Origin of the sequence: Streptomyces sp. NPDC046197, from assembly GCF_040646295.1 — a bacterium.
Lineage (GTDB): Bacteria > Actinomycetota > Actinomycetes > Streptomycetales > Streptomycetaceae > Streptomyces.
The window spans coordinates 23,450-78,597 of sequence record NZ_JBEYZY010000004.1 but is presented as its reverse complement, the minus strand read 5'-3'; the positions used below and the strand labels follow the sequence as shown (position 1 = coordinate 78,597).

The 55,148-nt window shown below is 72.6% G+C and carries 55 protein-coding genes and 2 pseudogenes (1 of these 57 cut by a window edge); 23 read left to right on the top strand and 34 right to left on the bottom strand.

Annotated elements, in window-relative coordinates:
- Both AB0A61_RS07410 and AB0A61_RS07405 read right to left on the bottom strand, forming a co-directional pair.
- Positions 1 to 221, bottom strand: the 5' end (the start) of a protein-coding gene (locus AB0A61_RS07410) for a histidine phosphatase family protein (protein WP_361288279.1). Its footprint begins 319 nt before the window's first position; only the first 221 of its 540 coding nucleotides appear in the window; the start codon lies at positions 219 to 221; its stop codon lies beyond the left edge, outside the window.
- Positions 221 to 991 carry a hypothetical protein gene (locus tag AB0A61_RS07405; protein ID WP_361287582.1) on the bottom strand — a complete coding sequence of 257 codons (771 nt, stop codon included), beginning with the start codon at positions 989 to 991 and terminating at the stop codon, positions 221 to 223. The genes AB0A61_RS07410 and AB0A61_RS07405 overlap by 1 nt, the downstream gene beginning before the upstream one ends.
- Before the next feature lie 214 nt (positions 992 to 1,205).
- On the opposite strand from AB0A61_RS07405, the gene AB0A61_RS07400 reads away from it, so the two are divergent.
- The 3 genes from AB0A61_RS07400 (at position 1,206) to AB0A61_RS07390 (ending at position 4,765) form a co-directional block, all read left to right on the top strand.
- Entirely contained in the window at positions 1,206 to 1,613 is a 408-nt protein-coding gene (locus tag AB0A61_RS07400; protein WP_361287579.1) for a CoA-binding protein, read from the top strand.
- 203 nt (positions 1,614 to 1,816) lie between these two features.
- Complete coding sequence (locus tag AB0A61_RS07395) at positions 1,817 to 3,454, top strand: APC family permease (protein ID WP_361287576.1); 1,638 nt, start codon at positions 1,817 to 1,819, stop codon at positions 3,452 to 3,454.
- Between the two features lie 75 nt (positions 3,455 to 3,529).
- A complete protein-coding gene (locus tag AB0A61_RS07390; RefSeq protein WP_361287573.1) occupies positions 3,530 to 4,765 on the top strand; it encodes a 4-hydroxybenzoate 3-monooxygenase in 1,236 nt (411 codons plus the stop codon).
- 128 nt (positions 4,766 to 4,893) lie between these two features.
- On the opposite strand, the pseudogene AB0A61_RS07385 reads toward AB0A61_RS07390, so the two are convergent.
- A pseudogene (locus AB0A61_RS07385) lies at positions 4,894 to 5,237 on the bottom strand (metalloregulator ArsR/SmtB family transcription factor).
- A 37-nt stretch (positions 5,238 to 5,274) separates the two neighbouring features.
- On the opposite strand from AB0A61_RS07385, the pseudogene AB0A61_RS07380 reads away from it, so the two are divergent.
- Positions 5,275 to 5,622: pseudogene (locus AB0A61_RS07380) on the top strand (cation diffusion facilitator family transporter); the annotation flags it as partial.
- Between the two features lie 152 nt (positions 5,623 to 5,774).
- Here the strand turns inward: AB0A61_RS07380 and AB0A61_RS07375 are convergent.
- Positions 5,775 to 6,332, bottom strand: a complete 558-nt coding sequence (locus tag AB0A61_RS07375) for a YbaK/EbsC family protein (protein ID WP_361287570.1) — start codon at positions 6,330 to 6,332, stop codon at positions 5,775 to 5,777.
- A gap of 43 nt (positions 6,333 to 6,375) precedes the next feature.
- The gene (locus AB0A61_RS07370) at positions 6,376 to 6,948 is read right to left on the bottom strand and encodes an XRE family transcriptional regulator (protein WP_361287567.1); all 573 of its coding nucleotides are present in this window, start codon (positions 6,946 to 6,948) and stop codon (positions 6,376 to 6,378) included.
- 93 nt (positions 6,949 to 7,041) lie between these two features.
- On the opposite strand from AB0A61_RS07370, the gene AB0A61_RS07365 reads away from it, so the two are divergent.
- Positions 7,042 to 7,899 (top strand): DMT family transporter, encoded by an 858-nt coding sequence (locus tag AB0A61_RS07365; protein WP_361287563.1) that lies wholly within the window; start codon positions 7,042 to 7,044, stop codon positions 7,897 to 7,899.
- An 87-nt stretch (positions 7,900 to 7,986) separates the two neighbouring features.
- Here AB0A61_RS07365 and AB0A61_RS07360 read toward each other — a convergent pair whose 3' ends face one another.
- Complete coding sequence (locus AB0A61_RS07360; RefSeq protein ID WP_361287560.1) at positions 7,987 to 8,883, bottom strand: acyltransferase; 897 nt, start codon at positions 8,881 to 8,883, stop codon at positions 7,987 to 7,989.
- A gap of 126 nt (positions 8,884 to 9,009) precedes the next feature.
- On the opposite strand from AB0A61_RS07360, the gene AB0A61_RS07355 reads away from it, so the two are divergent.
- Positions 9,010 to 9,537: a gamma carbonic anhydrase family protein gene (locus tag AB0A61_RS07355; RefSeq protein WP_361287557.1), complete on the top strand. Its 528-nt coding sequence runs from the start codon at positions 9,010 to 9,012 to the stop codon at positions 9,535 to 9,537.
- Positions 9,538 to 9,727: 190 nt separating this feature from the next.
- Here the strand turns inward: AB0A61_RS07355 and AB0A61_RS07350 are convergent, their stop codons facing one another.
- On the bottom strand, positions 9,728 to 10,381 hold the full coding sequence (locus AB0A61_RS07350) for a DedA family protein (protein WP_361287554.1): 654 nt from the start codon (positions 10,379 to 10,381) through the stop codon (positions 9,728 to 9,730).
- A gap of 391 nt (positions 10,382 to 10,772) precedes the next feature.
- On the opposite strand from AB0A61_RS07350, the gene AB0A61_RS07345 reads away from it, so the two are divergent.
- From AB0A61_RS07345 to AB0A61_RS07320, 6 genes are all read left to right on the top strand, one after another.
- On the top strand, positions 10,773 to 12,257 hold the full coding sequence (locus AB0A61_RS07345; protein ID WP_361287551.1) for a UbiD family decarboxylase: 1,485 nt from the start codon (positions 10,773 to 10,775) through the stop codon (positions 12,255 to 12,257).
- Between the two features lie 60 nt (positions 12,258 to 12,317).
- Positions 12,318 to 14,003, top strand: coding sequence for a 2-succinyl-5-enolpyruvyl-6-hydroxy-3-cyclohexene-1-carboxylic-acid synthase (menD, locus tag AB0A61_RS07340; RefSeq protein ID WP_361287548.1), 1,686 nt, complete (start codon positions 12,318 to 12,320; stop codon positions 14,001 to 14,003).
- A gap of 8 nt (positions 14,004 to 14,011) precedes the next feature.
- Entirely contained in the window at positions 14,012 to 15,643 is a 1,632-nt protein-coding gene (locus AB0A61_RS07335) for a DHA2 family efflux MFS transporter permease subunit (protein ID WP_361287545.1), read from the top strand.
- Positions 15,640 to 16,689 carry a methyltransferase gene (locus AB0A61_RS07330; protein ID WP_361287542.1) on the top strand — a complete coding sequence of 350 codons (1,050 nt, stop codon included), beginning with the start codon at positions 15,640 to 15,642 and terminating at the stop codon, positions 16,687 to 16,689. Before AB0A61_RS07335 ends, AB0A61_RS07330 begins: the two co-directional genes overlap by 4 nt.
- A 192-nt stretch (positions 16,690 to 16,881) precedes the next feature.
- Positions 16,882 to 18,027, top strand: coding sequence for an alpha-hydroxy acid oxidase (locus AB0A61_RS07325; RefSeq protein ID WP_361287539.1), 1,146 nt, complete (start codon positions 16,882 to 16,884; stop codon positions 18,025 to 18,027).
- Positions 18,028 to 18,132: 105 nt separating this feature from the next.
- The gene (locus AB0A61_RS07320; RefSeq protein WP_361287536.1) at positions 18,133 to 19,164 is read left to right on the top strand and encodes an XRE family transcriptional regulator; all 1,032 of its coding nucleotides are present in this window, start codon (positions 18,133 to 18,135) and stop codon (positions 19,162 to 19,164) included.
- 43 nt (positions 19,165 to 19,207) lie between these two features.
- Here the strand turns inward: AB0A61_RS07320 and AB0A61_RS07315 are convergent, their stop codons facing one another.
- The 12 genes from AB0A61_RS07315 to AB0A61_RS07260 form a co-directional block, all read right to left on the bottom strand.
- The gene (locus AB0A61_RS07315) at positions 19,208 to 20,032 is read right to left on the bottom strand and encodes a maleylpyruvate isomerase N-terminal domain-containing protein (protein WP_361287533.1); all 825 of its coding nucleotides are present in this window, start codon (positions 20,030 to 20,032) and stop codon (positions 19,208 to 19,210) included.
- Between the two features lie 5 nt (positions 20,033 to 20,037).
- Complete coding sequence (locus AB0A61_RS07310) at positions 20,038 to 20,787, bottom strand: maleylpyruvate isomerase family mycothiol-dependent enzyme (protein WP_361287530.1); 750 nt, start codon at positions 20,785 to 20,787, stop codon at positions 20,038 to 20,040.
- Between the two features lie 70 nt (positions 20,788 to 20,857).
- The gene (locus AB0A61_RS07305; protein WP_361287527.1) at positions 20,858 to 21,646 is read right to left on the bottom strand and encodes a DUF3050 domain-containing protein; all 789 of its coding nucleotides are present in this window, start codon (positions 21,644 to 21,646) and stop codon (positions 20,858 to 20,860) included.
- Positions 21,647 to 21,759: 113 nt separating this feature from the next.
- Positions 21,760 to 23,019, bottom strand: a complete 1,260-nt coding sequence (locus tag AB0A61_RS07300; RefSeq protein WP_361287524.1) for an acyltransferase domain-containing protein — start codon at positions 23,017 to 23,019, stop codon at positions 21,760 to 21,762.
- Between the two features lie 35 nt (positions 23,020 to 23,054).
- The gene (gene fabG / locus AB0A61_RS07295; RefSeq protein ID WP_361287521.1) at positions 23,055 to 23,762 is read right to left on the bottom strand and encodes a 3-oxoacyl-ACP reductase FabG; all 708 of its coding nucleotides are present in this window, start codon (positions 23,760 to 23,762) and stop codon (positions 23,055 to 23,057) included.
- A gap of 35 nt (positions 23,763 to 23,797) precedes the next feature.
- Complete coding sequence (locus tag AB0A61_RS07290; protein WP_361287518.1) at positions 23,798 to 24,694, bottom strand: prephenate dehydrogenase; 897 nt, start codon at positions 24,692 to 24,694, stop codon at positions 23,798 to 23,800.
- Positions 24,695 to 24,706: 12 nt separating this feature from the next.
- A complete protein-coding gene (locus AB0A61_RS07285; RefSeq protein WP_361287515.1) occupies positions 24,707 to 25,630 on the bottom strand; it encodes a phytanoyl-CoA dioxygenase family protein in 924 nt (307 codons plus the stop codon).
- A gap of 34 nt (positions 25,631 to 25,664) precedes the next feature.
- A complete protein-coding gene (gene hppD, locus AB0A61_RS07280; RefSeq protein WP_361287512.1) occupies positions 25,665 to 26,741 on the bottom strand; it encodes a 4-hydroxyphenylpyruvate dioxygenase in 1,077 nt (358 codons plus the stop codon).
- A 66-nt stretch (positions 26,742 to 26,807) separates the two neighbouring features.
- Positions 26,808 to 27,311: an L-2-amino-thiazoline-4-carboxylic acid hydrolase gene (locus AB0A61_RS07275; RefSeq protein WP_361287509.1), complete on the bottom strand. Its 504-nt coding sequence runs from the start codon at positions 27,309 to 27,311 to the stop codon at positions 26,808 to 26,810.
- Positions 27,304 to 28,590, bottom strand: a complete 1,287-nt coding sequence (locus AB0A61_RS07270; protein WP_361287506.1) for a beta-ketoacyl-[acyl-carrier-protein] synthase family protein — start codon at positions 28,588 to 28,590, stop codon at positions 27,304 to 27,306. The genes AB0A61_RS07275 and AB0A61_RS07270 overlap by 8 nt, the downstream gene beginning before the upstream one ends.
- Positions 28,587 to 30,242: a class I adenylate-forming enzyme family protein gene (locus tag AB0A61_RS07265; protein ID WP_361287503.1), complete on the bottom strand. Its 1,656-nt coding sequence runs from the start codon at positions 30,240 to 30,242 to the stop codon at positions 28,587 to 28,589. The genes AB0A61_RS07270 and AB0A61_RS07265 overlap by 4 nt, the downstream gene beginning before the upstream one ends.
- A 186-nt stretch (positions 30,243 to 30,428) precedes the next feature.
- Positions 30,429 to 30,680 (bottom strand): acyl carrier protein, encoded by a 252-nt coding sequence (locus AB0A61_RS07260; protein WP_361287500.1) that lies wholly within the window; start codon positions 30,678 to 30,680, stop codon positions 30,429 to 30,431.
- Between the two features lie 16 nt (positions 30,681 to 30,696).
- Here AB0A61_RS07260 and AB0A61_RS07255 point away from each other — a divergent pair, with 16 nt between their 5' ends.
- Complete coding sequence (locus tag AB0A61_RS07255; protein WP_361287497.1) at positions 30,697 to 31,383, top strand: 4'-phosphopantetheinyl transferase superfamily protein; 687 nt, start codon at positions 30,697 to 30,699, stop codon at positions 31,381 to 31,383.
- Here AB0A61_RS07255 and AB0A61_RS07250 read toward each other — a convergent pair.
- The 5 genes from AB0A61_RS07250 to AB0A61_RS07230 form a co-directional block, all read right to left on the bottom strand.
- Entirely contained in the window at positions 31,378 to 32,751 is a 1,374-nt protein-coding gene (locus AB0A61_RS07250; RefSeq protein WP_361288276.1) for an AMP-binding protein, read from the bottom strand. The two genes, AB0A61_RS07255 and AB0A61_RS07250, sit on opposite strands and share 6 nt — an antisense overlap.
- A complete protein-coding gene (locus AB0A61_RS07245; protein WP_361287494.1) occupies positions 32,741 to 32,989 on the bottom strand; it encodes a hypothetical protein in 249 nt (82 codons plus the stop codon). The genes AB0A61_RS07250 and AB0A61_RS07245 overlap by 11 nt, the downstream gene beginning before the upstream one ends.
- 85 nt (positions 32,990 to 33,074) lie before the next feature.
- Complete coding sequence (locus tag AB0A61_RS07240; RefSeq protein WP_361287491.1) at positions 33,075 to 34,430, bottom strand: PLP-dependent aminotransferase family protein; 1,356 nt, start codon at positions 34,428 to 34,430, stop codon at positions 33,075 to 33,077.
- Entirely contained in the window at positions 34,427 to 35,410 is a 984-nt protein-coding gene (locus AB0A61_RS07235) for an alpha/beta hydrolase (RefSeq protein WP_361287488.1), read from the bottom strand. The genes AB0A61_RS07240 and AB0A61_RS07235 overlap by 4 nt, the downstream gene beginning before the upstream one ends.
- Before the next feature lie 147 nt (positions 35,411 to 35,557).
- Entirely contained in the window at positions 35,558 to 37,540 is a 1,983-nt protein-coding gene (locus AB0A61_RS07230) for a ricin-type beta-trefoil lectin domain protein (protein ID WP_361287485.1), read from the bottom strand.
- Between the two features lie 403 nt (positions 37,541 to 37,943).
- Between AB0A61_RS07230 and galU the strand changes: the two genes are divergently transcribed.
- Positions 37,944 to 38,894, top strand: a complete 951-nt coding sequence (galU, locus tag AB0A61_RS07225; RefSeq protein ID WP_361287482.1) for a UTP--glucose-1-phosphate uridylyltransferase GalU — start codon at positions 37,944 to 37,946, stop codon at positions 38,892 to 38,894.
- Positions 38,895 to 38,972: 78 nt separating this feature from the next.
- On the opposite strand, the gene AB0A61_RS07220 is transcribed toward galU, so the two are convergent.
- Positions 38,973 to 39,425: a DUF4442 domain-containing protein gene (locus AB0A61_RS07220; protein ID WP_361287479.1), complete on the bottom strand. Its 453-nt coding sequence runs from the start codon at positions 39,423 to 39,425 to the stop codon at positions 38,973 to 38,975.
- A gap of 139 nt (positions 39,426 to 39,564) precedes the next feature.
- On the opposite strand from AB0A61_RS07220, the gene AB0A61_RS07215 reads away from it, so the two are divergent.
- Positions 39,565 to 40,584, top strand: coding sequence for a hypothetical protein (locus AB0A61_RS07215; RefSeq protein WP_361287477.1), 1,020 nt, complete (start codon positions 39,565 to 39,567; stop codon positions 40,582 to 40,584).
- Between the two features lie 271 nt (positions 40,585 to 40,855).
- On the opposite strand, the gene AB0A61_RS07210 is transcribed toward AB0A61_RS07215, so the two are convergent.
- The 4 genes from AB0A61_RS07210 to AB0A61_RS07195 all read right to left on the bottom strand — a co-directional run bounded on the left by AB0A61_RS07210 (position 40,856) and on the right by AB0A61_RS07195 (position 44,602).
- Positions 40,856 to 41,335, bottom strand: coding sequence for a hypothetical protein (locus AB0A61_RS07210; protein WP_361287474.1), 480 nt, complete (start codon positions 41,333 to 41,335; stop codon positions 40,856 to 40,858).
- 82 nt (positions 41,336 to 41,417) lie between these two features.
- The gene (locus AB0A61_RS07205) at positions 41,418 to 42,263 is read right to left on the bottom strand and encodes a fused MFS/spermidine synthase (RefSeq protein ID WP_361287471.1); all 846 of its coding nucleotides are present in this window, start codon (positions 42,261 to 42,263) and stop codon (positions 41,418 to 41,420) included.
- A 141-nt stretch (positions 42,264 to 42,404) separates the two neighbouring features.
- The gene (gene tuf / locus AB0A61_RS07200) at positions 42,405 to 43,574 is read right to left on the bottom strand and encodes an elongation factor Tu (RefSeq protein WP_361287468.1); all 1,170 of its coding nucleotides are present in this window, start codon (positions 43,572 to 43,574) and stop codon (positions 42,405 to 42,407) included.
- A gap of 305 nt (positions 43,575 to 43,879) precedes the next feature.
- The gene (locus AB0A61_RS07195) at positions 43,880 to 44,602 is read right to left on the bottom strand and encodes a DNA alkylation repair protein (protein WP_361287465.1); all 723 of its coding nucleotides are present in this window, start codon (positions 44,600 to 44,602) and stop codon (positions 43,880 to 43,882) included.
- A gap of 48 nt (positions 44,603 to 44,650) precedes the next feature.
- Here AB0A61_RS07195 and AB0A61_RS07190 point away from each other — a divergent pair, with 48 nt between their 5' ends.
- On the top strand, positions 44,651 to 45,427 hold the full coding sequence (locus AB0A61_RS07190) for a TVP38/TMEM64 family protein (RefSeq protein ID WP_361287462.1): 777 nt from the start codon (positions 44,651 to 44,653) through the stop codon (positions 45,425 to 45,427).
- 74 nt (positions 45,428 to 45,501) lie between these two features.
- On the opposite strand, the gene AB0A61_RS07185 is transcribed toward AB0A61_RS07190, so the two are convergent.
- The gene (locus tag AB0A61_RS07185) at positions 45,502 to 46,671 is read right to left on the bottom strand and encodes a thiolase family protein (RefSeq protein WP_361287459.1); all 1,170 of its coding nucleotides are present in this window, start codon (positions 46,669 to 46,671) and stop codon (positions 45,502 to 45,504) included.
- A gap of 140 nt (positions 46,672 to 46,811) precedes the next feature.
- On the opposite strand from AB0A61_RS07185, the gene AB0A61_RS07180 reads away from it, so the two are divergent.
- Complete coding sequence (locus AB0A61_RS07180) at positions 46,812 to 47,282, top strand: helix-turn-helix domain-containing protein (protein WP_361287456.1); 471 nt, start codon at positions 46,812 to 46,814, stop codon at positions 47,280 to 47,282.
- A gap of 185 nt (positions 47,283 to 47,467) precedes the next feature.
- Complete coding sequence (locus AB0A61_RS07175) at positions 47,468 to 47,647, top strand: hypothetical protein (RefSeq protein ID WP_361287453.1); 180 nt, start codon at positions 47,468 to 47,470, stop codon at positions 47,645 to 47,647.
- A gap of 15 nt (positions 47,648 to 47,662) precedes the next feature.
- On the opposite strand, the gene AB0A61_RS07170 is transcribed toward AB0A61_RS07175, so the two are convergent.
- A complete protein-coding gene (locus AB0A61_RS07170) occupies positions 47,663 to 48,403 on the bottom strand; it encodes a glucose 1-dehydrogenase (RefSeq protein ID WP_361287450.1) in 741 nt (246 codons plus the stop codon).
- Positions 48,404 to 48,696: 293 nt separating this feature from the next.
- On the opposite strand from AB0A61_RS07170, the gene AB0A61_RS07165 reads away from it, so the two are divergent.
- Entirely contained in the window at positions 48,697 to 49,194 is a 498-nt protein-coding gene (locus AB0A61_RS07165; protein WP_361287447.1) for a nuclear transport factor 2 family protein, read from the top strand.
- A 96-nt stretch (positions 49,195 to 49,290) separates the two neighbouring features.
- Positions 49,291 to 50,865 (top strand): apolipoprotein N-acyltransferase, encoded by a 1,575-nt coding sequence (gene lnt / locus AB0A61_RS07160; protein WP_361287444.1) that lies wholly within the window; start codon positions 49,291 to 49,293, stop codon positions 50,863 to 50,865.
- Here the strand turns inward: lnt and AB0A61_RS07155 are convergent.
- The gene (locus tag AB0A61_RS07155; protein ID WP_361287441.1) at positions 50,783 to 51,694 is read right to left on the bottom strand and encodes a Gfo/Idh/MocA family oxidoreductase; all 912 of its coding nucleotides are present in this window, start codon (positions 51,692 to 51,694) and stop codon (positions 50,783 to 50,785) included. The two genes, lnt and AB0A61_RS07155, sit on opposite strands and share 83 nt — an antisense overlap.
- 10 nt (positions 51,695 to 51,704) lie before the next feature.
- A complete protein-coding gene (locus AB0A61_RS07150; RefSeq protein ID WP_361287438.1) occupies positions 51,705 to 52,901 on the bottom strand; it encodes an FAD-dependent monooxygenase in 1,197 nt (398 codons plus the stop codon).
- A 179-nt stretch (positions 52,902 to 53,080) separates the two neighbouring features.
- Here AB0A61_RS07150 and AB0A61_RS07145 point away from each other — a divergent pair, with 179 nt between their 5' ends.
- From AB0A61_RS07145 to AB0A61_RS07135, 3 genes are all read left to right on the top strand, one after another.
- A complete protein-coding gene (locus AB0A61_RS07145) occupies positions 53,081 to 53,689 on the top strand; it encodes a TetR family transcriptional regulator C-terminal domain-containing protein (protein WP_361287436.1) in 609 nt (202 codons plus the stop codon).
- 28 nt (positions 53,690 to 53,717) lie between these two features.
- Entirely contained in the window at positions 53,718 to 54,230 is a 513-nt protein-coding gene (locus tag AB0A61_RS07140) for a DinB family protein (RefSeq protein WP_361287433.1), read from the top strand.
- Positions 54,231 to 54,366: 136 nt separating this feature from the next.
- Positions 54,367 to 54,852, top strand: coding sequence for a hypothetical protein (locus tag AB0A61_RS07135; RefSeq protein WP_361287430.1), 486 nt, complete (start codon positions 54,367 to 54,369; stop codon positions 54,850 to 54,852).
- 56 nt (positions 54,853 to 54,908) lie between these two features.
- Here the strand turns inward: AB0A61_RS07135 and AB0A61_RS07130 are convergent, their stop codons facing one another.
- Positions 54,909 to 55,061: a hypothetical protein gene (locus AB0A61_RS07130; RefSeq protein ID WP_361288303.1), complete on the bottom strand. Its 153-nt coding sequence runs from the start codon at positions 55,059 to 55,061 to the stop codon at positions 54,909 to 54,911.
- Positions 55,062 to 55,148 lie beyond the last annotated feature (87 nt).

Sequence of the window (55,148 nt, the reverse complement as noted above, 5' to 3'; positions counted from 1 at the left end):
GAGGCCAGCTCCCAGGTCTGGCGGGCCCGCAGCGCCGTGGAGCACAGAGCGAGGTCCGGCAGGCAGTCGACCTCGACGACCGCGCGGCCGGCCGCGGGCGCGTCCCGGCGGCCGCGAGGCGCGAGCGGGCGGTCGTGGTCGGCCACGTTCTCGGGCCAGGCGGACTTGGCGTGCCGCAGGACCACCAGGCGGCGGACCGGGCCCCCTCTCCGGCCGGCGATCACGACGGTGCTCCCAGGTCGCGGGTCAAGTCGAGGCCGAGCAGCCGGTCCGCGTACACGTATGTCTCGAAGCGGGCGCCGTCCGGCAGGTCCGGGCGGGTCTCGGTCCACTCCAGCACCCGCAGCACCGCCGGAACGTTCAGGTCGTCCTCCCAGGCCCGGCGCAGGCGGCCGCGCACCTCGTCGGGAACCGGCCGGGAGGGCCTCCTAGCCCAGGAAGCGACCGCGCGGCGCCAGCGGGCGAGGGTCCGCCGGGCCTCCTCCAGGGTGTCCGCGTCGAGCCGCACCGGCAGGGCGCGGCGCCGGGCTAGCAGGGCCAGGCGCAGGACGGTGGGGTCGTCGGCGGCCATTCGGGCGACCGGCATGGCCGGGTCGACGGACGCCACGGCGATCCGGACACCGTCCGGTGCGGTGCCGTCGTCGTCGCCGACCACGTGGATGACCTGCGCCTCCCCCAGCGCGGCGCCGAGGTCGTGACTGTCCTCGAACGGCCGGATGCCGAGGGCCGAGGCCCCGGCCCGCAATTCCGCCTGCTGCCGTTCGCCGGTCAGCAGGGCCCACACCGGGGTGCCGCCGAGCTCCAGGGCGCGCACCAGCAGGTCGGCGACCAGCAGCACGCGCAGCCCCGAGGCGTCGAAGCCGGACGCGTGCGCCTCGACACGGGTCAGGCCCCGGCGGGCGGGGGCGGCGTCGACGGGTTCGCCGGTTCGGGCGTCGATGATGCGCAGCACGGCCCGAGCGTAGGCGTGCGGACGGCCGCGCGCAGGCATGTCGCGCACGTTCCGGACATGCCGACGGCATTCAACCAGCCGCGGAGCCGCCGGCCCCCCGGGCCGGGGTGCCGCCCCTCGCCCCGCTCTCCCGGGAATCACGGACCGACGGACACCGTTGTCCTGTCGTTCCATCTCCATCTCACCTCCATCTCACCTCCATCTCCACTTCCACCTCCCCTCCACCTCCCCCGACTCCCGAGGAGACCCCGCGGTGTACGGCGACGAAGCGACAATCCGGAAGATTCTGACCGAACTGGGCGATACCTGGGCCGTCGTGGGCCTGTCGTCGAACCGGAGCCGTGCCGCGTACGGCGTCGCCGAGGTGCTCCAGCGCTTCGGCAAGCGCGTGGTGCCCGTGCACCCCAAGGCGGAGACCGTGCACGGGGAGCAGGGCTACGCCACCCTCGCGGACATCCCCTTCGAGGTGGACGTCGTCGACGTCTTCGTCAACAGTGATCTCGCGGGCCCGGTCGCCGACGAGGCGGTCACCAAGGGCGCGAAGGCCGTGTGGTTCCAGCTCGGCGTCCTGGACGAGGCCGCCTACGCGCGCACCCGCGACGCCGGCCTCGACATGGTGATGGACCGCTGCCCGGCGATCGAAATCCCGCGCCTCGGCTAGCGTGTGTCACCCTCTTCTCACATTCCGCAACTGAATAGAGACATTCCACGAACCCTGGGCGACCTGCGTAAAGGGCACGTAAAGGTAACCCCATGAGAAGGGTCGGATTTCCGGATCGCTCTTCTGTAGAGCGGGCCTCCATTCCTAGTCTGAGCCGCCATTGAGCGTTAATTCGGTGTTCAGATAGTGAGAGGCCCCTTGACATGGTGAAAGTCGACCATGCAGCCCCCGACGTCACGCGGGACCAAACTGGTCTGCGGCGGGACGTCGGCCTTATCGGACTGATGTGGGCCTCGGTTGGTTCCATCATCGGCTCCGGCTGGCTGTACGGCGCCGAGAAGGCCGTCGTGACCGCAGGACCCGCGGCGATCATCTCGTGGCTGATCGGCACGGTGGCGATCGTCCTCCTGGCGCTCGTGCACGCCGAACTCGGCGGCATGTTCCCGGTGGCGGGCGGCACGGCCCGCTACCCGCACTACGCCTTCGGCGGCCTGGCCGGTATGTCCTTCGGCTGGTTCTCCTGGCTGCAGGCGGCGACGGTGGCCCCGATCGAGGTCGAGGCGATGATCGGCTACGCCGCTCACTGGGACTTCGCCAAGGGCTTCCAGCACGCCGACGGCACGCTGACGACCAGCGGCTTCATCGTCGCCCTGGCCCTGATGGCCGTCTTCGTCGCGGTCAACTTCCTGGGTGTGCGCGTCCTGGCCCACACCAACAGCGCGGCAACCTGGTGGAAGATCGCAGTGCCGCTGGGCGCGATCTTCGTCATCGCGGTGGGCAACTTCCACCCGCACAACTTCACCGTCCAGGGCTTCGCCCCGTTCGGCGCCAAGGGTGTGCTGGGAGCCATCAGCTCCAGCGGCATCATCTTCGCCCTGCTGGGCTTCGAGCAGGCGATCCAGCTCGCGGGCGAGAGCCGCAACCCCAAGCGTGACCTGCCGCGTGCCACCCTCGGCTCCGTGGCCATCGGCGCGACCATCTACGTCCTGCTCCAGGTCGTGTTCATCGGCGCGCTGCCGCTCAGCTCCTTCGCGCACGGCTGGGCCAAGCTCGACTTCCCGGGCATCAGCGGTCCCTGGGCGGGTCTGGCGACGCTGGTCGGCCTCGGCTGGCTGAGCGTGGTGCTGTACATCGACGCCGTCATCTCCCCCGGTGGCACCGGCCTGATCTACACCACCGCGACCTCCCGCGTGTCCTACGGCCTGGCCAAGAACGGCTACGCGCCGAAGCTCTTCGAGAAGACCGACTCGCGCGGCGTGCCGTGGTTCGGCCTGGCCATCTCCTTCGTGACCGGCGTGGTCTGCTTCCTGCCCTTCCCGAGCTGGCAGGAGCTGGTCGGCTTCATCACCTCGGCAAGCGTCCTGATGTACGCCGGTGCGCCGCTGGCGTACGGTGTCTTCGCCGACCGGCTGCCCAACCACGAGCGCCCCTACCGCCTGCCCGCGGGCAAGCTGGTCGCGCCGCTGTCCTTCGTGGTCGCCAACCTGATCATCTACTGGGCCGGCTGGGACACCCTGTGGCGGCTCGGCGTGGCGATCGTCCTCGGCTACGTGCTCCTCGGCGGCTATGCCTGGTACGCCAGGAGCAAGGGCCTGCCGGACGCGCCCCGGCTGGACTGGAAGGCCGCGCAGTGGCTGCCCGGCTACCTGGTGGGCCTGGGCCTGATCTCCTGGCAGGGCGGCTTCGGCGGCCAGGGCCGCATCCCGCTGTGGTGGGACATCCTGGTGGTGGCGGCGTTCTCGCTGGTCATCTACTACTGGGCGAAGGCCACCGCGTCCGGGACCGAGGAGATCGAGCAGAGCATCGAGGAGGTCGTGGTCACGGAGGCACCCGCCCACTGACCCGGTTCCCCGTCGGTGTCCCGTCGGCCGAGGCTGTCCATGCCCCGGCTGACGGGACACCGTCATAATGCCCGGGTGACGCACATCTCCCCCCACCCCAATTCCTCTTCCCCTTCCTCTTCCCCCCAGCGCTTCCCGGTCGTCGTCGTCGGCGCGGGCCCCGCCGGACTGACGGTCGGCAACATCCTGCGGGCCGCCTCGGTGGACTGCGTGGTCCTGGAGACCGAGACGAGGACCTCCATACAACAGCGGCCCCGGGCCGGGGTCGTCGAGGAGTGGGCCGTCCGCGGGCTCGAGGAACGCGGGCTGGCGGACAACCTGGTGCAGCGGGCCGAGCGCCACACCGTGTGCGAGTTCCGCTTCGAGGGCCGGGGCTACCGCTTCCCGTACACCGAGCTGACGGGCCGACGTCACTTCGTCTATCCGCAGCCGTTGCTGGTGACGGACCTCGTGCGGGAGTACGCGGACGTACGCGGCGGGGACATCCGCTTCGGCGTGCGGGACGTACGGCTCCACGACACGGACAGCGACCGGCCGTCGGTGTCGTACCTCTGCCCCGAGACGGGCGAACGCCGACTGCTCCACTGCGACTTCGTCGCCGGGTGCGACGGAGCCCGGGGCGTCACGCGGGCCGGGCTGCCGCCGGGGCGGGCCCGGCAGGCGCGCCACGACTACGGCATCGGATGGCTGGCCCTGCTCGCCGAGGCGCCGCCGTCCTCCGACTGTGTGCTGTTCGGCGTCCACGACAACGGGTTCGCCGGCCACATGCCCCGCAGCCCGGAGATGACCCGCTACTACCTCCAGTGCCCGCCCGGTGACGACCCGGAGAAGTGGCCGCACGAACGTGTCTGGTCGGAGCTGCGGCAACGGCTCGCGGCAGCGGACGCACCACCGCTCATCGAGGGGCGGCTGCTGGAGAAGCGCGTACTCGACATGCATGACTACGTGGTCGAGCCCATGAGGTTCGGGCGCCTCTTCCTGGCCGGGGACGCGGCCCACCTCACCGCGCCCATAGCGGCCAAGGGCATGAACCTCGCCCTGCACGACGCCTTCCTGCTCGGCGACGCGCTGGCCGCGTACGTCACGAAGGGCGAGGAGAGCGGGCTGGACGGCTACTCCGAGGCCTGTCTGCGGCGTGTGTGGGACTACCAGGAGTTCTCCCAGTGGCTCTCCGAGGTGTACCACGGCACCGCGTCGGGCGATCCGTTCCGCGCGGGCACCACGCTGGCCCGGCTGCGGCGCCTGTTCACCTCGCCGGTCGCCGCGGCCGCCTTCGCGGAGCAGTACCTCGGCACGGCAGAGCGGTTCTGACCCGGCTGCCGGGCGGCACTGCCCCATGGCGGTCCGGCCGGCCCCATCGCGGTCCGGGCTGGTCCCACAGCGGTCCGGCCGGCCCCATCGCGGTCCGATGCCGACCGCGGGTGCGTCCCGGCCCGTCTTCAGTCGTGCGGCGGCCGGTCGTCGAGCCGCTGGTCCGCCACGTTCAGCGCCTCGTCGACCAGGCGGCGCAGATGGCCGTCGCGCAGGGAGTAGATCACTCGGCGGCTCTCCTTCCGCGTGTTCACGAGTCCCGCCAGCCGCAGGCGGGCCAGGTGCTGGCTGACCGCGGGCCGCGCGACTCCGCGGGCCTCCGTGAGGGTGGTGACGTCGGCCTCGCCGGAGGTCAGTGCGTGCAGCAGGGCGAGGCGAGTGCGGTCGCCGAGCAGGGCGAGCAGTTCGGCGAGCGCGAACTGCTCCTCGCCCGGGTGTGCGGGTGCGCATGATGCACAGGTGACAGGTGCATCATGCGCCCATACGCACGTAATGGGATCGTGGACGGGAGGGGCATGCGGGCGCTGTGGGTGTCGCCGGCCGTATTGGGCGCCACGGCGCTGGTGCAGGCCGTGGCGGTGGTCGCCTGCGGCTCGGTGGCTCTGCTCGGCGACACCGTGCACAACGCGGCGGACGCGTTGACCGCCGTGCCGCTGGGGATCGCCTTCGTGCTGGGCCGCCGCGCGGCGGCCCGCCGCTTCACCTACGGCTACGGGCGCGCCGAGGACCTCGCGGGTCTGGTGAACGTGCTGACGATCGCGGCGTCGGCGGTGTTCGCCGCCCGGGCGGCGGTCGAAAGGCTCCTGGATCCGCGGCCCGTTCAGCACCTCCCCGCAGTCGCGGTGGCGGCCGTAGTCGCCGATCCCCGGTGAGGCCGATCCCCACCTGGCGCCGGCCCACCACACGACCGTCTGAGGCCGGAGGTCGCGTGGGCCGCCGCGCCGACGCGTGCGCCACCGGGTACGTCTTGCGATGGCGGCCCGCTGTCGGGCAACGGCGCCGGGCTCCCTCAGGCCACGCCCAGGCCGTCCAGCACCACGGCCCCCGGCAACTCGGCGAAGGCCTTGCCCGGTACCAGCAGTTTGCCGAGCCGGCGTCCGCTGCCGACCAGCACGTACGGCAGGTCGACGACGGCGGAGTCGACCAGGAGCGGCCAGCCCTCGGGCAGCCCGATCGGGGTGATGCCGCCGTACTCCATGCCGGTCTCCCCGGTGGCGACCTCCATCGGCGCGAACGAGGCCTTGCGCGCGTCGAGTTGGCGGCGCACGACGCCGTTGACGTCGATCCGGGTGGTGGACAGGACCAGGCACGCGGCCAGTTTCGTCTCACCGCCGCGCCTGCCCGCCACCACCACGCAGTTCGCCGACTGCTGGAGCAGCTCGCGCCCGTAGTGCTCGACGAAGACGGCCGTGTCGGCCCACTCCGGGTCGGTCTCGACGTAGACGATCTGATCCGCGGGGACGCTGCCGCGCCAGTGGCGTACGGCGTCGGCGACCGGAGGGGTCAGCTCGTCGAGGCAGTCGGGGGCGGGAGCGGCGTGGTCGAAGTTTCCGATGGGTGCGCGCATGACCGCACGCTAACAGCCGTGCGGCAGCGGTCGAGGGCACGTCTCAGCGGACGGGCGGGACGGAGACCGCCATCACCATCTCCATCGGCACGGCGCCGTCGTTGGCGTAGGTGTGGGGGGTGTTGGCCTCGAAGGAGGCGCTCGCACCGGCCGGAACGCGGTACTCCACCCCGTCGACCGTGAGCGTCAGCTCGCCGGACGTGACGTGGACCAGCTCGACCGTGCCGGTGGGGTGCGGGTCGGACGCGCTGCGCTCGTCCGGCATCAGCCGCCACTCCCACATCTCCAGCGGGCCGGGGGCCTCGACGCCCGCGAGGAGCCGGTTGTAGCTCCCGGCGTCGGTGTGCCACAGGCGTACGGCCTGGTCTGCGGGGACGATACGGACCTTGGGGCCCTGCTCGTAGTCGAGCAGGGTGGTGATGCTGATGCCCAGTGCGTCACCGATCTTGACGACCGTGCCGAGGCTGGGGTTGGTGCGGGCCTGCTCGATCTGGATGAGCATGCCGCGGCTGACTCCCGCACGGGCGGCGAGCGTGTCCAGGGTGAAGCCGCGCTCGGTGCGCCAGCGCTTGACGTTGCGCGCCAGGGACTGGGTCAGCAGGTCGAGGTCCGACACATTCCGTCCAATATTCTGGATGACAGAGTTGAGTTTACTGAACTACGGTGGGCTGTACCGCACTGTTCATCGAACTGTACTGCGAGGGACGTCGTGACAGCACTCTTCGCCCTGGCCACCAGCCTTCTGTGGGGTCTGGCCGACTTCGGCGGCGGGCTGCTGACCAGGCGCAATCCGGCGCTCATGGTCGTGGTGGTCTCCCAGGCGGTCGCGGTGGCGGTGCTGGGCGCGGTCGTCGTCGCCACCGGCGGATGGAGCGAGGCCGGGCCACGGCTGTGGTTCGCGGTCGCCGCGGGGCTCGTCGGGACGGTGGCGATGCTCTCCTTCTACAAGGCGCTGGCCCTTGGCCCGATGGGCGTGGTCTCGCCGCTCGCCACGCTGAGCGTGGCCGTCCCCGTGACCGTCGGCCTGGTGCTCGGCGAGCGACCCGGACTGCTGCAGGTCGCGGGCATCGCGGTGGCCTTCGTCGGAGTCGTGCTCGCGGGCGGTCCCCGGCTCGGCGGGGCCGCGGTGCAGCGCCGGGCGATCTGGCTGACGCTGGTCGCGGCGCTCGACTTCGGCACGGTGTTCACCCTGATCACCGAGGCGTCGACCGACGTGACCGGCCTGTTCCTCGCGCTCTTCGTGCAGCGGGTGGCCAACGTGGTCGCGGGCGGGGCCGCGCTGTACGTGTCCGCGCGGCGGGGCGGGGCCGTACTCCCGCAGGGCCGCTTCCCCTGGCGCTTGCTGCCGGCGCTCGCCTTCGTCGGTCTCGCCGACGTCGCGGCCAACGGCACGTACGCGGTCGCCGCCCAGCACGGCCCGGTCACCGTGGCGGCCGTGCTCGCCTCCCTCTACCCGGTGGTGACCGCGCTGGCCGCACGGGGATTCCTCAGCGAACGACTGCGGGCCGTCCAGACGGCCGGCGCCGGCCTGGCACTGGTGGGCACCTTGCTGCTGGCCACGGGCTGAGCCGGAACCGGCAGCCGGCCGGGGGAGCCGACCGACATCCGCGCCCGGTCCGGCGGCCGGTGTCCGCGCCCGTCCCGGCGGCCGGGTTCAGCCCTCGGTGTCCAGTTCGGCGAGACGGGTGGGCGTTTCCTCGCTCAGGCCGGCCAACGGGGCGGGGCCCCGTCCGGCCGGGCCGGTCAGCCGGGCGGCGCCCCTGTGGTCCAGGCCGGCCGGCCCCGCCGCACTCCGTTCGTCCAGCGCGGCCAGGGCGGCCGCCGTCTCCTCGTCCAGGTCTGCCAGCGCCAGCAGTTGCTCCGGGGTGACCCCGTCGGGGATCGGCACCGGTGCCGGTGTCCGCAGTGGTGGCTGCCAGCCCTCGGCCGGTGTCCAGCGGCGTACGACCCGGGCGGGCGCCCCGGCGACCACCGCGTGGTCGGGCACGTCGCCACGGACCACCGCACCGGCCGCGACCACGACGTTGCGCCCGATCCGGGCCCCGGGCAGGATCACCGCGCCGGTGCCGATCCAGCACCCGGGTCCGATGTGCACCGGCTCCATCCGCGGCCACTGCCTGCCGATCGGCTGGTGCGGATCGTCGTAGGAGTGGTTGGTCGAGGTGACGTAGACGTACGGACCGAAGTAGCAGTCGCTGCCGATGGTGACCGTCGTGTCGGCGATGACGTGGCTGCCGCGGCCGAGGACGACGCCGTCGCCGATGCGCAGGATGGGCTCCGGACCGAGGTCGAGGTCGGGCATCAGTCCGGCGGTCAGCGTGACCTGTTCGGCGATGATGCAGTGGGCGCCGAGGTGGATCCAGGGTTCGCCGAAGACGGTGCCGAGCGGGAAGGCGAGCCTGGTACCTGTTCCCATGGAGCCGAAGCGAAGGCGCCCGGGGCGCTCTGCCGAGACGGAGCCCGTGCGCTGCACCCAAGCCCAGCCCGCATGGACGGCGCGCTGGGCAAGACGGCGCCGCCATGATGAGAACGTGTTCTTGCGCTTGGGCATCCGCTCACCGTACTCAGACCGAGCCGCACCCACGGGCCGGGGCCGCTGTGATCTTCGCCCCACCGGATGACGTACCGTTCCGGTACGCGTCGAGACACGCAGCAGGCCCGGGACGGGGAGACGAGGATGACGCACAAGGCGCTGATCGCGAGCATCGGAGGCAGAAAGCCCCGGGTGGATCAGGAGGCGTTCGTGGCGCCCACGGCCACGGTGATCGGTGACGTGTCGCTGGGCGCGGGCACGAGCGTCTGGTACGGCGCGGTGCTGCGCGGCGACGTCGAGAAGATCGCCGTCGGCGCGAGCAGCAACGTCCAGGACAACTGCACGCTGCACGCGGACCCGGGCTTCCCCGTCAGCGTCGGCGAGCGCGTTTCCATCGGGCACAACGCCGTGGTGCACGGGGCGACGGTCGAGGACGACTGTCTGATCGGCATGGGGGCTACGGTCCTCAACGGCGCGGTGATCGGTGCGGGTTCCCTGGTGGCGGCCCAGGCGCTGGTGCCGCAGGGAATGCGGGTGCCCCCGGGCTCACTCGTCGCGGGCGTGCCTGCCAGGGTCAGGCGGGAGCTGACGGAGGAGGAGCGCCAGGGGATCTCGCTGAACGGCACCCTGTACGCGGACCTGGCCAAGGCGCACGGCGAGGTTCACGGCTAGGGGGTGTCGTTTGGATCAGCGCGGATCAGGCCGCGGCGCATGGTGCGGTGCATCGCAAGGCGGAGCATGACCCGCGTACTGGACGTACTCGGGTCATGCGACAACGCGGCGAGGTGCCGTGCCAGGGGTCGCGGACCCGCGGTGATCCAAACGACACCCCCTAGCCGCGGGACCCCCAACGGCGTTGTCGTCACTCGCCGGCGGCGACCGGTTCGGCCTCCTCGGTGCGCCGCTGGGCGGCCTGTGCCTTCTTCGCCTTGCGCTTGAGCACCAGCATCGAGGTGAGCCCGATCAGCGCCGCCACCACCAGTCCCAGCCACGAGAACTTCTTCAGCCAGGACTCGGCGACCACGCCGACGTAGTAGATGACCGCGGTGGTGCCCCCGGCCCAGCAGATGCCGCCGAGGACGTTGGCGACGAGGAACTTCCAGTACGGCATTCGCAGCACGCCCGCGAGCGGGCCGGCGAAGATCCGCAGCAGGGCGACGAAGCGGCCGAAGAACACGGCCCACATGCCCCACTTCTCGAAGGACCGCTCGGCGGTGGCGACGTGCCCCTCGCTGAAGTGCTTGGGGAACCTCTTCCCCAGCCAGGTGAGCAGCGGCCTGCCGCCCTTGCGGCCGATGGCGTAGCCGATGGAGTCGCCGACGACCGCGCCCGCGGTGGCGCAGGCGCCGAGCACCACGGGGTTGATGCCCGAGTGCTGTGCGGACATGAGCGCGGCGGAGACCAGGATGATCTCGCCGGGCAGCGGGATGCCCAGGCTCTCCAGACCGATGACCAGGGCCACCACGGCGTAGACGGCGGCCGCGGGTACCGTGTCGAGCCAATCCTGGACGTGCACCGCCGGTTCCTCCCCGTTGTCGTCCCAGTCGTCTGTGGTCCCAGTCGTCCCGGCGCGCGCCGGGCAGGGCGCACCCGGAAAGCCTACCTGCTCGGCCACACGGACGGCCCCGCCCGCCCGTCGGCCGGCGTTCGGAGATTTACCTGCGGGAACTCCGGCGTTTTACCTGAGGGAAGAAGCTTCGATCTTGAGGCGCACCGAAGTCCCTCATTAACCTCTGGAATGCCCTCCCCCATCACCCTGAGTTCGCCGAATATCGCGAGGGCGGCCGACGTTCGACGAAGAACTGTATTTTCGGCCGGAAATCGCCGGAGCAAGACCCGGGAAATGCTGTATATGCCCCGCGGCAGGGATCGGGGCGACCGAGAAGCCCACGAGGTGCGAACTCCGCATGAAGAACCACCTGACCAGCCTCCGGGCCTATGTCGACGCACTGAGCGAGTTGGGCGACCTCCGCGAGTTCGACGAGGAGGTCGATCCGGACCTGGAGGTCGGCGCGGTCATTCGCCACGGGGTGGAGAACCGGCTGCCGGCCCAGTTGTTCAACCGGCTGCGGGGGTACCCCTCCGGCCAGCGCATTCTCGGGGCGCCGGGAGCGCTCAGCTCACTGAGCGGCGCGCCCTGGGCCCGGGTGGCGCTGTCCCTCGGTCTCGGCCCGCACACCCGCCCGCTGGACCTGGTGGAGCACCTCGCCACGGCCCTGGAGGCCAAACCCGTGCCGCCCGTGACCGTGAGTGAGGCGCCCTGTCAGGAGTACGTGCTGCTCGGCCCGGACGCCTCACTGGATGCCCTCCCGGTGCCGCTGGTGCACGCGGGCGACGCGGGCCGGTACATCAACACCTGGGGGATCCTCGTCGTCCGCAGCCCCGACGGCGCCTGGACCAACTGGGCCATCACCCGCGTGATGGCCGCCGGTTCCCGCCAACTCGTGGTGATGATCAACCCGCCCCAGGACATCGGGAAGATCTACGCCCGGTGGAAGCAGCGCGGCGAGCCGATGCCCGCGGCGCTGGTACAGGGCGCCGAGCCCGCGATCCCGTTCGCCGGCGGCATGGCGCTGCCCTCCGGTTGCGACGAGGCCGGCTTCCTCGGGGGCTGGTTCGGAGAACCGCTCCAGGTGGTCCGCTGCCGGACCGTGGACCTGGAGGTGCCCGCCACCGCGGAGATCGTCGTCGAGGGCACCGTGTCGCTGGACGAGACGCTGCCCGAGGGGCCGATGGGTGAGTTCTACGGCTACATCTCGGGGCAGCCGCGCGAGCGCCCGGTGTTCGACGTCACCGCCGTCACCCACCGCCACGACCCGATCCTGCCGGTGGTGTCGGCCGGCAAGCCCGTCGAGGAGGTGCACACCGTCGTGGGTCCCACGCACTCCGCCGAGGTGCTGCGCAACCTGCGCATGGCCGGGCTGCCGGTGACCGCCGTGTGGTTGGTGCCGGAGGCGTCGTGCACGGTGGCCGCGGTGACCGTGCCGCGCGAGTGGCGGCAGTGGGGCGGCGGCATCCACACCACCACCCGCATGCTGACCCGGGCGATCGCGGGGGTGGTGCTGCGGCCCAAGGTCGGATTCTGGCTGACCCGGGTGCTGGTCCTGGACGACGACATCGACCCGACCGACCTGCGGGACCTGTCCTGGGGCCTGGCCACCCGCTGCCACCCGGTCGCCGGCCAGGTGCTCTTCGAGGACCAGCTGTTCACGCCCCTGCACATCAACTACACGCCCGAGGAGTTCCGCACCCTCAGCGGCCCGAAGATGGCCTACGACTGCCTGCTGCCGCCCGACGCGGAACGCCGTCCGGTCAGCACTGCCTTCGCGCAGAACTTCCCGCAGCACATCAAGGACCGGGCCCTGGGCCTGTGGCACGGAACGGCCCGCTGACCACCTCTGTCCTCACCCCGACCGCCTCCGCAGGAACCCCTCCACAGGAACCGGGAGACCATGAACCTCTCCGACCAGCTCAGCACCGTGGTGGCCGACGAACTCGCCCAGCTGGGAGTCACCGATGCGGTCGTCTCCCCGGGTCTGCACTCGGGGCTGCTCGCCGCCGCCCTGTACCACCACCCGCTGCTCAGGCTGCACGTCCGCGTCGACGAGCGCTCCGCGGGTTTTCTCGCCCTCGGCATGGCCCGGGCGAGCGGCCGGCCCGTCGTGGTCGGCTGCACCTCCGGCACCGCCGCCGCCAATCTGCACCCGGCGGTCCTCGAGGCGCACCACGCGAGGGTGCCGCTGATCGTGGTGACCACCGACCGCAGGCCGATGTGGCGGGACACCGGTGCCAACCAGACCACCGACCAGGTCCGCCTGTTCGGACGGGCCACCGCCTTCTTCGCCGAACTGGACTCCGTGCCCGGCGACGCGGCCACGGTCCGCTACTGGCGTTCGGTGCTCGCCCGCGCCGCCGCCGTGGCGACGGCCGGCGGACCGGTGCAGCTCAATCTGTTGCTGCCCGACCCGCTGGAGAACACAGCGGTGCCGGACGGCCCGCAGTGGCCGCGGCCCTCCTTGGCGGAGCGGCGGCCGGCGGTACGCGTCGACCGCGCGCTGGTGCAGCCCGAGCCGCTGAAGGTCCCGGCCCGCGGGGTGGTGGTGGTCGGCGACGCGGCGGCCGACCCGCAGGGCGCGGTGGCCTTCGCCGAACAGGCGGGCTGGCCGCTGCTGGCCGAGCCGCAGAGCGGCGCCCGGCAGGGGCCGAACGCCGTCACCGGCTACGGATATCTGCTGGCGCACCCCGAGTTCCGTGCCGCTGCGCAGCCGGAGACGGTCGTCAGCGTCGGCCGTCCCGGAGTGAACCTCGCGCTGCTCGACTTCCTGGGTTCAGCCGCGCAGCTGGTCGTGGTCGATCCCGGGCAGGACTGGGCGGACCCGGCTCGCACCGCGACCCGGGTGGTGCCCCGGCTGGGTGCCCCGGAGCAGGAGGAGTCCGACCCCGACTGGCTGCGGTTGTGGCTGGACGCGGACAAGGCGGTACTGGAGGCGCTGGACCGCGCTCTGGACGAGGGCGGTCTGACGGAACCGCGGGTGGCCCGGGACCTGACGGCCGCGCTGCCGCCCGGTTCGCTGCTGTTCGCCGGCTCCAGCATGCCGGTGCGCGACGTGGAGCGGACCATGCGGCCGCGTGCCGACCTCACCGTGCTGGCGAACCGGGGCCTGAGCGGCATCGACGGCGCGGTCTCCAGCGCGGTCGGCGCCGCCTACGCCCACCGGGCGCGGGGCGCGGGGCGAGCGGTGGCGCTGCTCGGCGACCTGTCCCTGCTGCACGACCAGAACGGCCTGATCACGGGCGCCGCGCCCGAGCGGCCCGACCTCACTCTGGTGGTGATCAACAACAACGGCGGCGGCATCTTCTCCATGGCGCCGCAGCCGGAGCCGGTCGACGGCTTCGAGACGTTCTTCGGGACCCCGCACGGCGTGCGCATCGCCGATGTGGCGCGGGCCGCGGGCTGGCCCTGCACGCGGGCGGAGTCCGTGGAGGAGGTGCTGGCCGCGGTCCGTGCGCCCGGTCCCCGGCTGGTGGAGGTGGTCACCGACCGGGAGGCCAACAGCGCCTTCCACCGAGCGCTGGCGGCAGCCGCCATGCAGAGCACCTCAGAGGCGTTGGCCCGCACTCCGGCCGGCACGGAGTGAGGGGCCCCGTGGCATCGATCCGCTCCTGGCGCGGCAATCCCTGGGCCACGCTCACCGTCGTGTCGGTGGGCTACTTCATGCCCCTTCTGGACCTGACGATCGTCAACATCGCCATCCCCGACCTCGTCTCCGACCTGCGGATGTCGCTCGACCAGATCCTCTGGGTCATCAACGGCTACACGCTGGCGCTGGCGGCGCTCCTGATCGCGGCCGGGCGGCTCGGCGACCTGCGAGGTCCGCGGGCTGCCTTCGCGGCCGGGACCGCGCTGTTCACCGTGGCCTCGGTGGCCTGTGCGCTGGCGGCCGATCCGGCACAGCTGATCGCCTTCAGGGCGGTGCAGGGCGTGGGCGCCGCGGTGCTGGTGCCGCAGACGCTGACCCTTCTGGCCCACAGTTTCCCGCCGGAGCGGCGCGGCACGGCCTTCGGCATCTGGGGCGCAGTGGCGGGTCTCGCCGCGGTCGCCGGCCCGACGCTGGGCGGCCTGCTGGTCACCGCGCTGGGCTGGCGATGGATCTTCCTGATCAACCTGCCCATCGGGGTCGCCGTGCTGGCAGCCACCCTGGCGCTGGTCGACGACGTCCGCGAGACCCGTCCGCGCCGGCTGAACCTGCTCGGCGTGCTGTTGTGCACGCTCGCCCTCACCGCGCTGTGTTACGGCCTGATCGAGGGCCGGCGCTACGACTGGGGCACCGTCACGTCCTTCGTGAGCATCCCGCTGGTACTGGCGGTCGGCGTGGTGCTGCTCGCCCTGTTCCTGTGGAATCAGGCGCGGGTGCAGCGGGACGACCCGCTCATCCCGTTCGTGCTGTTCAAAGACCGCGAGTACGCGCTCATGAACGTCGTCGGCGGCGCGGTCAACGTCGGGATGCTCGGCTTCCTGCTGCTGTTCAACCTCTATCTGCAGTCCGCCCTGGGCATGAGTGCCCTGCGGGCCGGACTCACGCTGGCGCCCGCCGCCGTCGTCTCCATGCTGCTCGCCCCGTTGACCGGCAGACTGACCGACCGCGTCGACGGGCGCTGGATCCTGTTCGGCGGGCTGCTGCTGTTCGCCGCGGGCATGGCGTGGATGGCCGCGGCCGCCGGACCCGACTCCCCCTGGTACGCCTTCCTGCCTCCGCTGGTCGTGGCGGGCGTGGGCATGGGCGGCACCTTCGCGCCGATGCCCGCCATCGCGATGCAGGGGGTGCCGCCCGCGCTGAACAGCGCTGCGTCCGGGGTCTTCAACTCCAACCGGCAGTTCGGCTCCGTTCTCGGCACGGCCGCCGTCGGGGCGCTGCTGCAGGGCCGCCTCGTGGCGGCGGTGGGCGAGCGGGCGGCCGAACGGGCCCGCACCCTGCCTCCCGGCTACCGGGCCCAGTTCACGACCGCCGTGCGGCGCGGTGCCGACGGAGCGATCGAGGGCGGCGCCGGCCACTCGGCGCTCGCGAGCCCGCCCGGCGTGCCACGGGCGGTGGCCGGGCAGCTCGAGGCGGCCGGCCGGTACGCGATGACGCACGGGCTCGTCGACGCCGTGCACCAGAGCGTCGTCCTGCCCGTCGGGGTGACGGCGCTCGCCGCCCTGTGCGCCCTGGCCGTGCGTCCCGCCGCGAACCGGCTGCAGGACCCCAGCGACCTCCGAATGGAAGTGACGTCCGTATGACCGACAGGAACCAGTCCGCCGTGTCCTCCCCCGTGACCGACCCGGCGGCCCACCGCGAGCTCCTGGGCGTGCTCACCGGCTCCTGGACGGCCCAGGCGCTGTACGCGGTCACCGCGCTCGGCGTCCCGGACGTACTGGCCGGCGGACACCGCTCGGCCGCGGAGATCGCGGACTCCTGCGCCGCCGACGCCGACACCATGCACCGGGTGTTGCGCGCGCTGGCCTCCGTGGGGCTGTTCGAACAGCGGGGCGAGGACGTCTTCGGCCTCACCTCCGCCTCGACGCTGCTGCGCTCGGACGTGCCGCGTTCGCTGCGCGACACCGCGCTGATGCTCGGCGAGGAGGTCCACCGCTCCCTGGGCGGCCTCGTCGACGCGCTGCGCAGCGGGACTCCCGCCTTCGACCACGTGCACGGCAAGCCCATGTACGCCTATCTGGAGGAGCACCCGGACGTGGCGCGCACCTTCAACGCCGCGCTCGGCAGCCGCGCCGCGGTACCGGCGGCGTGGGCGCAGGTCGACCTCGGCGGGGTGGAGACCGTCGTGGACGTCGGTGGTGGCAACGGAAACCTGCTGGCCGAGGTGCTGGCCGAGCGGCCCGGTCTGCGGGGGGTGCTGCTGGAACTGCCCGAGGCGGTGGCCCAGGCCCGTACGCGGTTCGCCGGAGCAGGTCTGGCGGACCGGGTGACGCTGGCCGAGGGGAGCTTCTTCGACCGGGTGCCGGCCGGGGGCGACCTCTATGTCCTCTCCCGCTGCCTGCACAACTGGAGCGACGAGCGGGCACTGGACATCCTGCGGACGGTGCGGGCCGCGCTGCCGGCCGGCGGCCGGCTGGTGATCCTGGAGAAGATCATCCCGTCCGGCCCGGGACCCAGTCCCGCCAAGCTGTACGACCTGCTCATGCTGACCATGGTCGAAGGGCGCAACCGCACCGAGGCGGAGTACCGCGCCCTGGCCGAAAAGGCTGGGTTCCGGCCGACCGCGGTGCACCCCGCGCCGGTCTCCGACCCGGGAGGTGAGAGCGCCGTCGAAGCGCTGGCCGCGTGACGGTTCGGGCCCGGCCGCGCACCAATTCCGAGCGGTGTTCAACAAAAGCGCCGGTAACGTAGTGACGAACCGGCGCTTTATAAAATTCGTGTGAGATCACGAGAGCGTGCCGTCCACTCGGTTTTTCAGCCATGCCGGACGGCCGCTAAAGATTTACCTAGCCCTTCAAACTTGGCTGGTAGAGTTCCTGACATGACCCAAGAACGCGCACTGGTGCACGTCAGGGAATTAGAGGAGATCGCACAGCGGCGATTGCCCTCACCTGTTTGGGACTATCTGTCGGGCGGAAGCGGAGATGAATCTTCCGTTCATGCGAACCAGGCCGTACTCGACCGCCTCTGGCTGCGCCCCAGCGTTCTGACCGGCACAGCCCGTCCCGATCCCGGAACCACCTTGCTGGGGCACCCGCTGCGACTGCCCCTCGGCGTCGCCCCCATGGCGCACCACCGACTGTTCCACCCGGAGGGGGAGACCGCCACGGCCCGCGGTGCCGCGGCCGCGGGTGCGCTGTTCGTCGCCAGTATCTTCGCCAACCGCACGCTGGAGGAGATGGCCGGCCACACCACCGGCCCGTGCTGGCTCCAGCTGTACTGGCTGCGCCGGCGCGACCAGTTGGAGAAGCTGATCGCCCGGGCGGAGGAGGCCGGATTCGGTGCCCTGGTCCTCACGGTGGACGCACCCGTGGTGGCCCGTCGGCGGCGCGACATCCGCAACGGCTTCACCATCCCGGAGGAGGTGCGGGCGGTCAACCTGGACGCGGCCGTCATGGCCTCCGTGCACCGGGGCTCGGCGGGCGCCTCCGCGCTGACCGCCCACTCCGAGGAGCAGTTCGACACCACCATCACCTGGGCCGATCTGGACTGGCTGCGGGCCAGGACCAGACTTCCGCTGGTCCTGAAGGGCGTGCTCACCGCCGAGGACGCCCTGCGCGCGGTGAACCACGGCGTCGACGGCATCGTCGTCTCCAACCACGGTGGACGCCAGTTGTCCGGCGCCATACCCGCGGTTGCGGCACTGCCCGCGATCACCGCGGTCGTGGCCGGCCGGTGTGCCGTCCTGGTCGACGGGGCGTTCCGGCACGGCACCGATGTGCTCAAGGCGCTGGCGCTCGGCGCGGACACGGTGCTCGTCGGCCGTCCCGTCCTGTGGGGCCTGGCCTGGGACGGCGCCGAGGGGGTCGCCGCGGTGCTGGAGCTGCTGGGCGCCGAGCTGACGGAGGCGATGCTCCTGTGCGGCTGTGGCCGCCCGGCCGACGCCGGCCCCTTTCTGGTCGCCGGGCCGCAGTCCGGCCCGCCCTGGACCGGTGCCTTTCCACCGGCGTCCACGGAACCGGTCTGACGATCCCGCACCGGCGGCTGCGCGACCGCCCGGACGTATCGGCCGCGCACCCGCACCGACTCGACAAACGCACTCGCACATCGTTCGCCCACGGGGGGATCAGCCATGTTCATCAGCAACGAGGTCAGCCAACTCTTCGTCCGGCAGCGGGAGGCCCTGGGCCTGACACAGGAGGACCTGGCCCGGCTCAGCGGGCTGAGCGTCCGCATGATCAGCGACCTGGAGCGCGGCCGGACCCGCAAGCCGCATCTGCGCTCCCTGCAACTGCTCACCAGCGCACTGCGACTGGACCGGGACGAACTGGTCAGGCTGACCGACAACCGGTCGTCCGCCGCCGAGCTCAGTATCCCGGCGCAGCGCGTCTGCGACCCGCCGGCCGCGGCGCCACTGGTGGTACCGCAGCAACTCCCCATGGCGCCCCGCCACTTCGTGGGACGCACCAGGGAACTGCAGTTGCTGGACGCTCTGCTGGAGCACCAGGACACCGCCCCCGGGCTGGCGGTGGTCAACGGCCAGTCGGGGGTCGGCAAGACCGCCCTGGTGGTGCGCTGGGCGCACCAGCTCACCGACCGCTTCCCCGACGGCCGGCTCTATGTCGACCTGCGCCGCAACGAGAACGAACCGCTCACTCCCGGCGAGGCGATACGCGACTTCCTCTGCGCCCTGGGCGTGCCGCCCGGCCAGGCTCCCGCGGGACTGCACGCGCAGTCGGCGCTGCTGCGCAGTGTGCTGGCGAACAAGCGGCTGCTGATGGTGCTGGACGACGCGCACAGCGCGGACCAGGTCATGCCGTTGCTGCCCGGCACGCCCGGCTGCGTCGCGGTCGTCACCAGCCGGCACAAACTCACCGCCCTGGTGGCCCACCACGGTGCGCAGGCGATCAGCCTCGACGTGCTCTCGTTCCACGACGCCCGGGCCTCCCTGGAACGGCTGCTGGGCCGCGGCCGCGTGGCCGCCGAGGAGGAGGCGACGGCCCGGCTGATCGAGCTGTGCCGTCGCTCCCCCGGTGCCCTGTCGGCGGCCGCGGCGCACGCGGTCATGCACCCCAGCCTGCGGCTGACCGCGCTGCTCGCGCAGCTGCCGCTGCCGGGGCAGACCGAGCTGCCGCTGCCCGGCTGCGCGGCCGTCCTGCGCTGACCGCGCCCCGGATGCCCGTCCGCTCCGCGCGCCTGCCGGTCCGCTACACGCTCGTCAGCAGGCTCCCGAAGCGCAGCCCCAGCCAGGGCCGTCGCCCTCCGGCCACCAGCCGCCCGCGCAGCACCTGGCTCCACTGCCCGACCCGGCCGTAGCCGACCAGCAGAAAGGCGACCGGGTCGGCGTTGATGACACAGTCCACCGGCTCGCCCGCCGCTGTCACGTGTGCGGTGCCGTCGGACACGGCGAACCGGTGGCGCGGGCCGCCGCGGAAGCGCAGTTCGTAGCTGACGTGCAGGCCCGCGGTGCGCCGCCGGTCGACGTAGTCGGCCGCCATGGCGAGTACGCCCTCGATGACCAGCTGCGCGTCACGCCGTTCGATCCGCCACGGGGCGCGCCGGGCGCGCGCGATGTCCAGGCCGTGCACGAGTTGCTCGCCGAGCAGGCTTGCGATCATGACCGGTACGGTCATGGCGAGACCGTTGGTGACCGGCACCGCCTCCTGCGGCCGCAGCCGGGCAACAGAACTCGCGAACTCTTCGACCGCGTCCGGTAGTTGTTCGGCCAGCCGGAGTGGATCGCGGTCGGTGAACCCGGTCAGCGCCCGGGCGTTCGCGGCGGCGTTCACCTCGCCCGGCGCGGCCCCGGCCGCGAGCTGAAGCGTGTCCAGCACGTCCCGGGCCTTGGCGGTGCCGGCGGCGAAGCCGGCGTAGTCGCGCAGCTCCGCCACCAGGTGCGCGGCCGTCTCGGCCACCGTCCAGTCCAGGCCCGGCACCCTGGTGCCGGGGTCCGGCACCGTGCGCAGCAGCGCCGCTGTGCGCGTGGCCGCTCTGCGCAGATCGGCGGTGGTGGGAGTGAATCGCGGGTCCATGGCGCTCACCAGACCCTCAGGCCGCGCAGCACCGGCCCCTGCAGCGGATCGCCGAAGACGGCGACGTCCGGTGCGTCCAGGTCACCCCGGCCGGTGATCCAGCGGACGAAGGACTCGGCTTCGGTGACCACACGTGCCGTGCGGCCGCCCGCGCCGATCCGAAGGACGCGCCGTACCGGGCCCTCCACCACGATGTCCACCGAGCCGGTCAGGGCGGCCACGGCCGCGCGGTTCTGCTGGGGCAGAGCCGCCTCGATCCAGCGCAGCGTCGGTTCCAGGCGCAACTCGTCGACGGGTGGCGGCGGGCCCGTCAGTGGGCCGCGTGGGGCGAACAGGTCGTGGCGCAGGTGGACGAAGTGGTCGAAGACGAAGGCGCACGGGACCGTCGCCGCCGGGTAGGTGCCCAGGTCCCCCAGGTGCACCTCCCGGTCGGCGGAGCGGGCGAGGACCGCAAGGGCCTGCAAGGCCCGCTCGCCGACCGTGGTGTAGTCCGCCACCACCCGCTCGGTCGGCCAGGAGCGCCTGGCCTCCACGTAGACGTCCTGGGCCCGCTCGGTCGGCAGACCCGTGGTGTCGGGCAGGGTCCCGGGGGCCACCACGGCCGTGAACAGGGCGCCGAGGTGGATGACGACGTCCCGCACGGACCATCCCGGACAGCCGCTCTCGGCCTTCCACTCGGCGTCGGTGAGTCCTGCGCAGATCTCCAGCAAGGCCTCGCGGTCCGCCCGCAGCGCCTCGATCACGTCCGTCGACACGTACTCCTCCTTGGTGGGTGCGCTCGGTGCCCGCGCACTGTGGACCGCCTTCGCTCCGGCTCCACGGCGGTCAGCCGCGGATGGCCTCCAGCGTGCCGTCCCACAGACGTACCCGGGCATCGAGCGCGACGCTGACGGCCTCCTCGCATTCGCGCCACTTCTCCTGGTCCTCGCCGCACAGGTCGGCCACCATCTGCATGGCCATCGGGGTGTGCTCCTCGCCGTCCACCTCGATGTGCCGCTCCAGGTAGTCGACGAACGAACTCAGCCGGTCCCCCTCCTTCTTGTTGACCGCGACGACCTTGTCGAACATGTCCGGAATCAGGTCCTCGCGGCCGAAGGCGAAGGCCGCCGCCCGGCAGTGCACCGACGCGTTGTCGATGAGGTCCCAGGTGGTGGTCGTGAACTCGACGGCGGGCGCCGGAGCTCCCGCGTCCTTCAGCGACGGCAGCACCGGCCCGCCCTCGCGCAGCAGTTGCAGGAGGGTCTCCACCGGAGTGGTGTCCGCGCCGGCCTCCGTCATACCGCGCAGGTACAGCTCGAAGTGGCTGAGAAAACCCGTGCCGATCTCGTCGCTCTCCTCGACCAGCACAATGTCGTTGATGAGGCGGCGGCTGGCGGACGGGCCGCTGGGGATCCACGGCACGGTGGTGCAGGTCAGGCTCTGCTGCAGGGACTTGAGCAGCGACATGAAGTCCCACACCGCGAAGACGTGGTGTTCCATGAAGGTCACCACCGCCTCCAGCCGGTCCAGGCTCTGGTAGACGGGATGGGTCACCACACGGCCGCGGGCGGCCTCGGCGGCCTGCTCGAGCCGGGCGATGCCGGGGTTGTCGATCTGCCAGTCGTAGCGGGACATGGTTCTCCTCGTGTGGTGTCGGCCTGTGGCACGGATGGAGGTGGTGTGCTCAGCTGCCGGGGGCGGGGCTCCCGCCGTCGGCACGGGTACGGTCGTGTGGTGGGCCGGGCCGGTCAGGCGGGCGGTACGGCGGTCCAGTCGACCGGGGCGCCGTGCGTCCAGGCGACTGCCGCGGAGCGCAGGAAGCGGTCCGGGCCGCCCTCGCCCCGGCGCAGCGACTCGGTGACCAGGCTCCCGGGTACCTCGCTCAGGATGCGCTGCAGGCCGCGCAGGAGGACGGGGTGGGGACTGCTCTCCACCATGCGCACGTGCCCGTCGGCCGCCGCCGCGCGTACGGTCGCCTCGAAGCGCACCGTGCGGCGCAGGTTGCGGAACCAGTACTCGGCGCCGAGTTCCGTTCCGTCGAGCCGGCCGGCCACGACCGACGAGTAGTAGGGGAGCCGGCCCGGCCGCGGGGCGATGCCCGCGATGCCGGCGAGGAGCTCGTCACGGATCTCGTCGATCTGCGGCGAGTGGGACGGGTAGTCGACCTTGACCATGCGCGCCCGCAGGCCCTCCTCGGCGCACCGGGCGACCAGCTCCTCCAGGGCCGGCAGGTCACCGGAGACCACCAGGCTGCCGGGGCCGTTCTCGGCGGCGACGGCGAGCCGGTCGGAGCGTTCGGCCACGTAGCGTGCCGTCCACTCGTAGGGCATGGGCACCGAGAGCATGCCGCCGCGTCCGGTCAGGCCGCGCAGCACCCTGCCGCGCATGACCACGACCCGCACGGCGTCCTTGAGGCTCAGCACACCGGCCACGTGGGCGGCGGCCAGCTCCCCCTGGGAGTGGCCGACGACCGCGGTGGGCGTGACGCCGTACGCCTCCCACTGCGCGGCCAGCGCCACCATCACGGCGAACAGCGCCGGCTGCACCACCTCCACGCGCTGCAGCAGCTCCCCGCCCGCGTCGCCGGTCACGGCGTCCAGGAGCTTCCAGTCGGTCCAGCGGGACAGTTCGGCGGCGACGGCGTCGATGCGCTCCCGGAACACCGGCGCCTGCTCGTACAGTTCCGCGGCCATGCGCGGCCACTGGGATCCCTGTCCGGGGAAGACCAGCGCGGTGCCGGCCGCCTCGACGGCCTCGCCGGTGACCAGGGCGTCGTGGGCGCGGCCCTCGGCCAGCGCGGTGAGCGCGTCGAGCAGCGTGTCCCGGTCACCGGCCAGGATCACGGCGCGGTGCGCTCCGGCCGGTCCGGTGATCTGCGGACGGGCCAGTGCCCCCGGGGCGGGGTGCGGATCGGCGTCGAGCTTGCCCACGGTCTCGGCGGCCAGCAGGGCCAGGTCCGACGCGCGGTGAGCGCTCAGCGGGTACGGGACGCAGGTCTGGGTGTGCACGGAGGGCCTCCGGAGATGGTCGGTGGGTCGGGTGGTCAGTGGCCCATGCCGAGGCCGCCGTCGACCGGGATCAGTGCGCCGGTGATGTAGGCCGCCTCGTCCGAGGCGAGGAAGGCGACCGTGGCCGCCACCTCGGCCGGGTCGCCGAAGCGGCCGGCCGGGATCTGTGCCAGCACCTGGGCGCGGAACTCCTCGGACAGCCCGGCGTTGATGTCGGTCGGGATGAAGCCGGGCAGTACGACGTTGGCGGTGATGGCGCGGGAGCCCAGCTCACGGGCCATCGCGCGGGCCATGCCCGTCATCCCGGCCTTGCTGGCCGCGTAGTTGACCTGGCCGGGGGCACCGCGGACGGCGGCCACCGAGGAGATCAGCACGATCCGCCCCCAGCCGCCGCGCACCATGCTGCGCACGGCCCGGCGGGCGACGCGGTAGGTGCCCGTCAGGTTGGTCTCCACCACGCGGCTGAAGTGCTCCTCGCGCATGCGCAGCAGCAGCACGTCGTCGATGATCCCGGCGTTGGAGACGAGGACCTCGACCGGCCCGTGTGCCTCCTCGGCCCGGGTGAAGGCGGCCTCGACCTGGTCGGGCACGGTCACGTCGCACTCCACGGCCAGCAGGTCGTCGTCGGGCGGAGCGGATCGCCTGCACGTGACGGTGACCCGGTCGCCCCGGTCCCGGAAGGCGCGGGCGACCGCGAGACCGATGCCCCGGTTGCCTCCCGTGACCAGAACGGACCTTCCCATCGGCTGCTCCCTCGTGTGGTGGCGGCGCGGGTCGTTCAGGCGAACGACGCGAGCGGATGCGGCAGCCCGGCGGTGGCACCGTCGGGCTGGACGGTCATGATCCGGGCGCGGCCCTCCCCGCCCCGGTTCAGCAGGTCGGCCAGCACCCGCCGCGGAGCCCCGGCGGGTGTCGCCGCGGCCTGCTTCAACTGCGTGACGGCCGCGGTGAGTTCGGCCAGGAGTGGTTCCAGTGCGGCGGCCACCGCCCCGGCGTTGCTGCCGAGGATGTCGCTCCACAGTCCCGACTCGCCGGCCGCGATCCGGGTGGTGTCGCGGATCCCCGCGCCGCACAGCTCGACGACCTCCTGCGGCGCACCGCCCACCGCCGAGGCCAGCGCGCTGGCGATGACGTGCGGGGCGTGCGAGACAAGAGCCACCGCCCGGTCGTGCTCGGCGCGCCCCATGACGACCAGCCGCCCCCCGCACGCCTGGACCAGGTCCAGCGCGGCGGCCAGCGCCGCGGCACTGGTGTGCCGGTCCGGGGTGAGCACCCAGGGCCGGCCCACGAACAGCTCGGCGCGCGCCGCATGCGGGCCCGACTGCTCCGAACCGGCCATGGGGTGCCCCCCGACGAAGCAGTCCAGGCGGCAGCCGGCCGCGACCGCGGCGCGGTGCACGGACTCCTTGGCGCTCCCCACGTCGGTGTAGCAGTGGGCGAGCCGACGGGCCTGTCCGTCGCGCAGGACGCGGGCGATCTGCCCCGGCGGAACGGCCAGGACGGCCAGGTCGGCGGGTTCGCGCGGGGCGCCCGCAACTCCCCCGCAGCGCTCGGCGGCCGCCTCCTGCCGCACCGGGTCGCGGTCGACGACGTGGACCGCGGCGCCGCGCAGGGCGAGCGCCATGCCGATGGACGTTCCGATCAGACCGCCGCCCACCACAACCACTGTGCGCATCGCCGCTCCCCGTCAGCCGTCCGCGCCCGAGCGCCAGACGGTGGGGCAGAAGGCCGGGTCGGCGTAGTCCGGCCGGCCGTCGGCGGTGCGGCGCACCAGCACGTCGTGGTTGTAGGCGACCGTGGAGCCGTCGCTGAGCCGGTGGGGGACGTATTCGTTGTCCCCGTCCTGCAGGTGCAACGAGATCGCCCGGCGGGGACGGTCGCTGAGGTTGGCGCCGCTGCCGTGGTAGGTGCGGCAGTGGTGGAAGCTGACGTGCCCCTTGGGGATGTCCATCGGCAGCTTGCTGACGGTGGCGCCGTTGTGGCGGGCGTTCTCCTCCAGCATCTGCTCCAGCTCCCCCCGGTCGCGCTGGGCGAAGTGCCGGGTGACACTGTCCCGGCTGCCGGTCTCCCGCCAGCGGTGGCTGCCGTCGATCATCGTGATGGTGCCCATCTCGGGGCCGCAGTCGTGGAAGGGAATGAAGGCGGTCAGCATCCGCTGGGAGGAGCAGGTGGCCCAGTAGTGCTTGTCGAAGTGCCAGGGCACCACGTTGGTCGCCTCGTCCGGCCGCGGCGGCTTGTAGATCATGGTGGCCTGGAAGATGCGGATCTCGTCGGCTTCGGCAAGCCGGGCCGCGACCGCGCCGACCAGGGGCTTGCGCAGGATGGTGGCGATCCGGTCGTCCTCGTGGTGCACGTAGTCGTGGTGGCGCTGGACGTCGCCGTCCTGCGGTGTCCAGTACGCCAGCCCGGGTGGCCGGACCGGCAGGGTGCGGTCGCGGTGACCGGCGTAGAACCGGTCGCTCGCCGCGGTCAGCAGGTCGATCTCGTCGTCGGTGAACAGCTTGCGCGACAGGTACCAGCCGTGCTCGGCGTAGTGCCGGACCTCGTCGTCGGTGGGCAGCAACTCCTTCTCGTCCTCGGTGAGTTTGAATTCCGGCTGTGCGTGGCTCATGGGCCCTGCTCCCCGATCTCGATGTCCCGTTTGCTCAGACCGCGGCCCGGGCGGACTGCGCGCTGTCGCGTTCCACGGCCTCGTACAGCGCCCTGATGTTGCCGCTGCCGAAGCTCCGCGCGCCGCGCCGCTCGATGACCTCCATGAAGTAGGTCCGGCGGACGTGCATGGACTGGGTGAAGATCTGCAGGATCTCGCCCCAGTGGTCACGGTCGATCAGCACGTCGTGGCCGCGCAGCCGGGCGATGTCGACGTCCGTGTCGCCGATGCGCTCTGCGGCGGCGTCGTAGTAGCTGCCGGGCGTGCTGAGGAACCGCGTACCGCGCTCGCGCAGCCGGCCGACGGCGGTGAAGATGTCGTCGGTCAGGAACGCCAGGTGCTGGACGCCCGCCCCGCCGTGCCGGGAGAGGAAGTCGTCGATCTGGCCGGGCTGGTGCGTGGTGTCGGGTTCCAGCAGGGTGAAGGTGACACCGCCGGAGGGCGACTGCACCACCTTCGAGTTCATGGCCTGCACACCGACCTCGATGTACTCCTCGAAGATCTGCGAGAAGCCGAAGGCCTTGCAGTAGTGGTCGACGGTCGCGTCCAGCTCGCCCGGCGGTACGCACACGGCGATGTGGTCGACCAGGTGCAGGAGGTTCTCGCCCTCCTCCGGGTCGGGTGCCAGGTTCTGTGTCACCCCGGGCAGGAACACCTCGCCGTCTCCGTGACGTTCGACGAACCGGTGCGTCACGTCGCCGAATCCGGCCACCTCGGCCGTCACCACACGCGCGTCGGCGTCCTCGTACACGGCCGGTTCGCGCACCGGCCGGGCGCCGCGCCCGACGGCGTCGTCGAACTCGGCGCGGGCGTCGTCGGTGCCGAAGGCGACCACCGCCGCGCCGTCACCGTGCCGGGCGACGTAGCGGGCCGCCTCGGCCGTCTCGGTCAGCGCGGAGGTGAGCTGCAACCGGATCGCTCCCTGGCGCAGCAGCAGGGAGCGGTGCCCGTCCCGTCCGGTGCCGGGGCCGGTCTCGGCGCACAGCCGGAAGCCGAGGGCACTGCAGAGGTAGAACGACGCCTGCTGGGCGTCGCCCACATAGAACTCGACGTGGTCAATTCCTGTGATCATTTGCGGTGCATCTCCCTTACGGGGCAGCCCTGACGGGCGTGGTGTCGGTGCTGCCGGGCGACCGGGTCAACCGGTCGAGGACCCGTCGCGGCGCACGGTGGCCCGGAAGCGGCAGACGTCGTCGCCGTGCGTCATGCAGGCGCTGCGGCTGTCCTCGACGTCGAGTCCCAGACCCTCGAACCAGCCGGCCCGCATCTCCAGGCAGGGGCAGCGGTAGCCGTCGAAGGAGCGGGCCGCCTTCAGCATCTTCAGCGCGAAGTGTTCGGTGACCACCGTCTCGAAGGTGTCCTCGCCGACCGCGGTGTGCTGGTAGTTCGTCATGTCCTGCGGCCACATCGCCCGGGGTACCTGCTTGAAGTACTCGACGAACTCGTCCATCGGCAGCTTGACGTGGTCGACGCCGTCGCGGGCCACGAACCAGCGGGCGACGCGGCGGGCGACGAACTTCATCGCCTCGGCGTTGATCTCGTTGGCGACGTCCTGGCCGAACCGCTTCTTCACGCCCTGGTACCAGCGCGCGTCGTGCAGCCACCAGAACTGGTGCAGCGGCAGTTCGCCGGTGTCAGTCATCGGCGCCGGCCCCCTGCACACGGCGGCCGCGGGTGGACGGCGCACCGAAGGCCAGCGAGATGTTGTGGCCGCCGAAGCCGAAGGAGTTGGATAGCGCGGCGCGTACCTCGGTCTGCAGGGGCTTGCCGCACACGTGGTTGAGCTCGCAGTGCGGGGCGACGGTGTCGAGGTTGTGGGTCGGTGGCAGGGTGCCGTGAGCGACGGCGAGCACGGTGGCGGCGGCCTCGAACGAGCCGGAGGCACCCATCAGGTGACCGGTGATCGACTTGGTGGAGCTGACCGGCGGGGTCTCCTCGCCGAACAGCGAGCGGATGGCCCGGGCCTCGGCCACGTCACCGATCCCCGTGCTGGTGGCGTGCGCGTTGATGTAGCCGATGTCTCGGGGTCCGAGCCCCGCGGAGGCGATCGCCCGGCGCATGCACTCGGCGGCGCCGGAGCCGTCCGGGCGCGGCTTGGTCACGTGGTAGGCGTCGGTGGTGGCGCCCCAGCCGATGAGGTCCGCGTACCCGGCGGCCTTGCGGGCGTCGGCGTGCTCCGCGCGCTCGACCACGAAGAACGCGGCGCCCTCGCCGAGCACATAGCCGTTGCGGTCCCGGTCGAAGGGGCGGCTTGCCCGGGCCGGGTCCTCGTAGCCGTGCGCGAGCGAGTTGGCGTTGACGAACGCGGCGGCGACCGTCGGGTGCAGCGGGGCGTCGGAGCCGCCGCACACCACCACGTCGGCGTCGCCCGCCCGGATCAGGCGCAGGGCCTCGGCGAGGGCCTGCCCGCCGCCGGCGCAGGCGGTGGACAGCAGCAGGCTGTACCCGCGGATGCCGTACTTGATGGCGATACGGGCGGCCGACATGTTGGGGATCATGCCGGGGCACAGGTAGGGGCTCACGGCCTGTCGCCCGCGCTCCCGGCGGGCCGCGGCGTGTTCCTCGTAGGTGCGCAGCGCACCGCCCGCGGTGGAGGCGACGACGGCGGTGCGCTCGGGCTCGCTGTTCTCACCCACCGTCAGCCCGGCGTCACGCACGGCCTGTTCGGCCGCCGCCATGGCCAGGACGAGATAGCGGTCGACGCCGGGGTCGATCGGCGGTTTGAGCACCTCGGTGGGGTTGATGTCGGGGGCCTGGGAGACCACTTCGATGTTGGTGGCCTCGGCCAGTTCGGGGGTGGGGCGGGTCAGCCCGGACTTCCCGGCGCACAGCGCCTCGAAGGTCTCGGTGAGATCCCGGCCCAGGGAGCTGACCACCCCGATGCCGGTGACGACCGCTGTGCTGCCTGCTCGTGTGGTCATACCGTCTCAGCCTTTCCGCCGGCCGGCACGGCCGGTCGTAGCGTCCCGTCCTTGTAGCGCTCGCGCAGGATGGCCTTGCGCACCTTGCCGGTGGGCCCGTGCGGGATGTCCTCGTCGTCGACGACGGTCACGTTGCACACGGTGGCCGCCACGTGGTCGTCCAGGGCGCCGCGTACGCGTGCGTCGAGGTCGTCCGGGGTCCGGCTGCCGGCCGCGAGGCTGACGAGTATGTCGGTGGCCACGGTGCCGTCGGGCCGGGCGACGGCGATCACCGTGCAGTCCAGCAGCTCGGGGCAGCGTGCGAGGACCTGCTCCTCGCACTGGGCGGTGTGCAGATGGCGGCCGCCCTCGAGGTGGACGGTGTCCACCACCCGGTCGACGTGGTAGTAGTAGCCCGCCTCGTCGCGGTAGACGAGGTCGCCGGTGAGGAAGTAGCCGGACCGCCGGGTCCGGCAGGTGGTGAGCGAGTCGTTCCAGTAACCGGGCGACAGGGTCGGGGACTTGACGCCCAGTTCGCCGATGCGTCCGGTGGGCAGCGGCAGCCCCAGGTCGTCCAGGACGGCGACCTCGGCGAAGGCGTGCGGCTTGCCGATGCACCGGTTGTAGCGGTCGGTCTCCGGCGTGTGCGTGATGAAGAACATCGAGTGGCCCATCTCGCTGGAGCCGAGGCCGTCCATGAAGGTCGCGCCGTCCAGGCGGCCGACCCCGCCGCGTTCGGGCACCACCCGGTGGCCCACCGTGACCAGCTTCCGGATGTGCGCCTCGTGGGCGGCGTCGCCCGTGTTCCACCACATCTGGACGCTGTCCAGGTCGTACCGGCCGAGGTCCTGGGCGACCAGCTGCGGCCAGGTGGCGGCGAAGCCGAAGACGCAGGAGGGCTTCCAGCGCTGGACGGCGTCCAGGACCTTGCGGCCGTCCTGGTCGGAGAGCATCAGCAGTTCGATGCCGCTGCACAGCGCCAGTGTCACCGCGATCACCATGGCGGCGTGGTTGGCGGGCAGCGCGCTGAGCATCCGGTCGATGGTGCGCGGCCGCGGCAGCGACAGCCGGTGCCGGGTCGCGGCGAACAGGCTGGCGTGCGTGGCGAGCACCGGCTTGGGCAGGCCGGTGGTGCCGGAGGAGTGAGTGATGACGGCGGCGTCCGTGGGGTGGAAGCGATACTGGGGCGGGGCCTGCCGCGGGTCGCCTCCGGCGGCGTCGGCGATGTCGCCGTGCAGCACGCCCGCCAAGGGTTCGGTGCCCAGGCGTTCGCCGTGGGCGGCGTCGGTGAACAGCCAGCGCGGCTGGACCTTGCCCAGGTAGGCGCGCGCCGTGGTGCCGTCCATGTTGGCGTTGACCAGGGCGGGGATGGCACCGATCCGGGTCAGGGCGAAGAAGGCGAGGACCTGGTCGGCGGCCGTGGTGACGTAGACGGCGACCGGGTCGCGCGGCTGCACGCCGAGCGCGTGGAACCAGGCGGCGCGGGCGGCGACCGCGCGGTCGAGTTCGGCCAGCGTCATGCGGTACCAGGCCGGGTGGTCGTCGACGGCGGAGTCGAAGGTCAGGCCGGACTCGGCGTCGTCTCCCGTGTGGGCGACCAAGGTGCTGAGCACATTGCCGACGCCCAGTTCCTGGTCGGCGGCGAGCTGGGCCCGCAGTTGTCGGAGGGTCATGGGGGGAGAACTCCCTGGGATAGCCGGGCAGGTGAGCGGGAAGGCGCGCGGGTGCCACGGGTCGGCCGGACCGCCGGACCGCCGGCAAGCCGGACGGCGTTCAGGTCGGACGGCGTTCCGGACGGACGGTGCTCAGGACGGACGGTGCTCCGGACTGGCGATGCTCAGGACGGGCGGTGCGGTGTCTTATGCCGCAGGCACCCGGGAGGCCGACTCCTCGGCGATCTGATCGATCGTCATCATCGCGAAGCGCTCGGTCTCGTCCTCGTCTATGTGCACGCCGAACCGGTCCTCCAGCTGCATCACCAGGTCGGCGACGGCGAGTGAGTCGAGGTCGATGCCGGCCGGTCCCAGGGAGCTGGAGCCGTCGACGGCCTCCGGGTCGAAGCCCATCTTGACCAGGGCGCCGATCAGGTACTGGCGGATTTCGTCCTTCACTGCTGGACTTCCTCTCATGTCATGGCGCCCGGTGCACAGTCCGAACGCGGTCACTGTCGTACTGGGCCCCGCCTGCGGGGACCCGAGGCAAGCGGCCCGGCGCATGCTGGTGCGGATGGCGGCGGAGCTGGGCCCGCCCCTGCCGGAGGGCGCCGTGCCGCACGTCGTCCGTGACGACCGGGGCCGCCCCTACCTCTCCCTGGCTTCCGGGCCGCACCAGCCGGGCTCGGCAGGCGGTGATCCGTGGTGCCGGGTGAGCATCAGCCACTGCGCCGGCGTGGTGGCGGTGGCCCTGGCCGCCGCAGAGGTGGGCGTGGACGTGGAGTTGTCACGCCCGCTGCCCGTCGTGAACCTGGCGCGCCGCTGGTTCGACCCGGCCGAGGCGGCGTGGCTCGCGTCTCGCCCGGAGCAGGACCGCACCGAGGACTTCCTGCGGCTGTGGACCGCCAAGGAGGCGCTGGGCAAGGCGCTGGGTGTGGGCCTGCGCGGTAGCGGTACGCGGCGGCGGGTGCCGCTGGAGCCGGCGTTGCGCAGGGCGTGGACGCCCTTCCCCGGACGGGCCTTCGCGCTGGCCCTGCCGGAGTGTCCGCCGGGGGTGGTGGTGGCGGTGGCGGCCGCGCAGCCCGCCGGGGCGCCGCCGGTTCGGCTGTACGGCTCGGGACTCGCAGGTTGCCGGCCCTGGCGCCGGCCGGACGGCTCATGACCTCGGCGCGCAAGAGCGCGCGGCGGCCAGGGCTGCGGCGTTGCGGATCGGCTTGCCGCTGCTGGTCCGCGGCAGTGCGGCCAGGGCGTGCACGGCCCGGGGACGTTTGTAGGGCGCCAGCCGCAGTTTGAGGTACTCCTCCACCCGGGTGGTGCCCGAGCGGTCGTCCTCCAGTGCCACGTAGGCCCGGATGGCGCCGTCGTGCACGACGACCGCCTCGGTCACTCCCGGGGCGTCGGCCAGCAGTTGTTCCACCTCGTTGAGGTCCACCTTCAGACCGCCGACCGAGACCTGCGAGTCGAGCCGGCCCTGGACGGTGATCCGTCCGGTGTCCGGATCGACGGTGCCGGCGTCGCGGGTGCGCAGCCATCCGCCCGACCAGCGGGCGGGGTCGGTGGTTCCCAGATAGGGGGACAACGGTCGACGCAGAAGCAATTCGCCGTTCTCGGCGCGGATTTCATGCCCGGGTGCCACGGTCAGCGCGGGCCGGTGATCACCGGACAGGTCGGTGGCCATCACGCCGGCCTCGGTCATTCCGTACATGGTGCCGATGCGCACGCCATAGCGGTCGGCAAAGGAATTCCACAGTTCGTCACGGACCAGTTCTCCGCCGGTGATGGCGCGTTCGAAAAGCGGAGTGGCGGGTGGGGCGGAAACCCGTGCCAGCAATTCGAGTTGGGACGGCACTCCGAGCAGGACGGCGGGGACGGTCGCCTCGGCCAGGCAGCGCAGGATCCCCTCTGTTCCGGTGTGCCGGGGAAGGATCAGCTCGGCGCCCGTGTGGAGGCTGTTGAGCAGTCCCCCGACCAGCCCGAGGACGTTCGTCAGGGACGCCAGGGAGACGACCTGGTGACCGGCGCCCGGGTAGTCCTTGATGCGGGTGTAGCGCTCGACCTCGGCGACCAGGTCCCGGGCGGTCCGGCCGATGATCTTGGAGGGGCCGGTGGAGCCGGAGCTGAACTGCACGAGGGCGTGTCCGGTGTCGGCGGGCGTGCCGTCCGGCAGGGTCACGACCTTGCTGCCGACGTCGTGGAAGCCCCGCATCATGCGGGCGGTCGCGCCGACCGGCTCGACGGCGAACTGCGGGCGCAGCCGGTCCAGACACGAGGCCACCTCGTGGTCGGTGAACCGGTGGTCGAGCAGGATGGCCTGGGCGCGGGCCTGCCAGACGGCGAGCACCGTGGCGACGTACTCGAGGGACGGCGGCAGGTGCACGGCGACGGAGGATCCGGCCGTCGCCCCCGCGTCCTGCAGACGCCTGCGGCGCTCGTCCACCAGCTGCCGCAGCAGGCCGCGGTCGACGGGCGCGTCCAGTCGCAGTACGACCTGTTCTGCGGGGCCGGCAAGGAACAACTCGTCAACGTCCACGCTCAAGCCTCATCTCCTGCCCGAAAACCCGGCTGCGGAACGGCAGTTCGCCGACCGACGCCATCAGCATTCCGGGAAGTCCCGGCGGGGTCCATGAGTTCTCACTGGAGAGACGGGTGCAGTTACCGGCAGAAATGGCCGAGAGCAGCGGCCGGAAGAAATGCACGGCGATTTTCCTGGTGATTTCACCGCCGAACCGCCGGAAGGAAGCGCCCCTTCCGGCGGTTCGGTTGCGCACGGGCCGGCGAAGCGGCCCACGGTGGTGAATGTCCGGCACACCGTCTTCCGGTTCGACCGCGCGGCGGCGGATCTCGCCGCGGGGGTCAGGCGCCGGCGCGGACGAACTCCGCCAGACGCCGTACGCCCTCGTCGACCTGCTGCGGGGGCACGGCGCTGCACGACAGACGCAGTCGCCGATCGCCCTCGGCTCCGTCGTAGAAGGTGTTCATCGGTGTCCACAGGACCCGGTGAGCGCGGGCGGAGCGCTCCAGCGCCCGGTCGTCGGCGTCGAACGGCACGGTCATGACGACGAAGAAGCCGCCCTCCGGCCGGTTCCAGCGGATGCCGAGCCGGCCCCGCCCGGGCTCGGGGAAGTGCCGGTCGAGCGCGTCGAGCAGCAGGGCCATGTTGGTCCGGTAGAACGCGGCGCCGGGTCGCGCGGCGGATCGGACCCGAAAGCCGTGCCGGACCAGCAGCCCCCCGATCACGGCCTGTGCCAGGCCCGGCGTGTTGACCGTGGTCATGCTCTTGATCTTGGCCAACTGGTCGGCGAGCAGCGTGGTGTGTCCGGCGGCGTCGGCGACCGGCTGGTCGGCGACCACGTAGCCCACGCGCGCACCGGGGAAACCCGTCTTCGCCAACGATCCCAGATAGACCACCCGACGGTCGGTGTCGAGTGCCTTGAGCGTGGGCCGCACGTCGGTCTCGTCCATGGGGAACATGCCGTACGGGTTGTCCTCCAGGACCAGCAGCCCCTCCTGGCGGGCCGCGGCCAGCAACTCGCGCCGGGCGGAAAGGGACATGCACAGCCCGGAGGGGTTGGCGAAGTCGGGAACGACGTAGAGCAGGCGCGGGTTCAGGCCCTGCTCCCGGGCCCGGCGTACGCCCGCCGTGAGCGCGTCCGGTTCGATGCCGCGCTCGCCCTCGGGCACCGGCACGAGCGGCACGTCGAGCAGCCGGGCCGCGCCACTGATGCCCACGTAGCAGGGGGACGGCGCGAGGAGGGCATCCTGGGGACCGGCGCACAGCGCCCGCAGCGCCAGCAGCATGCCCTCCTGCGCGCCCACCGTCACCACCAGGGCCTCCGGGGGCACGTGGATGTCCTCGTCGTGCGCGAGCGCGGCGGCCAGCGGCTCCCGGATGATGCCGGCCGAGGGCCCGTACTGCATGAGCCGCGCGCGGATCTGCGCCGGGGTGAGGCCCTCGGCCGCCAGGTGGTCCGTGTACGCGGTGAGGTACTCGGTGACCACCGCGGGGTCGAGCAGTCCGTCGTAGGGCCGGCCGGGAGCGAAGGAGATGGCGTCCGGGTAGCGGGAGACCACCTCGTTGAGGAAGTTCATCGAGTCCAGCACCGGGTCGGACAGCGATCCGTGCAGGTGCTCCAGCCGCAGACGCACGTGCGGTGAGGTGCTCGGCGCCGGGTCCGCAGGGTCCGCAGGGGCGACGGGGGCCGAGGTCATGCCGACGCCTCCACGGCACTGGCTCCGTCCTGCTGCGGGGCCGGGGGCGCCAGGTGCTCGCGCAGGAAGGCCGCCGCCTCCTCGAGTGCGTCCGCGGCCGGGTCGAGCACGCCGCGCATGCCGAAGAAGCCGTGGATCATCCCGTCGTACCGGCTCAGGCGCGCCGCCACCCCCTCGGCCGCCAGCCGTCGGGCGTAGCTCTCGCCCTCGTCGCGCAGCGGGTCGTACTCGGCGGTGATCACCAGGGCCGGCGGCAGACCGCGCAGCGAATCGGCGCGCAGCGGGGAGACGTACGGCTCGCGTCCCTGTGCCGGATCGGCGAGGTAGTGCCGCCAGTACCAGTCCACGGAGCGGTGGTTGAAGAAGACCTCGTCGCTGTTCTCGCGCAGGGACGCGGTGTCCGCGAGGTGGTCGGTGTTGGGGTAGACCAGGAGCTGGGCGGCGATCGGCGGCCCGCCGTGGTCGCGGGCGTGCAGCGACACCACCGAGGCCAGATTGCCGCCCGCGCTGTCACCGCCGACCGCCAGCCGGCCTGCGTCGCCGCCGTGCCGCACGGCATGCTCCGCGAGCCAGCGGACGGCGGCACAGCAGTCCTCCACCGCGGCGGGGCACTTGTGCTCCGGGGCGAGCCGGTAGCCGGGAGCGGCGACCAGGCAGCCGGTGGCGTTGGCGAGGCTGCGGCAGATGGCGTCGCAGGTGTCGATGCTGCCCAGGACCCAGCCGCCGCCGTAGAAGTAGCAGAGCACCGGCAGCGGTACGTCGTCGGTGCGCGGCCGGTAGAAACGCACCGGCAGACTGCCCGCGGGGCCGGGGAACTCGTCGTCGACGACGAGGGCCACGGGCTCCGGCTCGCCTCCGGCCGACCGGGCGGCGGCGAGGTCGGCCGCGCGGGCCTCGTCGATGCCGAGGGTGTACAACGGCCGGCTCCCTGCGGCGACCAGACGTGCGCGCAGCGAGGCGACCTGCGGGTGCAGCGACACGAAGCCCTCCTGGAGGTGCTCGAACGGACCGGTCCAGCACACACGGCGCGCCCCGCGGATGTCCATGAGGACCGGCGGCGCTTTGGCAGCGAATTGGGCCGGTGTCCGCGGCCGCCGCGGGGGCCCGGTGCGGGACGCCCCCGGTGGTCAGCGGCCGAGGACGGGACGCAGGACCGGAACTGCCCCGGCGCGGCCCCCCGGAAGGCGCGACCGGTACCGCGGTGGCGTCCGATGCCCCGCAGCCGCGACGGGAACCCCCACGGCGCGTGAACCCACCGCACCCGTGCGCCGAACCGGCCCAGCGCGCCGCCCAACGGAGTTCGGGCTGTTGTGCGCGGCGGCAGGAGCACCCGGGCCCGGCCCGACGGCAGCGCGCGGCGTCGCGCCGCGACCTTCGGCCGAGGCCGCGGGAACGTCGCAGGCGGCGCGGCAGCGGAGCGGGGCCGGCCGCGTCTCGTACCGCGGTTCGGGCGTCCGCGCCGCCCGCGGCCGGCCCCGCCACGCGGGCTGCAAGCCGTTCTGGTGCGGCGCGGACCGCTCCAGTCGGCCACCCGCCGCCTGATCCGTGCTCCGGGTGGCCGGGCCGTCGCCGGGTGGCTGCTCGGCGACCGGGGCGAGCAGCCACCGCTGCCGCTCGCTCCCGTCACGCACCTCGACGACGACCCGCGTACCTCCCGTTCCCGACCGCGGGGCGACGAGGAGGCCGTTGCGCCGACGGAGCAGGAGTTCGCCGCGCACGGTCAGGTCGTAGGCCACCTCGCCCGTGTGCACGACGCAGCCGGCGACGGCCACGGTGCGCCGGTCGGTGTCGGAGTCCAGGCAGAGCGTCGGGGCACCGGCGCTGCGCAGGAGTCCGTCGTCCCCGTACGACCACTGCTGGGACCCGGCGGCCGAGCACACCGCGAGTTCGGCTCCGGCGCCCGGCACGATCCGCCCGCCGTGCACGTCGAGGCACAGGTCCGTGGTGGTGGAGCTGCGCAGCCTGCCGCGGGCGATCTCCATGGGGTGGGCCGCGGACGCGGCGGACGTGGCGGACGAGGGCCCACCGTCGGGGGCCGGGCGGAGGGCACCGCCGCTCGGCGCTGCCCAGGTGGCACGGGGGCCGGGCACCGCGTCGTCGGTCCAGCCCTTGGCGACCAGCACGGTGCCGAGCAGGGCGAGGGCCATGAGGCCGACGCCCACGGCCACGGCCTTCCGGTGCCGTCGCGACGGCCCCTTCCGGTCGGCCGCGGCCGTGCGGTGCCGTCCGCCGCCCGCGGCGCGGCGCGGCCCCGGTGGCCCCGGCACTTCCGGGCGGCGGACGTGCGCCGGGCGGGAGTCGAGGTAGCGGCGGGCTCCCCAGCCGAGCACGGTCTCCGCCAGCAGGATCTCCAGTCCGCCGTCGAAATGGCCGAGCTGTTCGGCGGCGTACCGGCAGTGGCGGCACTCCGTCAGATGCTGCCGCACATCCGCCAGCAGGACTCCGCCGCGGCGAATGGGGACGTCGAGGAGACGGTTGTAGAAGCGGCATTCGCTGGTCGGTGCCAGTTCCCGGTGGGCACGCACACAGCCGGCCCGGAATTGTTCCCGTGCCTGCTCCAGCGCGACCGCCGCGGCGGCCGTGTCCACCGCCAGCAGACCGGCCGGTATGGATATGGGCTCACCCTCGACCTCCGTGTGCCACAGCAGACACTGGGAGGCGCCGGGAAGGGACTGGAAAGCCCGGTCGGCGAGTTGCCGCTTTTCGGGCGTCATGGAGCTCACCGTGCGCAGCGCGCGCCCGCCGCTGGGCCTGCGCAGCTCCGGCAGTACGACACATGCCGCGGCGTCGGCGGCCCATTCCCGGACGGTGTCCCGGGCGGCGACGAGGAGTTGCGGGCGCAGGGCACCGCCGGCCGCCCCTCCCGTCAGGCGCCGCAGCACCCGGTGGTAGGCGGCGGTGGCCACCATGGACGCCGAACTGCCCGCGCCGGCAAGGCAGATGCCTGCATAGTCGTAGGTCGCCCGCCAGTGCCGGGCGAGCAGCAGGGCGACCGCGTGGTGCCCGCCGTCGGCGTCCCTCAGCCGGGCGACGAGGCTGCGGTCGGATTCTCCGGCGGGCGTGCCGGGGAGGGGTGGGTGGGGAGGGCGTGGGGGGTGGGGGGACTGCACTGAACCATTTCCTTCCAAGGCGCAGGACGGCGTGCGCAATGCGCGTCCGCTGGAAAGCAGGTGGCTCGGAAGGCGAATCCGGTCATCGCCTTCTTTGCGGGAGGCTCACCCTCGCACACGGGCCTCACAGGAAACAAGGAGTTCGAATGACTGCGAGTCATCTGCCGGAAATTACCGGCAGGTTACCGGAGGTAGCCGCACCAGCATTCGAAAACGCCCGGTCCGCCCGCCCACTTGTGTGCAATTGCAGGTCGGTGGCTCACGAAATCTCCAACGTCCGGGTGACGCGTGGTCATGGAGCGACGACAACGCGACCCGGTGGCGTCGAACGCCCGGCGCGGGTCACAGCCGATTCCGACGATTCTCCCGGGCCGCTCCCATACTCACCGGCCAGCATGTCCGCATGATCACCCCCCGCTCATCAGCCGTGTCCCCGTCCACCCGCCCGGTGCGCAAGGCCGTCGTACCCGCCGCCGGGCTCGGCACGCGGTTTCTGCCCGCGACCAAGGCCACGCCGAAGGAAATGCTGCCGGTGGTCGACAAGCCGGCCATCCAGTACGTCGTCGAGGAGGCGGCCGCTGCCGGGCTCGACGACGTCCTGATGGTCACCGGGCGGCACAAGCGCGCCATCGAGGACCACTTCGACCACGCCTTCGAGCTCGAACAGGCACTGGCCGCCAAAGGGGACACGGTACGGCTGGACGCCGTGCGCGACCCCGCGCGCCTGGCCGCCATCCACCACGTCCGGCAGCGCGATCCGCTGGGCCTCGGCCACGCCGTGCTCTGTGCCCGCCACCACGTCGGGCAGGAGCCGTTCGCCGTCCTGCTCGGCGACGACCTGATCGACCCGCGCGAAACGCTGCTCAGCCGCATGCTCGACGTCCGCCAGCGGCACGCGGGCAGCGTTGTCGCCCTCATGGAGGTCGACCCGGCACAGATCCACCTCTACGGCTGCGCGGCCGTCCGGCCGATCGGCGAGGAGGGTGTCGTAGGCGTCACCGGCCTGGTGGAGAAGCCGTCACCCGGGGATGCGCCGAGCGCCTACGCGGTGATCGGGCGCTATGTCCTGGACCCGGACGTGTTCGGCGTCCTGGAAGGCACCCGGCCCGGCCGGGGCGGCGAGATCCAGCTGACCGACGCGCTGCAGGAACTGGCCGCCGACGGCACGGTGCACGGGGTCGTCTTCGACGGACTGCGCTACGACACCGGCGACAAGGCCGACTACCTGCGCACGGTCGTCCGGCTGGCCTGCGCACGGCCGGACCTGGGGCCGGACTTCGCCGCCTGGCTCAAGGAGTTCGTCGCGGGGCTGGAGGGCGCGTGCAAGAGCCCTGAACGCCGGACCGCGGCCTGACCGCACGAGCGCGCCGCACATGCCCCGGGGCCCCCGCCCGGCACGCGCCGGGCCGGGGCCGGTCAGGAGCAACGCGGTTCAGCCGTTGGGCCGCAGCGTCCAGACCACCGTCATCTCCCCGGTCACGGCGCCGTCGCCCCGCCGGATCTCGATCGACACGGGGAACTCGGGCCGCTCACCCGCGTCCAGTTCCGCGACGACCTCGGCAGCCGGACGGCCCAGGGTCGCGGTGGCCGTGACCTCGCCCATGGCCAGCTTCCGGTAGGCGATCTCGGCGCGCACGGCGAGCGGCACGGCGCGCGAGAGCTGCGCCCCGAACGCGGCCAGCACGATCGCGCCACTGGCGGACTCCCCGAGCGTGAACATCGCGCCGGCGTGCGGCCCGCCCACGTGGTTGTGGTAGTCGCTCTGGTCCGGCAGGGCCACCACGGCCTTGTCCGGCGAGGTCTCCAGGAACTGGAGGTTGAGGGTCCGGGCCATCGGCACGGTGGCGGCGAGCATCTCGCCGATCGACATCTGATCTGCGCTCATGCCGCCATGTTACTCACGGGTAGCCACCTGGGGCCAGAGCCGCTCACCGATCCGCGCCGCACGGGTACGTCACATTGGTACGTCCCTGACAAGGGGTGGTGACCGAAACGTATCCCTGGCGCCACTAGGGTTGCTGCTCATGTGGCCAGGACAGCAGCCGCCCGGGGGCGAGCAGAACCCGCAGAACAACCCGTACCAGCAGCCGGGGTACCAGCAGCCGAATCCGTATCAGCAGCCCGGGTACCAGCAGCAGCCCAACGCCTATGCGCAGCAGCCGCAGTGGGGGGCGCCCACGCCCGTGGGCCTCCCGCAGCCGCCGCAGCCGCCCCAGGGCGGGGGCGGCGGCGACCGGACGAAACTCGTCGCCATCATCGCGGCGGTCGCCGTCGTGGTGGCCGCCGGCGTCACCGGATTCCTGATACTCGGCGGCAACAAGGACGACAAGGCCGACGGCGGCAAGACCGACGACAAGCCGAGCCGGTCGGCGTCGGCGGACCCGAGCGTCTCGGCGTCCGCGTCGGACGACAACCCGCGCGGCACGGAAACCGAGAAGCCGACCATTCCCGGCTGGAAGGTCGTCGTCAACCCCAAGCACGGCACCGCGTTCGACGTGCCCGCCGACTGGCAGGTCGAGTCTCCCGGCGTGCTCACCTTCTTCGAGGACCGGAAGAAGGGGGACGGCTCGCCGTACATCGGCTTCTCCGGGCCCGCCTTCCTGAAGCACGACTGGTGCACGTCGGACGACAACAAGGACGGCACCAAGGAGACGTCGTCACTGGCCGCCAGCGGCACCAAGGGCGAGGACGGCGGCAAGGACACCGCCAGCATCGCCCGCGGGGACGCCGCCGCCTTCGCCTTCGGCGGCTACACCGACCAGAGCGACGCCTCCAAGAAGTACCTGAAGATCGGTACGGCCAAGCCCTACACCACCAAGTCCGGCGTCAAGGGCAGCGTCGCCATCTCCTACACGTCCGGTGTGCCGAAGACGCACAAGTGCGACACCGACGGCAAGGCGGTCTCGTTCGCGTTCAAGGACTCACAGGGCGACTTCGCCTCCTGGACCCTCTACGGGGCCAAGGGAGTCAAGGAGGAACTCTCCGACGCGACGATCCAGAAGATCCTCAGCACGGTCCGACTGCACGGGGACCCCACCGGCTGACCGCTGGGGCACGAGGTGGCCGGGGCGGGGACGGTCGGCCGGTGACCGTCCCCGCACACACGCGTCAACTCGTGGCGGCGAGCACGGCCGGGATGACAACCCCCGTGGCGAAAACCATCTGCATGGCCACGAAACGGCCGAAGCCGGGCGGCCGCCCTTTCGGAGAGGGCTCCGAGAGGGCGCTGGCGCAAGGAGACCGCTCCAGCATCACCGCTCGACGCTGCGGACGGACCGGATCGACCCCGCGTAAGCCTGTCGGCCCAGCTCTTCGTCACGCCCGGTCGGGGTCGACCGGTTGCCGGTCGGCATGGTCGGCCAGGGCTTCTGCTTGCAGGCGGACGACCAGGACGAGTGTCTCCGCGTCAACCAGGGTGCTGAGCCCGGCGCGGGTGATCCGGTCGGCCAACTCCTGTGCGGACACCTCGCGTTCACCGCGCAGGCACCGGCGCAGGAACGACGCCGCGTCGCGCAGGCCTCGCTCGACGGCCATGTCCGTTGCGACGGACATCAGCTTCCAGGCGATCTCGCCGACAACCGTGAGTCCCATGCCCAGCGCGACATGGCCGTCGAGGATTCCCGCCGAGCTGCGGTCCTCCCGCACCGAGCTCATGCCGGGAATGCGCCCGGTGGCAAGCACTTCTTCGGCGAACTCGTCGTAGAGCTCCTCGTACTCGTCCCGCGCCACAGCCGGCGCGGATGCCCCCACCATCGCGAGCACCTGTGCGATGCGTGAGTCCCCCGGTGTACTCATCCAGTCCCCCCTGAAGAGCAGCGCCTCCCGCCTGTGAGTGTGGCGACTTTCGTGCGGCTTGTCGCCGCGTTCGGTAAACGGGTCAGCCGACGCGGAACGCGCCGTCGGGGGGCTGGGGTGACGGCACGGCGTCCTCGTCCCGTACCGGCGCGGCGGTACCGGTGAAGTCCCGCAGGGCCGCGCCGTGTTCGATCCGGGCGGGGAAGGCGTCGGAGGCCGTGAGCCGGGTCAGGGCAGCCGTGTCGACGGGGTGGTGAGCGGCGACGAGCACCCCGTTGCCGAAGCGACGGCCGCGCAGCACCCCGGGCTCGGCGATCAGCGCCAGCTCCCCGAAGACCGCGGCGAACGTGGCGAGTTGGGAGCGCAGGAAGGTGAAGGGCGCGGCGTCCGCGAGGTTGGCGAGGTAGACACCGTCCGGCCGCAGCACGCGCTCCGCCTCGCGGGCGTAGGCCAGGGACGTCAGGTGTGCCGGGACCCTGGACCCGCCGAAGACGTCGGCGATCAGCACGTCCGCGGAGTCGGCCGGAGCGGCCTCGAGCCAGGCGCGGGCGTCGGCGGCGTGCAGCGCGGTGCGGGCGTCGTCCGGCAGCGGCAGATGGGCGACGACCAGTTCCAGCAGCCCCTGGTCGGCCTCGACGACGTCCTGCCGCGAGCCGGGGCGGGTGGCGGCCACGTAGCGGGGCAGCGTGAGCGCGCCACCGCCGAGGTGCAGCACGTCCAGCGGGCGCCCCGGCTCGCCGACGGTGTCCAGGACGTGCCCGAGCCGCCGGGCGTACTCGAACTCCAGATGGGTCGGCTCGTCCAGGTCGACGTACGACTGCGGCGCCCCGTCGACGGTCAGCAGCCAGGCCCGCGCCCGGTCGACGTCGGGCATCAGCCTGGCGGTGCCGTGGTCGGTGGTACGGATGACGGGTATGGGCTCGCTCACGCCTCCATTGTCCCCGGCGCGGATGGGCCCCGGGCACCGCTGCCCGCCGCCGAAGGGGCGCGGGGAGCTGCGCGACCGGCCACGACCGGTCCACAGCCACCCGCGCCCCACGGCGCACGCGGGTCGTGCGCCGCGCAACCGTCAGTCGACCGATGTCACCGTGCCCGCGCCGACGGTCCGTCCGCCCTCACGGATGGCGAACCCCAGCCCCGGCTCCAGTGGAACGTCGCGCCCCAGCTCCACCGTCATGGTGACCGTGTCGCCGGGCCGCGCGACGGCCGTCCCCGCGAGGTCGATGTCACCGACCACGTCCGCGGTCCGGATGTAGAACTGCGGCCGGTACCCGGTGGCGACCGGCGTCGCGCGGCCCCCCTCGCGCGCCGACAGCAGGTACACCTGCGCGCTGAAGCGCCGCTTCGGTACGACGCTGCCGGTCGCCGCGACGACGTGCCCGCGGCGGACCGCGTCGCGCGGAACGCCGCGCAGCAACAGCGCGACGTTGTCCCCGGCCTGCGCCTCCTCCATGGGCTTGCCGAAGGTCTCCAGACCGGTGACCACCGTCTCCACCTCGGCGCCGAGCACCTCGACCCGGTCGCCGACGCGGATCGTGCCCCGCTCGACCGCCCCGGTGACGACCGTGCCCCGGCCGGTGATGGTGAGGACGTTCTCGACCGGCAGCAGGAAGGGCGCGTCCAGGTACCGCTCGGGCATGGGCACGTAGGTGTCCACCGCGTCGAGCAGTGCCTCGATCGACTCCGTCCACTGCGGGTCGCCCTGCAGCGCCTTCAGTCCGGAGACCCGTACCACGGGCACGGCGTCGCCGCCGTAGCCGTGGGCGCTGAGCAGGTCGCGGACCTCCAGCTCGACGAGGTCGGTGAGCTCCTCGTCGCCCGCGTCGGCCTTGTTGAGGGCGACGACGATGTGGTTCACGCCCACCTGCCGGGCGAGCAGCACGTGCTCGGCGGTCTGCGGCATGATCCCGTCGAGCGCGGAGACGACGAGGATCGCCCCGTCGAGCTGCGCCGCGCCGGTGACCATGTTCTTGACGTAGTCGGCGTGGCCCGGCATGTCCACGTGCGCGTAGTGCCGGGTGTCGGTCTCGTACTCGACGTGCGCGATGTTGATGGTGATGCCGCGGGCGGCCTCCTCCGGGGCCCGGTCGATGCGGTCGAACGGTACGAAGGTGCCGGTGCCCCGCTCGGCGAGGACTTTGGTGATGGCGGCGGTCAGGGTGGTCTTGCCGTGGTCGACGTGGCCCATCGTGCCGATGTTCAGGTGTGGTTTCGTGCGCACGTATGCCGTCTTGGGCATGGCTGTACCTCGAGGCCTCTCGTGTGGTGCTCGGTGACGGCCCCGGCGCGGACTCGGGCGCGCGGCCGGGACGGGGACCCCAGGAACTTGCCGACCCTCCCCCTGCGGGGTCCGCCGGTCGATCCGGAGAGGGTCAGCTTCGGGCGCCGTCGGCTGCGGCCACGAAAATCGGGACGGCAGCCTTCGGGGCATCCGCGACTGCGGATGCTGCGAGGAGGAAGGCGTGCCGGAACATGTCGTCGATCATCGCGGACGGTCCCGCTCGCGTCGAATGGTTTTCCACCGCCGCGGCCGCGGAACCGCGCTCACACGCCGATGTCCTTCAGCGCCTCCCGCACCGTCAGCGGCGCGAACCTGCTCCGCTCCCGGTCCAGGAAGGCCCGTACGGCCTCCGGGTCGGTCTTGGCGTACTCGCGCAGGCACCAGCCGATCGCCTTGCGGACGAAGAAGTCCGGGTGCCCGGACCGGTGCAGGCAGTAGGCGAACAGGCGCTCGGCGTCGGTGCGTTCCCTGTAGCGCAGCTGGTGGAGCAGGGCCGTGCGGGCCACCCAGAGGTCGTCGTCCGCGATCCAGACGTCCATGTCGGCCGTCAGTCGTGGATCGGCCGCGACCAGCGCACCGACGACGTGCGCGGCGAGCAGATCCACCGTGTCCCACCAGGGCATGGTGGTGATCAGATGCCGGGCCACGGGGAGGAACCCGGACGAGCAACGGCCCACGTGCCGGCGCAGGTAGTCGACGGCGAAGTAGTGGTACTCGCGTTCGGGCAGGGCCCAGCAGCGCAGGGCGACGGCCGTGCAGTCGCCCTCGTCGGGGCGGGGCAGCCCCTCGACGACGGTGCGGGACAGGGCGCGGCGGGCAGGCGTCGCGATGCCCAGGAAGGGAGCCGCGTCCTTCATGTACGCCCGCATGGCCACGGCCTTTTCCGGGTCGGCCGCGGGGGCGTACGTGGCGGTGAGCCGCTCCAGCACGGTGTCGGCGAGGACGCTGTGCGGCGCGTTCCGGCCTGGCGCACCTGTGACACTCATGAGAGGAACCATACGGCGATCACACAATCCGTCGGTTAGTGTCGCCGGATGCTCGATGCCACCCGCTCTGGCGGCACCGCCACGGCCACTCCCCCGGCCGCCACCACGGGCGTCCCGGTGTCCGGCACACCGGGTCGCGGCGAGCCGACGGGGCTCGTCGCCCGCGGTACGGGACTCCTGCTCTCGCCCTGGGCAAGGCTGTCCCTGCTGCTCGTCCTGCTCGCGGCGGCGGGAGCCTCGGTGCTGTTCTTCCAGCCGCAGCAGCTGCTGACCCACGGCTGGCCGCCCCACCTCGGCGGGGCCACGGCGGCGACGGTGTTCGCGGTGGCGTACGGCCTGTGCACGGTGGCGTTCGTCCCGCGGCCCCTGCTGAACCTCGCCGCGGGCGCGCTCTTCGGTTCGCAACTGGGGCTCGTGGCCGCGCTGACCGGCACGGTGCTGGGGGCCCAGGTGGCCTTCGGTCTCGGCCGGGGGCTGGGCCAGGACGCGCTGCGGCCGTTGTTGCGGGGACGCTGGCTGAAGGCGGCGGACGGACAGCTGAGCAGGCACGGCTTCCGCTCCATGATGGTGGCGCGGCTGTTTCCGGGGGTGCCCTTCTGGGCCGCCAACTACTGTGCCGCCGTCTCCCGCATGGGCTGGCTGCCGTTCCTGCTGGCGACGGCGCTCGGTTCCGTCCCGAACACCGCCGCGTACGTCGTCGCCGGAGCCCGCGCCTCCGCGCCGACCTCCCCGGCCTTCGTGATCGCGATGGCCGGCATTGCCGTACCGGCCCTGGCCGGCGCGGTGGTCGCCTGGCGCAAGCGCCACCAACTGCGCTCGCGCTGACGGTGCGCCGGCCGCGGGTCCGTGACGGACCCGCACCGACCGGCGTCAGTCCATGCCCCTCCCCCGGCGACGGGTCATACCGCCTCCAGGATCATGGCGTTGGCGAGTCCGCCCGCCTCGCACATCGTCTGCAGGGCGTAGCGGGCGCCGCGTTCCCGCATCGCGTGGACGAGCGTCGTGGTCAGGCGGGTGCCGCTGGCGCCGAGCGGGTGGCCGAGGGCGATGGCGCCGCCGTGGACGTTGACCTTGGCGAGGTCGGCCCCGGTCTCCTGCTGCCAGGCCAGCACGACGCTGGAGAAGGCCTCGTTGACCTCGAACAGGTCGATGTCGCGGAGGGTCAGCGAGGCCCTGCGGAGCACCTTCTCGGTGGCCGGGACGACGCCGGTGAGCATCAGGAGCGGGTCGGAACCGGTGACGGCGAAGCTGTGCAGCCGGGCCAGCGGGCGCAGGCCGAGGCGGGCCGCGGTCTCGCTGGAGGTGATGAGCACGGCGGAGGCGCCGTCGTTGACGGGGCTGGCGTTGCCCGCGGTGACGTTCCACTCGATCTGCGGGAAGCGCTCGGCGAAGGCCGGGTCGTAGTAGGCGGGCCTGAGGTCGGCGAGGATCTCGGTGGTGCTGCCCGGCCGGATGCTCTCGTCACCCGTGACGCCGTCCAGCGGTGCGAGCTCGGCCTCGAACAGGCCGGCCGCCCGGGCCGCGGCCGCCTTGTGGTGGGAGGAGACGGCGAAGGTGTCCATCTGCTCGCGGCTGATGGACCACTTGGCGGCGATGAGCTCGGCGCTGATGCCCTGCGGGACGAGGCCGTCGGGGTAGCGTTCGGCGACGCCCGGTCCGAACGGGTCCCTGCCGGCCGGGACGTTGGACCACATCGGTACCCGGCTCATCGACTCGACACCGCAGGCGACGGCGAGGTCGTAGGCGCCGGAGAGGACGCCCTGGGCCGCGAAGTGCACGGCCTGCTGGGAGGAGCCGCACTGCCGGTCGACGGTGGTCGCGGGGACCGTCTCGGGCAGGCCCGCCGACAGGACGGCGTACCGGGTCGTGTTCATGGCCTGCTCGCCCACCTGGTCGACGGTCCCGCCGATCACGTCGTCGATCAGCGCCGGGTCGATGCCGGAGCGGTCGACGAGGGTGCGCAGGGTGTGCGCGAGGAGCTCGACGGGATGGACGTGCGCGAGGGCGCCGTTCGGCTTTCCCTTCCCGATCGGTGTGCGTACGGCTTCGACGATGACTGCGTCACGCATGGTGCGGGCCTCCTTGGCCGCTGGTCGGTGGCCGGTTTCCGCGGACTGTGTGCCGGGAGGCCGGTTACCGATGAGTAGGAAATCCGGACCCACCATAGCTCGGCGAGTTGGAAAATCCAACCCTCACATAGACTGACACCATGGCCGCCACGAAGAACCCGCGCCCCTGTTCCATCGCCGACACCCTGGCCCTCGTCGGCGAGAAGTACTCCCTGCTCGTCCTGCGCGAGGTGTGCCTCGGCAACGGCCGCTTCGACCAGCTCGTGCGCAACATCGGCGCCCCGCGCGACATCCTTGCCACCCGGCTGCGCCGCCTCGTCGACGCCGGGGTCCTGACCAAGCGCGTCTACAGCGAGCGCCCGCAGCGCTTCGAATACCGGCCCACCCAGGCGGGCATCGAACTCGAGCCGGTGCTGATGACCCTCATGGCATGGGGCGACCGCCACCTCCGCCAGGACGGCGAACGCCCCATGGTGCTCGAGCACGCCTGCGGCCACCCGCTGGTCCCCGTCGTCACCTGCGAGGCCTGCGGCAGCGCGGTCCACCACGGGGACCTCACCCCCCACCCACAGTCCCCGGGCTGGACGGTGACCGGACCCACGCCGGCGTGACAACGGGCGAGTCTTCAGGAGCTGGGCGTGAAGGACGGCCCGATCCACGGCTGCTGCCGGACCATGACAGCGGGACTGACTGTCCGGTCAGTACGCAGGGCCGGCCGCCGCGCGTGACCGACTCCCTGCGGTCCGCGTAGCCGTCCGGTAGCGCAGTGTCAGTGCTTGCCCCTAGGCTTGTGGTCATGTCCCCCGATTCAGTGGCCCCTGGTTCCGTGCGGTCTGCTGCCGAGCTGAACGAGCAGATCCGGGCGCTCTGGCTGCGTGCGGGCGGGTCCCTGTCGGCCCAGGAGCGCGCGGAGTACGAGCTGCTGGTGGTCGAGTGGGCCGCCGCCATCCGGGGCGAGGTCATCGAGGCGGCCTGACGTCCGGGGCGGGCGTCAGCGCCCGCCCGACACCCGCAGCACGGCCCCCGTCGCATAGGAGGCGTCCGGCGACATCAGCCATGCGACGGCCGCGGCGATCTCCTCGGCCCGGCCCGGGCGGCCCAGCGGAATCGCGGCGGCGGCGCGCCGGGCCCGGTCCGGGTCGCCCATCTCCGCGTGCATCTCGGTGTCGATCACGCCGGGTGCGACCGCGTTGACCCGGATGCCGTCCGGGCCGAGCTCCTTGGCGAGGCCCAGCGTCAGCGTGTCCACGGCGGCCTTGGCCGCGGCGTAGTGGACGAAGTCGCCGGGGCTGCCCAGTGTCGCGGCGGCGGACGACACGTTCACGATGGCACCGCTGCCCCGGGGTGTCATGAGTTGTGCGGCGCGACGCGAACACAGCAGCGTGCCGAGGAGGTTGACCTCCACGACGTGCCGCAGGTCGGCGGGGTCCGCGTCGGCGAGCCGGCCCAGCGGGCCGGTCACCCCGGCGTTGTTCACCAGCCCGGTCACCGGCCCGAGCCGCTCCTCGGCCGTGGCGAAGAGCCGCTCGACGTCCGCCTCGACCGAGGTGTCCGCCCGTACGGTGACACTGCGCGCCCCGGCCTCACTCACGGCGTCCGCCACCGCCTCTGCCGCCTTGCCGTCCCGGACGTACCCCACCACCACGTCGTGCCCGTCGGCGGCGAGCCGTCGGCAGATCGCGGCGCCAATGCCCCGGCTCCCGCCGGTGACCACTGTCACGAGACGCTTCATACGGACCCCGCTCCACCGGCCGACGACACCACGTACAGGATGACCCTAGGCCCCCGAACCCCGCCCGCACCTGCGCGGCGCGGGGCGTGGCCGCTGCTCGGGCGACGGTCCCGGCCGCCTGACGGCGACGGAGCGCGGCGGCGCGAGGAGCGAGAGGCGGCGGCGCGAGGAGCGCAGGGGCGGCGGCGCGAGGAGCGCAGGGGCGGCGGCGCGAGGAGCGCAGGGGCCGGGTGCGCGGGCGAAACCACCGCACGCCCCTTGGCTCCTCGGGCCCCATGCCCAACACTGGCCCGATGACGCAGCGTATCGAGCTCGCGACCGTGATGGACCGGCTGGCCCTCGACGGCCTGATCACCGAGTACGCGGTGGCGGTCGACGACGGCGACTGGACGGCGTACCAGGGACTGTTCACACCGGACGGGCGGGCGGACTACCGGTCGGCGGGCGGCATCGAGGGCGCGGCCGGACAGGTCGCCGGGTGGCTGGCCGACACCATGCGGTTGTTCCCCGTGCGGCAGCATCTGATCGTCAATCGGCGGCTGCGGTTCGGGATCCTCGAACAGGGCACCGGCGACACGGCCCGGGTGCAGGCCGACTACGTCAATCCGATGTGCTTCGCCGCAGACGGTGGGGCCGGCGACGGCGCCGCGGGCGCGCCCGACTTCGTGTGCGGCGGCCGGTACGCGTTCACGCTGCTGCGCACGGACGAGGGCTGGCGGCTGCGCGAGGTGGTGGTGCGGGAGAAGTGGCGCCGTGTGTCCGGGGTCCGCCCGGCACCGGTGCCCGACTGAGCGGAATCGCCCGGCGCCCCGGCCGGGCCGACGCCCCCTGTGCGAGATCCGCCACAGCGCGCAAACTGGAGCCACCAAGGGGTAGAAGGGCGCCGTATGAAGACGTTCGGCCACTGGCTCGCCTCCCCGTGGCGGCGATCGCTGCTCGCCGCCCTCGCGGGCGCCCTGCCCATGTTCGCCTTTCCCGCACCGTCGCTGTGGTGGTTCGCCTACGTCGCGCTGGTCCCCTGGATCCTGCTCGCCCGCTCGGCCCCGACCTGGAAGCGGGCGGCGTACGACGGCTGGTTCGGCGGCCTGGGCTTCATGCTGGCCGTGCACCACTGGCTGCTGCCCAGCCTGCACGTCTTCACGGTCCTCATCGCGGCGCTGCTCGGGGCCCTGTGGGCCCCCTGGGGCCTGCTCGTGCGCCGTTTCCTGACCGGCATACCCGGAGCGGGGCGGTGCGCGGCCGCCCTCGTCGTGCTGCCCTCGGGCTGGCTGGCCGTGGAACTGGTGCGTTCCTGGCAGGGGTTGGGCGGGCCCTGGGGCATGCTCGGCGCCAGCCAGTGGCAGGTGGCTGCGGCGCTGCGGCTGGCCTCGGTCGGCGGGGTGTGGCTGGTGAGCTTCCTGGTGGTGGCCGTCAACGTCGCGGTCGCCGTGCTGGTCGCGGTACGCGAATCCCGGGTGCCGGCCCTGGCCGGGCTGGTCGCGACGGCGGCGGCGACCTCTGCGGCCTGGATGTGGGCGCCCCGCCCCGAGGTCGACGGCCGGGTCCGGGTCGCCGTGGTCCAGCCGGGCATCGTCGACGGCACCGCCAGCGGCGAGAAGCGCTTCGCGCGGGAGGAACAGCTGACCCGCCGGCTCGTCGGGCAGCACGTGGGCCTGGTGGTCTGGGGCGAGAGCAGCATCGGCTTCGACCTCGGCGACCGGCCCGATCTGGCGCGGCGGGTCGCCGCGCTCTCCCGGCAGACCGGCGCCGACATCCTGGTCAACGTGGACGCCCGGCGCTCCGACCGGCACGGCATCTACAAGAGCTCCGTACTGGTGGGCCCGAACGGCCCGACAGGTGAACGCTACGACAAGATGCGCCTGGTCCCGTTCGGCGAGTACGTTCCGGCGCGCTCCCTGCTCGGCTGGGCCACCTCCGTCGGCAAGGCGGCCGGCGAGGACCGCAGGCGCGGCACCGAGCAGGTGGTGATGAACGTCGGCCACGGTCTGCGGATCGGCCCGATGGTCTGCTTCGAGACCGCGTTCCCGGACATGAGCCGCCATCTCGCCGAGGACGGCGCCGAGGTGCTGCTCGCCCAGTCCTCCACGTCGACGTTCCAGCAGAGCTGGGCTCCCGAACAGCACGCCTCGCTCGCCGCGCTGCGCGCCGCCGAGACCGGACGCCCCATGGTGCACGCCACGCTGACCGGCGTGTCCGCCGTCTACGGCCCGAGCGGACAGCGCATGGGCTCCTGGCTCGGCACCGACGCCAGCACGGCCCGCATCTACGAGATACCGACCGCGCACGGCATCACCCCGTACGTCCGCTTCGGGGACTGGCCGGCGCACGGCGCCCTGCTCGTGCTGACCGCCCTGGCCGCGACGGAGGCAACGCGGGCGCTCAGGCAGCGCCGGAACGCTCCAGCACCGCACGTACCACCCGCTCGCACAGTTCGTGAGTCTCCAGTGCGTCACGGGCACTGAGCACCTTGCCGACCCGCACGGCGTCGAGGAAGGACAGCACGGCCTGTTCCACGCCCCGCTGCCGGGCGACGGGCACCCAGTCGCCACGGCGCCGCACGGTCGGCTGTCCCTTGTGGTCGATGGTCTCGGCCAGATTGACCACTTGGCGCTTGGTGTCCTGACCGGAGACCTCCAGGATCTCCTCCGCCGAGCCGCTGAGCCGGTTCATGACCCCGAGTGCCGTGAACCCGTCCCCGGCGAGCTGCAGCACGACGTGGTGGAGCAGGCCGTCCCGCACCCGGGCGCGGACGGTCACGTCGTCGATCGGGCCCGGCGCCAGGAACCGCAGCGTGTCGACGACGTGTATGAAGTCGTCCAGGATCATCGTGCGGGGTTCTTCGGGCAGCCCGATGCGGTTCTTCTGCATGAGGATCAGCTCGCGCGGGTGCTCGGCGCACTGCGCGTACGCGGGCGCGTGCCGCCGGTTGAACCCGACGGCGAGCGAGACGCCGCGCTCTTCGGCAAGGGCCACCAGTCGCTGGGAGTCGGCGAGTTCGTAGGCGAGCGGCTTGTCGACGTAGGTGGGGATCCCCGCTTCCAGCAGCCGGGTGACGATCGGCGGGTGGACGAGGGTGGGGGCGTGCACGAAGGCGGCGTCGAGGCCCTGGGCGAGCAGGGAGTCGAGGTCCGGGTGGCGCTGCCCGGAGGGCAGGTGCAGACCGTCGGCGACCCGATCGAGGGTCGCGGGCGTCCGGGTCTGCAGATGCAGGTCGACGCCGGGCTGGGTGCCGAGCACCGGCAGATACGCCTTCTGCGCGATGTCCCCGAGTCCGATGCAGCCGACCTTCACGAGCGCTCCTTCACTGCATGTCCTCGCCGCTGGCCCGTTCCCTCTGCACGGCAGCATACGGCGGCTGCGGCGGCCGCCAGTCGGCGATGCCGTCGAAGCTCCGCAGCAGCAGCGCGGGCCGGGCCTTGGAGAGCGCGGCGATCGCGGTGTTGCGCACGGCGGTCCCGGCGCGGCCGGGGAGCATGTTGAGCCGGGCGGCGGTGACGGCCTGGCGGGCGACGGCGGTCGTGCGGGGCAGCCGGGCGGCGGTGTAGGCGGCGAGGTCGGCCGCGTGGTGGGCGAGCACGACCGCGTCCTCGATGGCCTGGTTGCCGCCCTGGCCGAGGGTCGGCGGCATGGCGTGCGCGGCGTCCCCGAGGAGGGCGACCCGGCCGCGGTGGAAGGCGGGCAGGGGCTCGGCGATGTGGTGGACGTCGTGGCGCAACACGTCCTCGGGGCGGGCGGCGCCGATCACGGCGGGAATCGGGTCGTGCCAGTCGCCGAAGCGGCGAAGGAGTTCGGCCTTCTCGTCGTCGGCCGCGTGCCCGCCGGCCGGCGTCATGGCGGCGGCGTACGCGTAGACGCGGCCGTCCTTGAGCGGGTGCGTGCCCCACAGACTGCCCCTGCCCCACGTCTCGTGCGAGGCGAACGTGACGCCGGGCACCGGGATGACGAGGCGCCAGGTGGTGAACCCGGAGTAGACGGGCCCCGGATGATCCGGGAACAGGGCCCGGCGCGCGGCGGAGTGGATGCCGTCCGCGGCGACCACCAGATCGGCCTCCAGCTCCCCGTCCGGTGTGGTCACGCGCGCCGGACGGCGGGCGTCGCCGGCGTCGGCGAGATGCGCGGCACAGGTCGTCCGGACGGCTTCCGGCGGGAGGAGCGCGGCCAGGCTGCGGATCAGCCTGGCGCGGTGCAGCAGGACGAGGGGTCCGCCGAAGCGTTCGGTGGCAGCGGCGGCGCTGGTTCTGGTGAGCCGGCGTCCGCCCGGGGTGCGCAGTCCGCCGTCCCCCTGCCAGGCGGCGAGGTCACGGATCTGGTCTCCGACGCCGATGACGTCCAGCGCGCGCAGAGCGTTCGGGGAGAGCGAGATGCCGGCGCCGACGGGCTCCAGGGAGCGGGCCTGCTCCAGCACGATGACCTCCCGGCCGGACAGGTGCAGGGCCACCGCCGCGGTCAGGCCTCCGATGCCACCCCCGATGACGACGGCACGTGACTGCTGGGACATGGCTCCTCCTGGACGCTACGACGAAGGTACGACGCCGGCCTGGCGGCGCCACACTGGACTACAGCTGTAGTTCGAACCTGGCCCCGACTGTACTACGGATGTAGTCAGTGGACTACGGATGTAGTGCCGGTTGGCGGGACCGGGGCTACGGTTGTGGTCACCGGGATAGGTTGATCTCCATGTCCGTACGCTCCGCGGCCGCCGCGCGCGCCGACCTCGTCGCCGACACGGCCCTCGCGCTGCTCGCAGAGCGCGGCATGCGCGGTCTCACCCATCGCGCGGTCGACGAGGCGGCCGGACTGCCGCAGGGATCGACCTCGAATCTCGCACGCACCCGCCAGGCCCTGCTGGAGCTCGCGGTGCGGCGGCTGGCCGAGCGTGAGGCGCGGGTGCTGGCGCTGCACGAGATGCCGGATCCGGGATGCGGCGGTCCCCGCTCCCTGGTGGACGGGCTCGCCCTGGCGACGCACCGGGCGCTCACCCGCAACCGCGAACTGACACTCGCCCGCTACGAACTCGCCCTCGAGGCGACCCGCCGCCCGGAGCTGCGAGCGTACTTCGACGCGGCGGGCGCGCGATTTCGCGAACAGCTCGCCGAGCTGCTCGTCGCCGTGGGCTCCCCCGACCCGGACCGTCAGGTGCTGTCGCTGGTGGCCTGGTCGGACGGGCTGATGTTCTCCTGCGTCGCCGGCGCGTTCCACGCCCGGGTGCCCGGGCTGGACGAGGTGCGCGCGGGGCTGCGGGAGCTGCTGGACGGCATGCTGGGCGCCGGAAAACGCCTGGTGTGAAGGACCGCGGGTGGGCGAGGATCAGGTCATGACGACCGAGCGCCGAGAGCCTGCCCAGAACGCCGACGAACGCACCATGCTGGAAGGCTGGTTGGACTACCACCGGCAGACACTGGCGGGGAAGTGCCAGGGCCTGACCGACGAGCAGCTGCGCACCGCGTCGGCGGAGCCGTCCGAGCTGTCCCTGATGGGGCTGGTGCGGCACATGGCGGAGGTGGAGCGGGGCTGGTTCCGCAAGGTACTGGTGGGTGAGGACCCCGGGCCGATCTACTACAGCGACGAGGACCGGGACGGCGACTTCCACCCGACCGAGGAGGACACCTGGGCGGAGGCGTACGCCACCTGGCAGGCCGAGATCGAGACCGCGCGCCGCAACGCCGCCGGCTTCGCCCTGGACGACCTCTCGAAGGGGCGGAGCAGGTTCACCGACGAGCCGTTCAGTCTGCGGTGGATCTACACGCACATGATCGAGGAGTACGCCCGCCACAACGGCCACGCCGACCTGCTCCGGGAGCGCATCGACGGAGCCACCGGAGACTGAGGGGCCGGAGGCCGAGCGAGCGGCGTCACCCGCTCGGGGCACGCGCACTCCGTACGGGGACTGAGATCACCCGTGTGGGGCATCCTTGGCTCGCCCGGTGTTCCCAAGGTCGCCCGGGACCAGCAGAGTTGCATGGGTGCATCGAACGACGACCACCGCAACGCTTCTGGTCACCGTGGCCGTCTCGGCCCTCTCCGGCTGTGTCACCGTGCAGCGGCCGCCCGCTCCCGGTCCGCGTGCGGCGCCGACCTGGCCGTCGGGGCCCCGCCCGGACGGAAGCACCGAGCCGCGCGCCGTTCAGGCCCCGGCCCGCGAGGCCCTGGAGATGGTCGGCCCGCCCCACGACCGGAGCACCACGGCGCACACCCGGGCCCCGGCCGCACCGGCCGCCCCGCCCGCCGAACGGCACCGGCCGCCGCCCTCGCACACCCACCACCCGACGCTCCCGGAGCCACGGCACCGGCACCACGACCGGCTGCCGCGCGTCGAGACGCCCGGCGTCCCTCAGCCGGTGCCGAAGGTGCCGAACACCACGGACGTCTGCGCGCTCGGCCGGCAGTACGGCGGCTGGAAGACGGACAGCCCGGAGGCGACCATCTGCAGGCAGGCGTACGGACGTTGAGACGTGCTTCTTGAGACGCGGGCTGTTGAAACGCAGGATTTGAGACAGTTGGGCCACTAGAGACGCTGCCCCGGCGGCCGCCGGGTCTCCCCTCCGAGGCCGTCCTCCTCGCCGAGCCGGAACTCCAGTCGCAGGATGGCCGCGCGGACCCCGTCGCCGTAGCAGTCGTCGGCCAGTGCGTCGGCCGCACCGCGGGCCCGGTGGGCCACTAGAGACGCTGCCCCGGCGGCCGCCGGGTCTCCCCTCCGAGGCCGTCCTCCTCGCCGAGCCGGAACTCCAGTCGCAGGATGGCCGCG

Bases quoted from the DNA above. Each gene is read 5' to 3' on its own strand.
- AB0A61_RS07175 (WP_361287453.1), top strand. From the start codon at position 47,468: ATGTCCCCCGATTCAGTGGCCCCTGGTTCCGTGCGGTCTGCTGCCGAG.
- AB0A61_RS07190 (WP_361287462.1), top strand. From the start codon at position 44,651: ATGCTCGATGCCACCCGCTCTGGCGGCACCGCCACGGCCACTCCCCCG.
- AB0A61_RS07275 (WP_361287509.1), bottom strand. From the start codon at position 27,311: ATGACTGACACCGGCGAACTGCCGCTGCACCAGTTCTGGTGGCTGCAC.
- AB0A61_RS07315 (WP_361287533.1), bottom strand. From the start codon at position 20,032: ATGGACCCGCGATTCACTCCCACCACCGCCGATCTGCGCAGAGCGGCC.
- AB0A61_RS07210 (WP_361287474.1), bottom strand. From the start codon at position 41,335: ATGAGTACACCGGGGGACTCACGCATCGCACAGGTGCTCGCGATGGTG.
- galU (WP_361287482.1), top strand. From the start codon at position 37,944: ATGATCACCCCCCGCTCATCAGCCGTGTCCCCGTCCACCCGCCCGGTG.
- AB0A61_RS07290 (WP_361287518.1), bottom strand. From the start codon at position 24,694: ATGCGCACAGTGGTTGTGGTGGGCGGCGGTCTGATCGGAACGTCCATC.
- AB0A61_RS07165 (WP_361287447.1), top strand. From the start codon at position 48,697: ATGACGCAGCGTATCGAGCTCGCGACCGTGATGGACCGGCTGGCCCTC.
- AB0A61_RS07305 (WP_361287527.1), bottom strand. From the start codon at position 21,646: ATGTCCCGCTACGACTGGCAGATCGACAACCCCGGCATCGCCCGGCTC.
- AB0A61_RS07255 (WP_361287497.1), top strand. From the start codon at position 30,697: ATGTCATGGCGCCCGGTGCACAGTCCGAACGCGGTCACTGTCGTACTG.
- AB0A61_RS07355 (WP_361287557.1), top strand. From the start codon at position 9,010: ATGACGCACAAGGCGCTGATCGCGAGCATCGGAGGCAGAAAGCCCCGG.
- AB0A61_RS07170 (WP_361287450.1), bottom strand. From the start codon at position 48,403: ATGAAGCGTCTCGTGACAGTGGTCACCGGCGGGAGCCGGGGCATTGGC.
- AB0A61_RS07220 (WP_361287479.1), bottom strand. From the start codon at position 39,425: ATGAGCGCAGATCAGATGTCGATCGGCGAGATGCTCGCCGCCACCGTG.
- tuf (WP_361287468.1), bottom strand. From the start codon at position 43,574: ATGCCCAAGACGGCATACGTGCGCACGAAACCACACCTGAACATCGGC.
- AB0A61_RS07360 (WP_361287560.1), bottom strand. From the start codon at position 8,883: ATGCCCAAGCGCAAGAACACGTTCTCATCATGGCGGCGCCGTCTTGCC.
- hppD (WP_361287512.1), bottom strand. From the start codon at position 26,741: ATGATCACAGGAATTGACCACGTCGAGTTCTATGTGGGCGACGCCCAG.
- fabG (WP_361287521.1), bottom strand. From the start codon at position 23,762: ATGGGAAGGTCCGTTCTGGTCACGGGAGGCAACCGGGGCATCGGTCTC.
- AB0A61_RS07185 (WP_361287459.1), bottom strand. From the start codon at position 46,671: ATGCGTGACGCAGTCATCGTCGAAGCCGTACGCACACCGATCGGGAAG.
- AB0A61_RS07140 (WP_361287433.1), top strand. From the start codon at position 53,718: ATGACGACCGAGCGCCGAGAGCCTGCCCAGAACGCCGACGAACGCACC.
- AB0A61_RS07330 (WP_361287542.1), top strand. From the start codon at position 15,640: ATGACCGACAGGAACCAGTCCGCCGTGTCCTCCCCCGTGACCGACCCG.
- AB0A61_RS07215 (WP_361287477.1), top strand. From the start codon at position 39,565: ATGTGGCCAGGACAGCAGCCGCCCGGGGGCGAGCAGAACCCGCAGAAC.
- AB0A61_RS07325 (WP_361287539.1), top strand. From the start codon at position 16,882: ATGACCCAAGAACGCGCACTGGTGCACGTCAGGGAATTAGAGGAGATC.
- lnt (WP_361287444.1), top strand. From the start codon at position 49,291: ATGAAGACGTTCGGCCACTGGCTCGCCTCCCCGTGGCGGCGATCGCTG.
- AB0A61_RS07395 (WP_361287576.1), top strand. From the start codon at position 1,817: ATGGTGAAAGTCGACCATGCAGCCCCCGACGTCACGCGGGACCAAACT.
- menD (WP_361287548.1), top strand. From the start codon at position 12,318: ATGAACCTCTCCGACCAGCTCAGCACCGTGGTGGCCGACGAACTCGCC.
- AB0A61_RS07375 (WP_361287570.1), bottom strand. From the start codon at position 6,332: ATGCGCGCACCCATCGGAAACTTCGACCACGCCGCTCCCGCCCCCGAC.
- AB0A61_RS07145 (WP_361287436.1), top strand. From the start codon at position 53,081: ATGTCCGTACGCTCCGCGGCCGCCGCGCGCGCCGACCTCGTCGCCGAC.
- AB0A61_RS07320 (WP_361287536.1), top strand. From the start codon at position 18,133: ATGTTCATCAGCAACGAGGTCAGCCAACTCTTCGTCCGGCAGCGGGAG.
- AB0A61_RS07405 (WP_361287582.1), bottom strand. From the start codon at position 991: ATGCCTGCGCGCGGCCGTCCGCACGCCTACGCTCGGGCCGTGCTGCGC.
- AB0A61_RS07265 (WP_361287503.1), bottom strand. From the start codon at position 30,242: ATGACCCTCCGACAACTGCGGGCCCAGCTCGCCGCCGACCAGGAACTG.
- AB0A61_RS07180 (WP_361287456.1), top strand. From the start codon at position 46,812: ATGGCCGCCACGAAGAACCCGCGCCCCTGTTCCATCGCCGACACCCTG.
- AB0A61_RS07285 (WP_361287515.1), bottom strand. From the start codon at position 25,630: ATGAGCCACGCACAGCCGGAATTCAAACTCACCGAGGACGAGAAGGAG.
- AB0A61_RS07150 (WP_361287438.1), bottom strand. From the start codon at position 52,901: ATGTCCCAGCAGTCACGTGCCGTCGTCATCGGGGGTGGCATCGGAGGC.
- AB0A61_RS07195 (WP_361287465.1), bottom strand. From the start codon at position 44,602: ATGAGTGTCACAGGTGCGCCAGGCCGGAACGCGCCGCACAGCGTCCTC.
- AB0A61_RS07345 (WP_361287551.1), top strand. From the start codon at position 10,773: ATGAAGAACCACCTGACCAGCCTCCGGGCCTATGTCGACGCACTGAGC.
- AB0A61_RS07270 (WP_361287506.1), bottom strand. From the start codon at position 28,590: ATGACCACACGAGCAGGCAGCACAGCGGTCGTCACCGGCATCGGGGTG.
- AB0A61_RS07240 (WP_361287491.1), bottom strand. From the start codon at position 34,430: ATGACCTCGGCCCCCGTCGCCCCTGCGGACCCTGCGGACCCGGCGCCG.